Source organism: Pseudomonas sp. PDM15 (assembly GCF_014851565.1).
GTDB lineage: Bacteria > Pseudomonadota > Gammaproteobacteria > Pseudomonadales > Pseudomonadaceae > Aquipseudomonas.
The window spans coordinates 223,622-279,727 of sequence record NZ_JACVAA010000007.1; the positions used below are offsets into that span (position 1 = coordinate 223,622).

The 56,106-nt window shown below is 65.0% G+C and carries 54 protein-coding genes and 1 other RNA gene (2 of these 55 only partly in view); 42 read left to right on the forward strand and 13 right to left on the reverse strand.

From position 1 onward, the window contains the following. The 3 genes from hisG to hisC form a co-directional block, all read left to right on the forward strand. On the forward strand, positions 1-10 hold the final stretch of the coding sequence (hisG, locus tag IB232_RS19635) for an ATP phosphoribosyltransferase (RefSeq protein ID WP_192400257.1). 626 nt of this gene lie to the left of the window's left edge; only the last 10 of its 636 coding nucleotides appear in the window; its start codon lies off the left edge, out of view; it ends in the stop codon at positions 8-10. A gap of 266 nt (positions 11-276) precedes the next feature. Next, positions 277-1,587 (forward strand): histidinol dehydrogenase, encoded by a 1,311-nt coding sequence (hisD, locus tag IB232_RS19640; protein ID WP_192400258.1) that lies wholly within the window; start codon positions 277-279, stop codon positions 1,585-1,587. Between the two features lie 112 nt (positions 1,588-1,699). Continuing rightward, a complete protein-coding gene (gene hisC, locus IB232_RS19645; RefSeq protein WP_192400259.1) occupies positions 1,700-2,755 on the forward strand; it encodes a histidinol-phosphate transaminase in 1,056 nt (351 codons plus the stop codon). Positions 2,756-2,812: 57 nt separating this feature from the next. Here the strand turns inward: hisC and algW are convergent, their stop codons facing one another. After that, positions 2,813-3,973, reverse strand: a complete 1,161-nt coding sequence (gene algW / locus IB232_RS19650; protein WP_192400260.1) for a Do family serine endopeptidase AlgW — start codon at positions 3,971-3,973, stop codon at positions 2,813-2,815. A 114-nt stretch (positions 3,974-4,087) separates the two neighbouring features. Here algW and IB232_RS19655 point away from each other — a divergent pair, with 114 nt between their 5' ends. The 3 genes from IB232_RS19655 (at position 4,088) to cysN (ending at position 7,798) form a co-directional block, all read left to right on the forward strand. Further along, positions 4,088-4,846, forward strand: coding sequence for a Nif3-like dinuclear metal center hexameric protein (locus tag IB232_RS19655; RefSeq protein ID WP_192400261.1), 759 nt, complete (start codon positions 4,088-4,090; stop codon positions 4,844-4,846). 123 nt (positions 4,847-4,969) lie between these two features. Next, positions 4,970-5,887 carry a sulfate adenylyltransferase subunit CysD gene (gene cysD, locus IB232_RS19660; RefSeq protein ID WP_192400262.1) on the forward strand — a complete coding sequence of 306 codons (918 nt, stop codon included), beginning with the start codon at positions 4,970-4,972 and terminating at the stop codon, positions 5,885-5,887. A 12-nt stretch (positions 5,888-5,899) separates the two neighbouring features. Then, positions 5,900-7,798: a sulfate adenylyltransferase subunit CysN gene (gene cysN / locus IB232_RS19665; RefSeq protein WP_192400263.1), complete on the forward strand. Its 1,899-nt coding sequence runs from the start codon at positions 5,900-5,902 to the stop codon at positions 7,796-7,798. Positions 7,799-7,992: 194 nt separating this feature from the next. Here cysN and IB232_RS19670 read toward each other — a convergent pair whose 3' ends face one another. Beyond that, positions 7,993-8,427, reverse strand: a complete 435-nt coding sequence (locus IB232_RS19670; RefSeq protein WP_192400264.1) for a YhcB family protein — start codon at positions 8,425-8,427, stop codon at positions 7,993-7,995. 132 nt (positions 8,428-8,559) lie between these two features. Here IB232_RS19670 and IB232_RS19675 point away from each other — a divergent pair, with 132 nt between their 5' ends. The 3 genes from IB232_RS19675 (at position 8,560) to zapE (ending at position 11,724) form a co-directional block, all read left to right on the forward strand. Then, complete coding sequence (locus IB232_RS19675) at positions 8,560-9,189, forward strand: alpha/beta hydrolase (RefSeq protein WP_192400325.1); 630 nt, start codon at positions 8,560-8,562, stop codon at positions 9,187-9,189. A gap of 18 nt (positions 9,190-9,207) precedes the next feature. Next, positions 9,208-10,554 (forward strand): tryptophan--tRNA ligase, encoded by a 1,347-nt coding sequence (locus IB232_RS19680; protein WP_192400265.1) that lies wholly within the window; start codon positions 9,208-9,210, stop codon positions 10,552-10,554. A 75-nt stretch (positions 10,555-10,629) separates the two neighbouring features. After that, positions 10,630-11,724: a cell division protein ZapE gene (gene zapE, locus IB232_RS19685; protein ID WP_192400266.1), complete on the forward strand. Its 1,095-nt coding sequence runs from the start codon at positions 10,630-10,632 to the stop codon at positions 11,722-11,724. Positions 11,725-11,801: 77 nt separating this feature from the next. Here the strand turns inward: zapE and IB232_RS19690 are convergent, their stop codons facing one another. Next, complete coding sequence (locus IB232_RS19690; protein ID WP_192400326.1) at positions 11,802-12,704, reverse strand: GlxA family transcriptional regulator; 903 nt, start codon at positions 12,702-12,704, stop codon at positions 11,802-11,804. A 221-nt stretch (positions 12,705-12,925) separates the two neighbouring features. Between IB232_RS19690 and IB232_RS19695 the strand changes: the two genes are divergently transcribed. Both IB232_RS19695 and nfi read left to right on the forward strand, forming a co-directional pair. Next, on the forward strand, positions 12,926-14,062 hold the full coding sequence (locus IB232_RS19695; protein WP_192400267.1) for an acyl-CoA dehydrogenase family protein: 1,137 nt from the start codon (positions 12,926-12,928) through the stop codon (positions 14,060-14,062). Between the two features lie 88 nt (positions 14,063-14,150). Next, positions 14,151-14,858 (forward strand): deoxyribonuclease V, encoded by a 708-nt coding sequence (gene nfi / locus IB232_RS19700; protein WP_192400268.1) that lies wholly within the window; start codon positions 14,151-14,153, stop codon positions 14,856-14,858. A gap of 3 nt (positions 14,859-14,861) precedes the next feature. Here nfi and IB232_RS19705 read toward each other — a convergent pair whose 3' ends face one another. Further along, a complete protein-coding gene (locus IB232_RS19705; protein WP_192400269.1) occupies positions 14,862-15,899 on the reverse strand; it encodes an NADP(H)-dependent aldo-keto reductase in 1,038 nt (345 codons plus the stop codon). A 275-nt stretch (positions 15,900-16,174) separates the two neighbouring features. Between IB232_RS19705 and rplM the strand changes: the two genes are divergently transcribed. The 7 genes from rplM (at position 16,175) to IB232_RS19740 (ending at position 20,985) form a co-directional block, all read left to right on the forward strand. Next, on the forward strand, positions 16,175-16,603 hold the full coding sequence (rplM, locus tag IB232_RS19710; protein ID WP_137974922.1) for a 50S ribosomal protein L13: 429 nt from the start codon (positions 16,175-16,177) through the stop codon (positions 16,601-16,603). A gap of 14 nt (positions 16,604-16,617) precedes the next feature. Then, the gene (rpsI, locus tag IB232_RS19715; protein WP_192400270.1) at positions 16,618-17,010 is read left to right on the forward strand and encodes a 30S ribosomal protein S9; all 393 of its coding nucleotides are present in this window, start codon (positions 16,618-16,620) and stop codon (positions 17,008-17,010) included. Between the two features lie 251 nt (positions 17,011-17,261). Next, positions 17,262-17,855 carry a ubiquinol-cytochrome c reductase iron-sulfur subunit gene (gene petA, locus IB232_RS19720; RefSeq protein WP_192400271.1) on the forward strand — a complete coding sequence of 198 codons (594 nt, stop codon included), beginning with the start codon at positions 17,262-17,264 and terminating at the stop codon, positions 17,853-17,855. Next, a complete protein-coding gene (locus tag IB232_RS19725; protein ID WP_137975009.1) occupies positions 17,855-19,066 on the forward strand; it encodes a cytochrome b in 1,212 nt (403 codons plus the stop codon). The genes petA and IB232_RS19725 overlap by 1 nt, the downstream gene beginning before the upstream one ends. Next, a complete protein-coding gene (locus IB232_RS19730) occupies positions 19,066-19,848 on the forward strand; it encodes a cytochrome c1 (protein ID WP_192400272.1) in 783 nt (260 codons plus the stop codon). Before IB232_RS19725 ends, IB232_RS19730 begins: the two co-directional genes overlap by 1 nt. Before the next feature lie 87 nt (positions 19,849-19,935). Further along, on the forward strand, positions 19,936-20,553 hold the full coding sequence (locus IB232_RS19735; protein ID WP_192400273.1) for a glutathione S-transferase N-terminal domain-containing protein: 618 nt from the start codon (positions 19,936-19,938) through the stop codon (positions 20,551-20,553). 15 nt (positions 20,554-20,568) lie between these two features. Next, the gene (locus IB232_RS19740) at positions 20,569-20,985 is read left to right on the forward strand and encodes a ClpXP protease specificity-enhancing factor (protein WP_192400274.1); all 417 of its coding nucleotides are present in this window, start codon (positions 20,569-20,571) and stop codon (positions 20,983-20,985) included. A gap of 66 nt (positions 20,986-21,051) precedes the next feature. On the opposite strand, the gene IB232_RS19745 is transcribed toward IB232_RS19740, so the two are convergent. The 4 genes from IB232_RS19745 to IB232_RS19760 all read right to left on the reverse strand — a co-directional run bounded on the left by IB232_RS19745 (position 21,052) and on the right by IB232_RS19760 (position 24,466). Then, entirely contained in the window at positions 21,052-21,585 is a 534-nt protein-coding gene (locus tag IB232_RS19745; RefSeq protein WP_192400275.1) for a BON domain-containing protein, read from the reverse strand. Next, on the reverse strand, positions 21,582-22,175 hold the full coding sequence (locus tag IB232_RS19750; protein ID WP_137974915.1) for a phosphoheptose isomerase: 594 nt from the start codon (positions 22,173-22,175) through the stop codon (positions 21,582-21,584). Before IB232_RS19750 ends, IB232_RS19745 begins: the two co-directional genes overlap by 4 nt. 127 nt (positions 22,176-22,302) lie before the next feature. Further along, positions 22,303-22,659 (reverse strand): YraN family protein, encoded by a 357-nt coding sequence (locus IB232_RS19755; protein WP_192400327.1) that lies wholly within the window; start codon positions 22,657-22,659, stop codon positions 22,303-22,305. After that, positions 22,655-24,466, reverse strand: a complete 1,812-nt coding sequence (locus IB232_RS19760) for a penicillin-binding protein activator (RefSeq protein ID WP_192400276.1) — start codon at positions 24,464-24,466, stop codon at positions 22,655-22,657. Before IB232_RS19760 ends, IB232_RS19755 begins: the two co-directional genes overlap by 5 nt. A 91-nt stretch (positions 24,467-24,557) precedes the next feature. Here IB232_RS19760 and rsmI point away from each other — a divergent pair, with 91 nt between their 5' ends. The 18 genes from rsmI to lpxC all read left to right on the forward strand — a co-directional run bounded on the left by rsmI (position 24,558) and on the right by lpxC (position 43,923). Next, entirely contained in the window at positions 24,558-25,457 is a 900-nt protein-coding gene (rsmI, locus tag IB232_RS19765) for a 16S rRNA (cytidine(1402)-2'-O)-methyltransferase (RefSeq protein ID WP_192400277.1), read from the forward strand. A 40-nt stretch (positions 25,458-25,497) separates the two neighbouring features. Continuing rightward, positions 25,498-25,847: RNase P RNA component class A (rnpB, locus tag IB232_RS19770), an RNA gene on the forward strand. Between the two features lie 297 nt (positions 25,848-26,144). Continuing rightward, complete coding sequence (gene mraZ, locus IB232_RS19775) at positions 26,145-26,600, forward strand: division/cell wall cluster transcriptional repressor MraZ (protein WP_192400278.1); 456 nt, start codon at positions 26,145-26,147, stop codon at positions 26,598-26,600. Between the two features lie 2 nt (positions 26,601-26,602). Then, positions 26,603-27,544 carry a 16S rRNA (cytosine(1402)-N(4))-methyltransferase RsmH gene (gene rsmH / locus IB232_RS19780; RefSeq protein ID WP_192400279.1) on the forward strand — a complete coding sequence of 314 codons (942 nt, stop codon included), beginning with the start codon at positions 26,603-26,605 and terminating at the stop codon, positions 27,542-27,544. Next, positions 27,541-27,834 carry a cell division protein FtsL gene (gene ftsL, locus IB232_RS19785; RefSeq protein ID WP_192400280.1) on the forward strand — a complete coding sequence of 98 codons (294 nt, stop codon included), beginning with the start codon at positions 27,541-27,543 and terminating at the stop codon, positions 27,832-27,834. Before rsmH ends, ftsL begins: the two co-directional genes overlap by 4 nt. Then, entirely contained in the window at positions 27,831-29,585 is a 1,755-nt protein-coding gene (locus tag IB232_RS19790; protein ID WP_192400281.1) for a peptidoglycan D,D-transpeptidase FtsI family protein, read from the forward strand. The genes ftsL and IB232_RS19790 overlap by 4 nt, the downstream gene beginning before the upstream one ends. Continuing rightward, positions 29,585-31,048 carry a UDP-N-acetylmuramoyl-L-alanyl-D-glutamate--2,6-diaminopimelate ligase gene (locus IB232_RS19795; RefSeq protein ID WP_192400282.1) on the forward strand — a complete coding sequence of 488 codons (1,464 nt, stop codon included), beginning with the start codon at positions 29,585-29,587 and terminating at the stop codon, positions 31,046-31,048. The genes IB232_RS19790 and IB232_RS19795 overlap by 1 nt, the downstream gene beginning before the upstream one ends. Beyond that, entirely contained in the window at positions 31,041-32,414 is a 1,374-nt protein-coding gene (locus IB232_RS19800) for a UDP-N-acetylmuramoyl-tripeptide--D-alanyl-D-alanine ligase (RefSeq protein WP_192400283.1), read from the forward strand. Before IB232_RS19795 ends, IB232_RS19800 begins: the two co-directional genes overlap by 8 nt. Before the next feature lie 2 nt (positions 32,415-32,416). Next, positions 32,417-33,499, forward strand: coding sequence for a phospho-N-acetylmuramoyl-pentapeptide-transferase (mraY, locus tag IB232_RS19805; RefSeq protein ID WP_192400284.1), 1,083 nt, complete (start codon positions 32,417-32,419; stop codon positions 33,497-33,499). A 6-nt stretch (positions 33,500-33,505) separates the two neighbouring features. After that, entirely contained in the window at positions 33,506-34,852 is a 1,347-nt protein-coding gene (murD, locus tag IB232_RS19810; RefSeq protein WP_192400285.1) for a UDP-N-acetylmuramoyl-L-alanine--D-glutamate ligase, read from the forward strand. A 2-nt stretch (positions 34,853-34,854) separates the two neighbouring features. Then, complete coding sequence (ftsW, locus tag IB232_RS19815) at positions 34,855-36,072, forward strand: putative lipid II flippase FtsW (protein ID WP_192400328.1); 1,218 nt, start codon at positions 34,855-34,857, stop codon at positions 36,070-36,072. After that, positions 36,062-37,132: an undecaprenyldiphospho-muramoylpentapeptide beta-N-acetylglucosaminyltransferase gene (gene murG / locus IB232_RS19820; protein WP_192400286.1), complete on the forward strand. Its 1,071-nt coding sequence runs from the start codon at positions 36,062-36,064 to the stop codon at positions 37,130-37,132. Before ftsW ends, murG begins: the two co-directional genes overlap by 11 nt. A gap of 34 nt (positions 37,133-37,166) precedes the next feature. Next, complete coding sequence (murC, locus tag IB232_RS19825; protein ID WP_225592446.1) at positions 37,167-38,573, forward strand: UDP-N-acetylmuramate--L-alanine ligase; 1,407 nt, start codon at positions 37,167-37,169, stop codon at positions 38,571-38,573. Further along, positions 38,570-39,511, forward strand: a complete 942-nt coding sequence (locus tag IB232_RS19830) for a D-alanine--D-alanine ligase (protein ID WP_192400288.1) — start codon at positions 38,570-38,572, stop codon at positions 39,509-39,511. Before murC ends, IB232_RS19830 begins: the two co-directional genes overlap by 4 nt. Before the next feature lie 3 nt (positions 39,512-39,514). Next, a complete protein-coding gene (locus IB232_RS19835) occupies positions 39,515-40,387 on the forward strand; it encodes a cell division protein FtsQ/DivIB (protein ID WP_225592429.1) in 873 nt (290 codons plus the stop codon). Between the two features lie 22 nt (positions 40,388-40,409). Then, positions 40,410-41,654, forward strand: a complete 1,245-nt coding sequence (gene ftsA / locus IB232_RS19840; RefSeq protein WP_137974899.1) for a cell division protein FtsA — start codon at positions 40,410-40,412, stop codon at positions 41,652-41,654. 51 nt (positions 41,655-41,705) lie between these two features. Next, positions 41,706-42,905: a cell division protein FtsZ gene (gene ftsZ / locus IB232_RS19845; RefSeq protein WP_192400289.1), complete on the forward strand. Its 1,200-nt coding sequence runs from the start codon at positions 41,706-41,708 to the stop codon at positions 42,903-42,905. 106 nt (positions 42,906-43,011) lie between these two features. Then, entirely contained in the window at positions 43,012-43,923 is a 912-nt protein-coding gene (gene lpxC, locus IB232_RS19850; RefSeq protein WP_192400290.1) for a UDP-3-O-acyl-N-acetylglucosamine deacetylase, read from the forward strand. A 79-nt stretch (positions 43,924-44,002) separates the two neighbouring features. Here lpxC and IB232_RS19855 read toward each other — a convergent pair whose 3' ends face one another. Continuing rightward, positions 44,003-44,455, reverse strand: coding sequence for a DUF721 domain-containing protein (locus IB232_RS19855; protein ID WP_192400291.1), 453 nt, complete (start codon positions 44,453-44,455; stop codon positions 44,003-44,005). A 246-nt stretch (positions 44,456-44,701) separates the two neighbouring features. Here IB232_RS19855 and secA point away from each other — a divergent pair, with 246 nt between their 5' ends. From secA to IB232_RS19880, 5 genes are all read left to right on the forward strand, one after another. Next, the gene (gene secA / locus IB232_RS19860; RefSeq protein ID WP_192400292.1) at positions 44,702-47,434 is read left to right on the forward strand and encodes a preprotein translocase subunit SecA; all 2,733 of its coding nucleotides are present in this window, start codon (positions 44,702-44,704) and stop codon (positions 47,432-47,434) included. A 99-nt stretch (positions 47,435-47,533) separates the two neighbouring features. Next, positions 47,534-48,751, forward strand: a complete 1,218-nt coding sequence (gene argJ, locus IB232_RS19865) for a bifunctional glutamate N-acetyltransferase/amino-acid acetyltransferase ArgJ (protein WP_192400293.1) — start codon at positions 47,534-47,536, stop codon at positions 48,749-48,751. A gap of 141 nt (positions 48,752-48,892) precedes the next feature. Continuing rightward, positions 48,893-49,525 (forward strand): glutathione S-transferase family protein, encoded by a 633-nt coding sequence (locus IB232_RS19870; RefSeq protein WP_192400294.1) that lies wholly within the window; start codon positions 48,893-48,895, stop codon positions 49,523-49,525. Then, positions 49,522-50,466, forward strand: a complete 945-nt coding sequence (locus IB232_RS19875) for a Nudix family hydrolase (protein WP_192400295.1) — start codon at positions 49,522-49,524, stop codon at positions 50,464-50,466. The genes IB232_RS19870 and IB232_RS19875 overlap by 4 nt, the downstream gene beginning before the upstream one ends. An 88-nt stretch (positions 50,467-50,554) precedes the next feature. Next, complete coding sequence (locus IB232_RS19880) at positions 50,555-51,010, forward strand: REP-associated tyrosine transposase (protein WP_192400296.1); 456 nt, start codon at positions 50,555-50,557, stop codon at positions 51,008-51,010. A 57-nt stretch (positions 51,011-51,067) separates the two neighbouring features. Here IB232_RS19880 and IB232_RS19885 read toward each other — a convergent pair whose 3' ends face one another. From IB232_RS19885 to IB232_RS19900, 4 genes are read right to left on the reverse strand one after another with little or no spacing between them, the layout of a single operon-like run. Further along, on the reverse strand, positions 51,068-51,652 hold the full coding sequence (locus tag IB232_RS19885; protein ID WP_192400297.1) for a cob(I)yrinic acid a,c-diamide adenosyltransferase: 585 nt from the start codon (positions 51,650-51,652) through the stop codon (positions 51,068-51,070). Continuing rightward, positions 51,652-53,664: a sensor histidine kinase gene (locus tag IB232_RS19890; RefSeq protein WP_225592447.1), complete on the reverse strand. Its 2,013-nt coding sequence runs from the start codon at positions 53,662-53,664 to the stop codon at positions 51,652-51,654. The genes IB232_RS19885 and IB232_RS19890 overlap by 1 nt, the downstream gene beginning before the upstream one ends. A 53-nt stretch (positions 53,665-53,717) precedes the next feature. Beyond that, positions 53,718-54,629: a putative 2-dehydropantoate 2-reductase gene (locus IB232_RS19895; protein WP_192400299.1), complete on the reverse strand. Its 912-nt coding sequence runs from the start codon at positions 54,627-54,629 to the stop codon at positions 53,718-53,720. Next, the gene (locus IB232_RS19900; protein WP_137974888.1) at positions 54,626-55,591 is read right to left on the reverse strand and encodes a response regulator; all 966 of its coding nucleotides are present in this window, start codon (positions 55,589-55,591) and stop codon (positions 54,626-54,628) included. Before IB232_RS19900 ends, IB232_RS19895 begins: the two co-directional genes overlap by 4 nt. 149 nt (positions 55,592-55,740) lie before the next feature. On the opposite strand from IB232_RS19900, the gene IB232_RS19905 reads away from it, so the two are divergent. Further along, positions 55,741-56,106, forward strand: partial view of a YajQ family cyclic di-GMP-binding protein gene (locus IB232_RS19905; RefSeq protein ID WP_137974887.1) — the 5' portion only. The gene runs 114 nt beyond the window's last position; only the first 366 of its 480 coding nucleotides appear in the window; its start codon is at positions 55,741-55,743; its stop codon lies beyond the right edge, outside the window.

Sequence of the window (56,106 nt, forward strand, 5' to 3'; positions counted from 1 at the left end):
CCAACGCTGATACCTCCAGTGCGGCCTTGCGCCGCACGCGCCTATCCGTGTCATAGCCAGAATTCTCAGGTGCCCGCACGGTACGGCTGGTACTCTACGGGCGCCTGAAAGTCTGTTAGCGCTCTGCTGCGCGTCGGCCATGCGTCGTTAAAAACAGGCTCGGAATGCTCATTTACCACTCGTAAACTCCGCTTCCTCGCCTGTTTTTGCCTAGCCTGGCACTAGCTCGCGAGAGCGCTAACAGACTTTGCGCAATAGCCAATCAAGAGGCCCGCTATGACCGCTCCTACCGCCATCCGCCGACTCAATGCCGCTGACCAGGACTTCGCGCGACACCTGGATCATCTGCTGAGCTGGGAAAGCGTGTCGGACGACGCGGTCAACCAGCGCGTACTTGACATCATCGCCGCCGTGCGAAGCCGTGGCGATGCCGCCCTGGTCGAGTTCACCGAAAGGTTCGACGGCCTGCAGGTCGCCGGCATGGCCGACCTGATCCTGCCGCGCGAGCGCCTGGAGTTGGCCCTGACCCGCATCAGCGCCGAGCAGCGCGCCGCCCTGGAAAAGGCCGCCGAGCGCGTGCGCCTGTACCACGAGCGGCAGAAGCAGGACTCCTGGACCTACACCGAGGCCGACGGCACGGTGCTGGGGCAGAAGGTCACCCCGCTGGACCGCGCCGGCCTGTACGTGCCGGGCGGCAAGGCCTCGTACCCGTCCTCGGTGCTGATGAACGCCATCCCGGCCAAGGTCGCCGGCGTGCCGGAAGTGGTGATGGTGGTGCCGACCCCGCGTGGCGAGATCAACGAGATCGTCCTGGCCGCCGCCGCCATCGCCGGTGTCGACCGCGTGTTCACCATCGGTGGCGCCCAGGCCGTGGCGGCGCTGGCGTACGGCACCGAGAGCGTGCCGCCGGTGGACAAGATCGTCGGCCCCGGCAACATCTATGTGGCCACCGCCAAGCGCCATGTGTTCGGCAAGGTCGGTATCGACATGATCGCCGGCCCTTCAGAGATTCTTGTCGTGTGCGACGGCCAGACCGATCCGGACTGGATTGCCATGGACCTGTTCTCCCAGGCCGAGCACGACGAGGACGCCCAGGCCATCCTGGTCAGCCCGGATGCCGCCTTCCTCGACAAGGTTGCCGAGAGCATCGCCAGGCTGCTGCCGACCCTGGAGCGCGAGGCCATCGCCCGTACCTCCATGGAGGGTCGCGGCGCGTTGATCCAGGTCGCCGATATGGCCCAGGCCATCGAAGTGGCCAATCGCATCGCGCCGGAGCATCTGGAATTGTCTGTGGAGAATCCCGAGCAATACCTGCCGCAGATCCGCCATGCCGGCGCCATCTTCATGGGCCGCTATACGGCAGAAGCTTTGGGCGACTACTGCGCCGGGCCGAACCACGTGCTGCCGACCTCCGGTACCGCGCGCTTCTCCTCGCCGCTGGGCGTTTACGACTTCCAGAAGCGCTCGTCGATCATCCATTGCTCGGCCGAGGGCGCCTCCGAGCTGGGCAAGGTCGCGTCCGTGCTGGCCCGTGGCGAGTCGCTGACTGCGCACGCGCGCAGCGCCGAGTACCGCATCAAGCCCTGATGGCTGTTTTGTAGGGTGGACAGCGCTTTGCTTGTCCACCGTCTTGTTCGGTGGAAACACTTCGCGGTTTTCACCCTACGCAAACCGAACGAATTCGAGGAGAGAAGGGCAGATGAGCAAATTCTGGAGCCCCTTCGTCAAAGACCTGGTGCCTTACGTGCCGGGTGAGCAACCTAAACTGGCCAAGCTGGTCAAGCTGAATACCAACGAGAACCCCTATGGCCCGTCGCCCAAGGCGATCGCGGCCATGCAGGCCGAGCTGGGCGACAGCCTGCGCCTGTACCCTGATCCCAATAGCGACCGCCTGAAGCAGGCCGTGGCCGATTACTACGGCGTGAGCACCGCCCAGGTGTTCGTCGGCAATGGCTCCGACGAGGTGCTGGCGCATGCCTTCCACGGCCTGTTCCAGCACGGCAAGCCGCTGCTGTTCCCGGATGTGACCTACAGCTTCTACCCGGTCTACTGCGGCCTGTACGGTGTGCCCTACGAGGCGCTGGCGCTGGACGAGCAGTTCCAGATCCGCGTGGAAGACTACGCGCGCCCGAACGGCGGGATCATCTTCCCCAACCCCAATGCACCGACCGGCTGCCTGCTGCCGCTGGACGCCGTCGAGCGTCTGCTACAGGGCAGCCCGGACAGCGTGGTGGTGGTGGACGAGGCCTACATCGACTTCGGCGGCGAGACGGCGATCAAGCTGGTCGACCGCTATCCGAACCTGCTGGTGACCCAGACCCTGTCCAAGTCGCGCTCGCTGGCTGGCTTGCGGGTTGGCATCGCGGTTGGCCATCCGGACCTGATCGAGGCACTGGAGCGGATCAAGAACAGCTTCAACTCCTATCCGCTGGACCGCATGGCCATCGTCGGTGCGGCAGCGGCCTTCGAGGACGAGACCTACTTCCGCAAGACCTGCCAGTTGGTGATCGACAGCCGCGAGCAGGTGGTTGCAGCGCTCTCCGGTCTGGGCTTCGAAGTGCTGCCCTCTGCGGCCAACTTCATCTTTGCCCGTCACCCGCAGAAGGATGCTGGCGAGCTGGCCGCGGCACTGCGTGAGCACGGCGTCATCGTGCGGCACTTCAAGCAGCAGCGTATCGCCCAGTTCCTGCGTATCACCATCGGCAATCCTGAGCAGAACCAGGCGTTGCTGGATGCCCTGCGGCAAGTACTCTAACCAGAAGCCGTAACGTAAAAGGCGCCCCGTGGGGCGCCTTTTTTTCATGACCGCTGTTTAGGGTTGCTGCGGCTGCTGTACTTCGGCCGGGGGGCGCACGCCGATCTCGGCGGTCAGCTCCAGGGTCTCGCCGCCGCGCAGCACCTCGATCACCACCTTTTCGCCCGGCTGGGTGCGCGCCACCTGGTTCATCGAGCGGCGCCCGTCGACGGCGGCCTCGTCGGCGATCTTCAGGATCAGGTCGCCCGGCTGCAGGCCGGCCTTCTGCGCCGGACCGTCGCGGTAGATGCCGGCGACCAGGATGCCGGCACGGCCCTGCAAGCCGAACGATTCGGCCAGCTCCGGGGTCAGCGGCTGCACCTCGATGCCCAGCCAGCCACGGATCACCTGGCCGCGCTCGATGATCGCCTTCATCACGTCACGCGCCAGCTTGACCGGGATGGCGAAGCCGATGCCCTGCGAGCCGCCGGACTTGGAGAAGATCGCGGTGTTGATGCCGATCAGGTTGCCGTGGGCATCGACCAGGGCGCCGCCGGAGTTACCCGGGTTGATCGCCGCGTCGGTCTGGATGAAGTCCTCGTAGGTGTTGAGGCCCAGCTGGTTGCGCCCGGTGGCACTGATGATGCCCATGGTCACGGTCTGGCCGACGCCGAACGGGTTGCCGATGGCCAGGGTGACGTCGCCGATCTGGATCTGGTCGGAGCGTCCCAGGGTCATGGCTGGCAGATTCTTCAGGTCGATCTTGAGTACCGCGAGGTCGGTTTCCGGGTCGCTGCCGATCAGGCGGGCTACGGTCTCGCGGCCGTCCTTGAGCGCCACGACTATCTGGTCGGCGTCCGCCACCACATGGTTGTTGGTCAGCAGGTAGCCTTCCGCACTCATGATCACCGCCGAACCCAGGCTCGACTCCATGCGCCGCTGCTTGGGCAGGTTGTCGCCGAAGAAACGGCGAAACACCGGGTCTTCCAGGAGCGGATGGCTAGAGGTCTTGTTGACCATCTTGGTGGTGTACAGGTTGGCCACCGCCGGCGCCGCGCGGCTCACTGCGTCGGCATAGGACACCGGGCCTTCCCGGGCGATGCCATAGCGCGGCGCCTGTTGCAGGTGCACCTCGTTGCCGGGCAGGCCGACCCATTGCGGGTAGCGCTGGATCAGCAACAGTGCCAGCAACAGACCGACCAGCAGGGGCCAGCCAAGGAAGCGCAGGGCCTTGAGCATCTAAGTGAAATCCTGAGGGTTGCGAGGGCCTGGAGCGGCCCTTAAGGTGGCGGCATTATAGAGGCGCCGCCGGCCGGAAGGGCAGCGTCCGCAACAGTTTGATGAGGAAAAACCATGGCCATCGCCCTGACCACCCTGGTCGAGGAAGCCGACCGCTTTCTCGGCGCCGCGCGCATCAGCGATTACTGCCCCAATGGCCTGCAGGTCGAGGGCCGGCCGCAGGTACGGCGCATCGTCAGTGGCGTGACCGCCAGCCAGGCGCTGCTGGACGCGGCGGTGGAAGCCGAGGCCGACGTGGTACTGGTCCATCACGGCTACTTCTGGAAGGGCGAGGACGCCTGCATCACCGGGATGAAGCGCCGCCGCCTGCAGACCCTGCTGAGCAACGACATCAGCCTGCTGGCCTATCACCTGCCGCTGGATGTACATGCCGAGGTCGGTAACAACGTGCAGCTGGCGCGCCAGCTGGATATCACCGTGGAAGGCCCGCTCGATCCGAACAATCCGAAAGTGGTCGGCCTGCTCGGTTCGCTGGCCGAACCCATGAGCGCACGCGACTTCGCCCGCCGCGTGCAGGAAGTGCTGGGCCGTGAGCCGCTGCTGGTCGAGGGGCAAGGCATGGTGCGGCGCATCGGCTGGTGCACCGGCGGTGGCCAGGGCTACATCGACAATGCGATCGCCGCCGGGGTCGATCTGTACCTGGCCGGCGAGGCGTCGGAGCAAACCTTCCACAGCGCGCGCGAGAACGGGGTGGGCTTTATCGCCGCCGGGCATCACGCCACCGAACGCTACGGCGTGCAGGCCTTAGGCGACTATCTAGCGCGGCGTTTCGCCATTGAGCACCTGTTCATCGATTGCCCCAATCCGGTCTGAAAACCGGGCATATGTCTAGATCTTTTCGATCTAACAGGCTCCCTGAATAGAATAGGGCGCTGTGCTAGAGTGCGCGCTCGTCCACGGCCCGCCGGCCGTTCATTCCCAGATCTGTGATAAGCCATGCTCGACAAACTGACGCACCTGAAACAGCTCGAGGCGGAAAGTATCCACATCATTCGTGAAGTGGCCGCCGAATTCGACAACCCGGTGATGCTGTATTCCATCGGTAAAGATTCCGCCGTGATGTTGCACCTGGCGCGCAAGGCATTCTTCCCCGGCAAGCTGCCGTTCCCGGTCATGCACGTGGACACTCGCTGGAAATTCCAGGAGATGTACCGCTTCCGCGAGAAGATGGTCAAAGAGTACGGCCTCGACCTGATCACCCACATCAACCCGGATGGTGTGGCGCAGGACATGAACCCCTTCACCTACGGCAGTGCCAAGCACACTGACGTGATGAAGACCGAGGGGCTCAAGCAGGCACTGGACAAGCATGGCTTCGATGCCGCCTTCGGTGGCGCGCGCCGTGACGAGGAAAAGTCCCGCGCCAAGGAGCGCGTGTATTCCTTCCGCGACAGCAAGCATCGCTGGGACCCGAAGAACCAGCGTCCCGAGCTGTGGAACGTTTACAACGGCAAGGTCAAGAAGGGCGAGTCGATCCGCGTCTTCCCGCTGTCCAACTGGACCGAGCTGGATATCTGGCAATACATCTATCTGGAACAGATCCCGATCGTGCCGCTGTACTTCGCCGCCGAGCGCGAAGTGATCGAGAAGAACGGCACGCTGATCATGATCGACGACGAGCGCATCCTCGAGCACCTGTCTGACGAGGAGAAGTCGCGTATCCAGAAGAAGATGGTGCGTTTCCGAACCCTCGGCTGTTATCCGCTGACCGGTGCGGTGGAGTCCACGGCGACCACGCTGACCGACATCATCCAGGAGATGCTTCTGACCCGTACTTCCGAGCGTCAGGGCCGTGTGATCGACCACGATCAGGCCGGCTCGATGGAAGAAAAGAAACGTCAGGGCTACTTCTAAGGATTCCGCACCATGAGCCACCAATCTGATCTGATCAGCCAGGACATCGTTGCGTACCTGGCTCAGCACGAACGCAAAGAACTGCTGCGCTTCCTCACTTGCGGCAACGTCGACGACGGCAAGAGCACCCTGATCGGGCGCCTGCTGCACGACACCAAGATGATCTACGAAGACCATCTGGAGGCCATCACCAAGGACTCCAAGAAGGTCGGCACCACCGGCGATGACGTCGACCTGGCGCTGCTGGTCGACGGCCTGCAGGCCGAGCGCGAGCAGGGCATCACCATCGACGTGGCGTACCGCTATTTCAGCACCGCCAAGCGCAAGTTCATCATCGCCGACACCCCCGGCCATGAGCAGTACACCCGCAACATGGCCACCGGCGCCTCCACCTGCGACCTGGCGATCATCCTGATCGACGCGCGCTACGGTGTGCAGACCCAGACCAAGCGTCACAGCTTTATCGCCAGCCTGCTGGGCATCAAGCACATAGTCGTCGCCATCAACAAGATGGACCTCAAGGGCTTCGATCAGGGCGTGTTCGAGCAGATCAAGGCCGACTACCTGAAGTTCGCCGAAGGCATCTCGCTCAAGCCGACCTCGCTGCACTTCGTGCCGATGTCGGCGCTGAAAGGCGACAACGTGGTGAACAAGAGCGAGCAGTCGCCCTGGTACACCGGCCAGTCGCTGATGGAAATTCTCGAGACCGTGGAAGTGGCCGGCGACCGCAATTTCGACGACCTGCGCTTCCCGGTGCAGTACGTCAACCGCCCGAACCTGAACTTCCGTGGCTTCGCCGGCACCCTGGCCAGCGGCATCGTGCGCAAGGGCGACGAAGTCATCGCCCTGCCGTCGGGCAAGGGCAGCAAGGTCAAATCCATCGTCACCTACGAAGGTGAGCTGGAACAGGCCGGTCCGGGCCAGGCCATCACCATCACCCTGGAAGACGAGATCGACGTCTCCCGTGGCGACATGCTGGTGCATGCCGACAACCGCCCGCAGGTGGTCGACAGCTTCGACGCCATGCTGGTGTGGATGGCCGAAGAGCCGATGCTGCCGGGCAAGAAATACGACATCAAGCGCGCCACCAGCTATGTGCCGGGCTCGATTGCCAGCATCGCCCACCGGGTCGATGTGAACACCTTGGAAGAGGGCGCGGCGAGCAGCCTGCAGCTCAACGAGATCGGCAAGGTCAAGGTCGCCCTGGATGCGCCGATCGCCCTCGACGGCTACGCGCACAACCGCACCACCGGTGCCTTCATCGTCATCGACCGCCTGACCAACGGCACCGTCGGCGCTGGCATGATCATCGCTGATCCAGTCGGCGCTGGCGGCAGCACGCACCACGGTGAGCAAGCTCACGTATCGACCGAAGAGCGCGCCGCGCGTTTCGGCCAGCAGCCGGCCACCGTGCTGTTCAGCGGCCTGTCCGGTGCCGGCAAGAGCACCCTGGCCTACGCCGTCGAGCGCAAACTGTTCGACATGGGGCGCGCCGTGTACGTGCTGGATGGCCAGAACCTGCGCCACGACCTGAACAAGGGCCTGCCGCAGGACCGCGCCGGGCGTACCGAGAACTGGCGTCGTGCTGCCCACGTGGCGCGTCAGTTCAACGAGGCCGGCCTGCTGACCCTGGCCGCATTCGTCGCCCCGGATGCCGAGGGCCGCGAGCAGGCCAAGGCGCTGATCGGCAATGATCGCCTGATCACCGTCTACGTCCAGGCCTCGCCGCAGGTCTGCGCCGAGCGTGATCCGCAGGGTCTGTATGCTGCCGGTGGCGACAATATCCCCGGCGAGTCCTTCGCCTACGACGTGCCGCTGAATGCCGATCTGGTGATCGACACCCAGAGCATGTCGGTGGAGGAGGGCGTCAAGCTGGTGCTGGACATGCTGCGCAGCCGCGGCGCGATCTGATCGCGACGTCGGTAAGAAGAGCCTCGCCTAGTGCGGGGCTTTTTGTTTTCACGGCTTGCCGTAGGGTGCGCTGTGCGCGCCGCGACAGGCCACGGCAGGTGCGCATGGCCCACTCTACGGATAGCTGACGGGATAACCTGCCCTACGGACGCATAAAAAAGCCCCGCAATGCGGGGCTTTTTTATGTCTGCCGATCAGCGCTTGAGGCCGAAGGTCTCGTCCAGGGTGCCGGGGCTGTCCGGTTCCTTCGGTGCGTAGTCCTTGGGCGCCTCGTTGCTCTTCGGCGGGGTCAGGCGCTCGCGCGGGGCCTTGGCATCGTCGGTGTTGAGGGCGGCCAGCAGGCGCTGGCGGGTCAGTTCGTCGGCGGCCAGGCGGTTGGCGCCGTGGGACAGGTGTTCCTGCACGTCCTGGTAGCTCTGGGTGAGCTTCTTCACCAGGCTGGCGGTGGTGTTGAAGTGGGTCACCACTTCGCTCTGGTAGCTGTCGAAGCGCTGCTGCATTTCGTCCAGCTGGCGCTGGGTGCGGCTGGGTGCTGCGTTGGGCAGCAGGCGCGCGGCCAGGAAGCCGATGGCGACGCCAACCAGCAGGGCGATGGCGGGCAGCAGCCAGGGGGTGAGCGATTGTTCCACGAGTCCTTCCTCTGAAAGCGGCTTTGTTTTACGGTAGCGGCTCTCGCCGGCGCTGTATACCGCGGCAAAGCCCTGTTGTGCGATGTGCCTAACCAAGACGTGTCGACCCTGCCCGGGGTCACGGAGTTCCTGCTGTTGATCCGCGAAACCCCTCTGCTGCTCGACGGCCCCTGTGGCCAGCTCGAAGCCCTGTTCTGTGAAGTGCCGAATGCCCGCGGCGTCGCCCTGATTTGCCACCCCAACCCCGTGCAGGGCGGCACCATGCTCAACAAGGTGGTCTCCACCCTGCAGCGCGCGGTACGCGACATGGGCTACCACACCCTGCGCTTCAACTACCGCGGTGTCGGAGCCAGCGCTGGCAGCCACGACATGGGCACCGGCGAAGTGGATGACGCCGAGGCGGTCGCCCGCTGGCTGTGTGAGCAATACCCCGAACTGCCGCTGACGCTGTTTGGCTTTTCCTTCGGTGGCTTCGTTGCGGGCGCCTTGGCCGGGCGTCTGGAAGACCAGGGCGTGGCGACCGAGAAACTGTTTATGGTGGCGCCCGCCGTGCATCGCCTGCAGGCTCCCGAGCGCCTGCCTCAGAGCGGCGAACTGGTGGTGGTGCAGCCGGAGCAGGACGAGGTGGTCGATCCCGATGCGGTCTACGCCTGGTCGGCAGCGCTTCCCCGTGCCCATGAGCTGCTGAAGGTGGCAGAATGCGGCCACTTTTTTCATGGCAAGTTGCCGGAACTCAAAGACCTGGTTCAGCCACGTCTCTAATCGAAGCGATCACTGAACATGACCACCCGTATCCTTACCGGCATTACCACCACCGGCACCCCGCACTTGGGTAACTATGCCGGCGCGATCCGCCCGGCCATCATCGCCAGCCGCGCCGCCGACGCCGACTCCTTCTATTTCCTCGCCGATTACCACGCGCTGATCAAGTGCGACGAGCCAGCGCGTATCCAGCGCTCGCGCCTGGAGATCGCCGCCACCTGGCTGGCGCTCGGCCTGGACGTGAACAAGGCGACCTTCTATCGCCAGTCCGACATCCCCGAGATTCCCGAGCTGTGCTGGCTGCTCACCTGCGTTGCCGGCAAGGGCCTGCTCAACCGCGCCCACGCCTACAAGGCCTCGGTGGACAAGAATGTCGAGCAGGGCGAGGACCCGGATGCCGGCATCACCATGGGCCTGTTCAGCTACCCGGTGCTGATGGCGGCGGACATCCTGATGTTCAACGCGCACAAGGTGCCGGTCGGCCGCGACCAGATCCAGCACGTGGAGATGGCCCGCGATATCGGCCAGCGCTTCAACCACCTGTTTGGTCAGGGCAAGGAACTGTTCACCCTGCCCGAGGCGGTGATCGAGGAAGAAGTGGCGACCCTGCCCGGCCTCGACGGCCGCAAGATGAGCAAGAGCTACGACAACACCATTCCGTTGTTCGGCACCGCCAAGCAGCTGAAGGAGGCGATCGCGCGCATCGTCACCGACTCGCGCGCGCCGGGCGAACCCAAGGATGCCGACGGCTCGCACCTGTTCACCCTGTATCAGGCCTTCGCCAGCCAGGCGCAGCAGGTCGAGTTCCGTGCCGAGCTGGAAGGCGGCCTGGCCTGGGGAGAGGCGAAGAATCGCCTGTTCCAACTGCTCGACAATGAGCTGGGCGAGGCCCGCGAACGCTACAACGCGCTGATCTCCAAGCCGGCCGATCTGGAAGACATCCTCCTGGCTGGTGCCGCCAAGGCGCGCAAGATCGCCACCCCGTTCCTCGGCGAGCTGCGCGAGGCGGTCGGTCTGCGTTCCTTCCGCGAGCAGGTACAGGTGGCCGGTGGCGAGAAGAAGAAAGCGGCCAAGAGCGCGCGCTTCGTCAGCTTCCGCGACGAGGACGGCAGCTTCCGCTTCCGCCTGCTGGACGCCGCCGGCGAACAGCTGCTGCTGTCCAAGTCCTTTGCCGACGGCAAGGCCGCCGGTCAGGCCAGCAAGCGCCTGCAGTCTGGCGAGGCGCTGGATGTGCGCGCCGAGGGTCAGGCCTTCTCCGTGTGGCTGGATGGCGAGTCGGTCGGCGACAGTCCGGCCTTTGCCGACGCCGCCGCCCTGGATATCGCCATCGCTCGCCTGCGCGAGGCTCTTGCCCCGCAGGAGTAAGCGCACGGCGTGATTGCCAAGCAACGGGGCCGTCGCTAAAGTGGCCGCCCCGTTTTTGTTACCGAAGTTCCCAGCATGACTCCTCTTGAGCGTTATCAGGCCGATCTGAAGCGGCCGGACTTCTTCCACGACGCCGCGCAGGAAAACGCCGTGCGTCACCTGCAGCGACTGTACGACGAACTGGTGGCGGATTCCCAGGCGTCTTCCGGGCTGTTCGGCAAGCTGTTCGGCAAGAAGCGCCAGGAGCCGGTCAAGGGTCTCTACTTCTGGGGCGGCGTCGGCCGCGGCAAGACCTACCTGGTCGATACTTTCTTCGAGGCGCTGCCGTTCGAGCAGAAGATGCGCACCCACTTCCACCGCTTCATGAAGCGTGTGCACGAGGAAATGCGCACCCTCAAGGGTGAGAAGAACCCGCTGACCATCATCGGCAAGCGCTTCGCCGAAGAGGCGCGGGTGATCTGCTTCGACGAGTTCTTCGTCAGCGACATCACCGACGCCATGATCCTCGCCACTCTGCTGGAAGAGCTGTTCAAGAATGGCGTGAGCCTGGTGGCCACCTCCAACATCGTGCCGGACGGTCTTTACAAGGACGGCCTGCAGCGCGCGCGCTTCCTGCCGGCCATCGCTCTGGTCAAGCAGTACACCGAGGTGGTCAACGTCGACAGCGGCGTGGACTATCGCCTGCGTGCCCTGGAGCAGGCCGAGCTGTTTCACTGGCCGCTGGATGCCGAGGCCGAGATCAGCCTGGAGAAGAGCTTCAACAGCCTGCTGCCTGAGCACTGCAAGGTGGAAGAGAACAAGGTGCTGATGATCGAGAACCGTCCGATCGTGGCGCGCAAGGAGGGCGACGACGTGGCCTGGTTCGAGTTCCGCGAGCTGTGCGACGGCCCGCGCAGCCAGAACGACTATATCGAGCTGGGCAAGATCTTCCACGCGGTGATCCTGGCCAACGTCGAGCAGATGGGCGTGGCCAAGGACGACATGGCGCGGCGCTTCATCAACCTGGTGGACGAGTTCTACGACCGCAACGTCAAGCTGATCATCTCCGCTGAGGTGGAGCTGAAGGACCTGTATACCGGTGGACGCCTGAGCTTCGAGTTCCAGCGCACCCTCAGTCGCTTGCTGGAGATGCAGTCGCACGAGTTCCTCTCGCGGCCGCACAAGCCCTGATCAGAGGCGAGTGCGTAATACGAGAAGGGCTGCCCATGGGCAGCCCTTCTGCGTTTCAGGAGGCAGGCGGCCTGCGCTCAGGCGCTGTCCTTGTGCTGGAACTGGCGGCGGTACTGGTTGGGCGACAGCTCGGCATGCTGGCGGAACAGGCGGGCGAAGAAGCTGGCGTCGTCGTAACCGACTTCGTAGCTGATGGTCTTGATGCTTTTGCGCGTGGCACTGAGCAGGCCTTTGGCCGTCTCGATGCGCAGGCGCTGCAGGTAGTGCAGGGGCTTGTCGCCGGTCGCCGCCTGGAAGCGCCGCATGAAGTTGCGGATGCTCATGCCGTGCTGGCGCGCCACGTCCTCGATGCGGAATTTCTCGGCGAAGTGCTCTTCCAGCCACTGCTGTACCTGCAGAATGGCCACGTCCTGGTGCAGCTTCTGCCCGCCGAAGCCGATGCGCCCCGGGCTGTAGCTGCGCTGTGTCTCGTAGAGGATGTCACGTGAGACGCCCTGGGCGATGCCGGCGCCGCAGTAACGCTCGATCAGGTAGATGTACAGGTCGCAGGCCGAGGTGACGCCGCCGGCGCAGTACAGGTTGTCGGCGTCCGACAGGTGCTTGTCCTGGTTCAGCAGCACTTTGGGGAAGCGTTCGGCGAATTCGCGGAAGAAGCGCCAGTAGGTGGTCGCCTCCTTACCATCGAGCAGTCCGGCCTGGGCCATCCAGAACACGCCGGTGGCCTCGCCGCAGATGGCGCTGCCGGCGGCATGCCGTTCGCGTAGCCAGGGCAGGACCTCGGGGCAGTGCTGGCAGAGGACGTCGAAGTCGCCCCAGAACGCCGGCAGGATCACCACCTCGGCCTCGCCCAGGCTGCCGTCCACCGGGATCACCGCCTCGCTAAAGCTGGTCACTGCCTGGCCGTCCGGGCTGACCACGCGGATCTGGAACGCCGAGGTCGGTCCCAGGCCCTGCTGCTTGCCGTGGCGCAGCCCGGCCATGTGGAAGAAGTCCCGGGCCTGCATCAGGGTGGCCGCGAAGACGCCATCGGTGGCGAGTATGGCGATGCGAGTAGGCGACATGGTTGTTGTTCTTGTTAGTGATTAAACGGTCATCAGGTGGCTGGATCGTCTTATTTTTTGTCGCATGTGTCCAGTGCCCCTGGCAACGACGCTGGCCTAGAGTGTGGGCACCCAACGATCACTCAGAAGCAGGTGTAACAATGATTCCAAGAACCCTGTTCAGCTCCGAGCACGAGCTGTTCCGCGAGTCCGTGCGCAAGTTCTTCGAGCAGGAGGCGGCGCCTTTCCACGCCCAGTGGGAAAAGGACGGTCACATCGACCGCGCCCTGTGGAACAAAGCCGGTGACGCCGGCATGCTCTGTTCGCACATCCCCGAGGAATACGGCGGCATGAGCGCCGACTTCCTCTACAGCGCCGTGGTGATCGAGGAGCAGTCGCGCCTCGGCCTGTCCGGTGTCGGATTCTCGCTGCACTCGGACATCGTCGCGCCCTACATCCTTCACTACGGCAGCGAAGCGCAGAAGCAGCACTACCTGCCGAAGATGGTGACCGGCGAAGTGGTCACCGCCATTGCCATGACCGAGCCGGGCACCGGCTCCGACCTGCAGGGCGTGAAGACCACCGCCGTGCTGGATGGCGATCACTATGTGATCAACGGCTCCAAGACCTTCATCACCAACGGCTGGCTGGCCGACATGGTGATAGTCGTCGCCAAGACCGATCCCAAGGGCGGCGCCAAGGGCATCAGCCTGTTCCTGGTGGATGCCAACACTCCGGGCTTCTCCAAGGGCAAGCGCCTGGAGAAGGTCGGCATGAAGGCCCAGGACACCTCCGAGCTGTTCTTCCAGGATGTGCGCATTCCCAAGGAAAACCTGCTGGGCAAGGAAGGCATGGGCTTCGTCTACCTGATGCAGGAGCTGCCTCAGGAGCGTCTGACCGTGGGCGTCGGCGCCATCGCCTCGGCCGAGGCGGCGATCAAGTGGACCCTGGACTACACCCGTGAGCGCAAGGCCTTCGGCAAGTCCGTGTCGGACTTCCAGAACACCCGCTTCAAGCTGGCCGAGATGACCACCGAGGCGCAGATCGGCCGAGTGTTCGTCGACCGCTGCCTGGAGCTGCACCTGCAGGGCAAGCTGGATGTGCCGACCGCGGCGATGCTCAAGTACTGGGGTACCGACCTGCAGTGCAAGGTGATCGATGAGTGCGTGCAGTTGCATGGCGGCTACGGCTACATGTGGGAATACCCGATCGCCCGCGCCTGGGCCGACTCGCGGGTGCAGCGCATCTACGCCGGTACCAACGAGATCATGAAAGAGATCATCTCCCGCTCGCTGTAAGCCTCGCCTGGTTCGCCTGCGGTCGTCGCAGGCGAACCAGCCTCTCTCCGTGTCGGTCTACCGATCCATTGCGGGATTGGAGCTGCCGATGCATACATCGCCCTTCGCCGATTGGGACGGTACCGCGCAGCAGGCGCGCGTGTTGCAGCGCTCGCTGGCCGAACGAGTGGTGCTGGAGGATGACTTCGCGCCGCCGCGGATCATCGCCGGTGTCGATGTCGGCTTCGAAGAGCAGGGCAGTATCACCCTGGCGGCCGCCATGCTGCTCGATGCTGATACCTTGCAGCTAATGGCCCATAGCGTGGCGCGCATTCCCACCAGCATGCCGTATGTTCCGGGGCTGTTGTCCTTCCGCGAGCTGCCGGCCTTGCTGCAGGCATTGCGCGATCTGCCGCAGATACCGGATCTGATCTACTGCGACGGTCTGGGCATCGCCCATCCGCGTCGACTCGGCATCGCCTCGCACCTGGGCGTGGTGACGGGGCTGCCGACCATTGGCGTGGCCAAAAGCATTCTCGTCGGTACTCATGCGGAGCTGCCGCAGGAGAAGGGCGCCCGCGTGCCGCTCAGGCATGCGGGGGAGCAGGTAGGCTGGATGCTGCGCAGCAAGGACAAGGTCAAGCCGCTGATCGTCTCGCCCGGGCATCGCGTAAGCATGGACACTGCGGTGGAGCTGGTACTTGCCTGCTGCCGTGGCTATCGATTGCCTGAACCGACCCGCCTGGCGGATCGGCTGGCTTCGCGTCGCGGCGAGATGCCGGCGTTCAAGGCGGGTACGCCGGATCTTTTCGGCTGAGCCTCAGGGGGCCGGGTTGGGCTGCTCGCGATGGATGGCCTCGATGCCCTCCAGAACTTCTGCCGAGAGCTGAAGATCGATGCTGCCCAGGTTGCTCTCCAGCTGTTCCAGGCTGGTGGCGCCGATGATGTTGCTGGTGACGAAGGGCTGGCGGGTGACGAAGGCCAGCGCCATCTGCGCCGGATCCAGGTCGTGCTCGCGGGCCAATTGCACGTAACGGTCGCAGGCGGCCTGCGCCTGTGGGTTGGTGTAGCGCGAGAAGCGGCTGAACAGGGTGATCCGTGCATTGGCTGGGCGGGCGCCATTGGCGTACTTGCCGGAGAGCATGCCGAACGCCAGGGGCGAGTAGGCCAGCAGGCCGCATTGCTCGCGGATCGCTACTTCCGCCAGGCCCACCTCGAAGCTGCGGTTGAGCAGGTTGTAGGGGTTCTGGATCGACACCGCGCGAGCCAGGCCCAGGCTGTCGGCCAGTTGCAGGAACTTCATGGTGCCCCAGGGCGTTTCGTTGGACAGGCCTATATGGCGGATCTTGCCAGCTTTGATCTGCTCGCCGAGGGCTTCGAGGATTTCCTGCAGCGGGGTGAAGTCCTGCTCCTGATGGCGATAGCCGAGCTGGCCGAAGAAGTTGGTGCTGCGCTCCGGCCAGTGCAGCTGGTACAGGTCGATCCAGTCGGTCTGCAGGCGCCTCAGGCTTTCGTCGACGGCGGCGCTGATATGCGCGCGGTTGTGCTTGAGCTGGCCGCCGCGGATGTAATCGATGCCATTGCCGGGGCCGGCCACCTTGCTGGCCAGAATCCAGTCGGCGCGGTTGCCGCGGGTCTTGAAGTAGTTGCCGATAATGCGTTCCGTGGCTCCGTAGGTCTCGCCGCGCGGCGGCACCGGGTACATCTCGGCGGTATCGAGGAAGTTGATCCCGGCGGCGCGGGCGCAGTCGATCTGGGCGAAGCCTTCGGCCTCGCTGTTCTGCTCGCCCCAGGTCATGCTGCCCAGGCACAGGGCGCTGACGCTCAGGTCGCTGCGGCCCAGTTGACGGTATTCCATGTGCGATTCCTTGGTTCAAGCGGGAGCGCCAAGCATAAAGCAGGTTGCTATTTTCGCAGCAATCGGCATAATTCCGCGGCTCTCTCGATGGCACGCCTAGCCAAAGCGAGAGGGAAGGTGGGGATGCCTAGCCCACCGAAACCCCGCCGTAGCGGACGCGCTGACCCGAGCCCCCGACAGCGTCTGTTTCCGGCTGTCTTTGACCTTGTCAAAGCAAGCACTATTCAGTAAGATCCGCCGTCTTATTTTCAGGGCGGCCCCTGAGGCTATAGCGAATGAAGACTTTTACTGCAAAACCGGAAACTGTTAAGCGCGACTGGTACGTCGTCGACGCTGCAGGTCAGACCCTGGGTCGTCTGGCCACCGAAATCGCGAGCCGTCTGCGCGGCAAGCACAAGCCGGAATACACCCCGCACGTTGATACCGGCGACTACATCGTCGTGATCAATGCCGAGCAGGTGCGTGTAACTGGTGCCAAGACCTCCGACAAGATGTACTACTCGCACTCCGGTTTCCCGGGTGGCATCAAGGAAATCAGCTTCGAGAAGCTGATCGCCAAGGCCCCCGAGCGCGTGATCGAGACCGCGGTCAAAGGCATGCTGCCGAAGAACCCGCTGGGTCGCGACATGTATCGCAAGCTGAAGGTGTACAAGGGTGCCGTTCACCCGCACACCGCTCAGCAGCCCCAAGAACTGAAGATTTAACGGAATAGTTCATTATGTCGGCGACTCAAAATTACGGCACTGGCCGTCGCAAGACCGCTACCGCACGCGTATTCCTGCGTCCGGGCACTGGCAAGATCTCCATCAACAACCGCACCCTGGAAACCTTCTTCGGTCGCGAAACCGCTCGCATGGTCGTGCGTCAGCCGCTTGAGCTGACCGAGACCACCGAGAAGTTCGACATCTACGTCACCGTTCTCGGTGGTGGTGTCAGCGGTCAAGCCGGTGCGATCCGTCACGGCATCACTCGTGCTCTGATGGACTACGACGAAGGCCTGCGTCCTGCCCTGCGCAAAGCTGGCTTCGTGACTCGCGATGCTCGTGAAGTAGAACGTAAGAAAGTCGGTCTGCGTAAAGCGCGTAAGCGTCCGCAGTACTCGAAGCGTTAATTCGCTGCTACGTTCAAAGACGCCCAGACTCTTCGGAGCTGGGCGTTTTTTATTGCTGCCTGTTTTTACTCTGCGACAACCTGTCGCATTGGTGGAAAGCCCGGTCTGTAAGGCCTGCGACCAATTTGTATCCGGTAATTACCTTGTCAGAAAAGGGGCTTTTCTTTACCATTCGGCAAATTTTGTGCGGCCCGATTTATTACTTAGTAGAGGCCTGACCACAGGCCACAAAGCTGATGGGAGACGACTGAATGAGCAATGACGGCGTGAATGCAGGCCGGCGTCGCTTCCTGGTGGCGGCCACTTCGGTGGTAGGTGCTGCCGGAGCGGTGGGTGCTGCGACCCCGTTCGTGGGGTCATGGTTCCCCAGTGCCAAGGCCAAAGCGGCCGGTGCACCGGTGAAAGTGAATATCGCCAAGGTCGAACCTGGCCAGCAGATGATCGCCGAATGGCGCGGTCAGCCGGTATTCATCGTGCGTCGTACCGAGGAGATCCTGGCCAACCTGACCAAGATCGACGGCAGCGTTGCCGACCCGGAATCCGCCGCCTCCGTGCAGCCGGAATACGTCGACAAGAAGACTCGCGCGATCAAGCCGGAAATTCTGGTGCTGGTCGGTCTGTGCACCCACCTGGGCTGCTCGCCGTCCTTCCGCCCTGAAGTGGCCCCGGCCGACCTCGGTCCGGAGTGGGTCGGCGGTTACTTCTGCCCCTGCCACGGTTCGCGCTACGACCTCGCCGGTCGAGTCTACAAGGCCCAGCCCGCGCCGCTGAACCTGCCGGTTCCGCCGCATTCCTACGAGTCCGATGAAGTCATCGTCATCGGCGTGGACCAGGAGAAAGCATGATGGAAAAATTCATGGCCTGGGTCGATGCGCGCTTCCCCGCGACCAAGATGTGGGAAGACCATCTGAGCAAGTATTACGCTCCGAAGAACTTCAACTTCTTCTATTTCTTTGGCTCGCTGGCACTGCTGGTGCTGGTCAACCAGATCCTCACCGGCATCTGGCTGACCATGAGCTTCACCCCGTCCGCCGAGGAAGCCTTCGCTTCCGTCGAGTACATCATGCGCGACGTGGAGTTCGGCTGGATCATCCGCTACCTGCACTCCACCGGTGCCTCCGCGTTCTTCGTGGTGGTCTACCTGCACATGTTCCGCGGTCTGCTCTACGGCTCCTACCAGAAGCCGCGCGAGTTGGTGTGGATCTTCGGCATGCTGATCTACCTGTGCCTGATGGCCGAGGCCTTCATGGGCTATCTGCTGCCGTGGGGCCAGATGTCCTACTGGGGTGCCCAGGTGATCATCTCGCTGTTCGGTGCCATCCCGGTGATCGGCGATGACCTGACCCAGTGGATCCGTGGTGACTACCTGATTTCCGGCATCACCCTGAACCGCTTCTTCGCCCTGCACGTGATCGCTCTGCCGATCGTCCTGCTCGGCCTGGTCGTGCTGCACATCCTGGCGCTGCACGAAGTCGGTTCGAACAACCCGGACGGTGTCGACATCAAGAAGAACAAGGACGAGAACGGTGTGCCGATCGACGGCATCGCGTTCCACCCCTACTACACCGTGAAAGACATCGTCGGCGTGGTGGTCTTCCTGTTCGTCTTCTGCGCCATCGTGTTCTTCTTCCCGGAGATGGGTGGTTACTTCCTCGAGAAGCCGAACTTCGAACAGGCCAACCCGTTCAAGACCCCAGAGCACATCGCTCCGGTGTGGTACTTCACCCCCTTCTACGCCATCCTGCGCGCGGTGCCGGACAAGCTGCTGGGCGTGATCGCCATGGGCGCCGCCATTGCCGTGCTGTTCGTCCTGCCATGGCTCGACCGTAGCCCGGTCAAGTCGATGCGCTACAAGGGCTGGCTGAGCAAGGTCTGGCTGCTGGTGTTCTGCGTGTCCTTCGTGATCCTCGGTGTGCTGGGCGTACTGGCACCGACTCCGGGCCGTACCCTGCTGTCGCAGATCTGCACCGCGCTGTATTTCGCCTACTTCATCCTGATGCCGTTCTACACCCGGATGGAGAAGACTAAACCGGTTCCGGAAAGGGTGACTGGCTGATGAAAAAGCTATTTGCTGCATTTGTTATCGCTGCTCTGCCGGCCTTCTCCTTTGCCGCTGGCGGCCATGGCGTCGAGCTGGACAAGGTTGACCTCGACCTGACCGACAAGGCTGCTCTGCAGGATGGCGCGCGTACCTTCGCCAACTACTGCATGGGCTGCCACAGCGCCAAGTTCCAGCGCTACGAGCGCGTTGCCGATGACATCGGCATTCCGCACGAACTGATGCTGGAGAACCTGGTGTTCACCGGTGCCAAGATCGGCGACCACATGAAGATCGGCATGAAGCCGGAAGATGCCAAGGCCTGGTTCGGCGCTGCCCCGCCCGACCTGACCCTGGTTGCCCGCGTACGCGGCGCCGACTGGCTGTACACCTACCTGCGCACCTTCTACGAGGATCCGACTCGTCCGCTGGGTGCCAACAACAAGGTGTTCCCGAACGTCGGTATGCCCAACGTGCTGGTCGGCCTGCAAGGTCGCCAGGTCGTTGGCTGCAAGCAGGTTCAGGTGGTCGAGGAAGGCAAGAAGCAGTACGACCCGCTGACCGGCGCGCCGATCACTCACGAGGCTTGCGACCAGCTGACCATCGTGCCGAAGACCGGCGCGCTGACCGAGGCTGAATTCGACGAGAAGGTGCACAATCTGGTGACCTTCCTCGCCTACTCGGCCAACCCGGTCAAGCTGGAAAGTCAGCGCATCGGCACTTACGTTCTGCTGTATCTGGCCTTCTTCTTCGTGTTCGCCTACCTGCTGAAGCGCGAATACTGGAAGGACGTGCACTGATACACTGCGTCACCGTTGTAAACGCACGCGCCCCTCAAGGGCGCGTGCGTTTTTCTGTTTCTGCCATTTCGAAAAGTGAGGGGCGCCATGGCCGCGACCAATAAGCTGGCCTGTTATTCCGACCCTGCCGACCACTACTCCCACCGCGTGCGACTGGTGCTGGCCGAGAAAGGCGTCAGCGCCGAGATCATCGATGTCCAGGCCGGGCGCTGCCCGCCCAAGCTGGCCGAGGCCAACCCGTATGGCGGCGTGCCGACACTGGTCGATCGTGACCTGGCCCTGTACGAATCCACCGTGGTGATGGAGTATCTCGACGAGCGCTACCCGCATCCGCCGCTGCTGCCGGTGTATCCGGTGGACCGGGCCAAGAGTCGTCTGCTGATGCATCGCATCCAGCGCGACTGGTGCAAGCTGGTCGACCAGATTCTCGACTCGCGTACCAAGGAAGCGGATCGGGCCGTGGCGCGCAAGGAGCTGCGCGAAAGCCTGACCGGTGTCTCGCCGCTGTTCGCCGACAAGCCGTTCTTCCTCAGTGACGAACTGAGCCTGGTGGACTGCTGCCTGCTGCCGATCCTGTGGCGTCTGCCGAAGCTGGGTATCGAGCTGCCGCGCCCGGCCAAGCCGCTGCTGGACTACATGGAGCGGGTGTTCGCCAGCGAGGCCTTCCAGGCCAGTCTATCCACCGTCGAGCGCGACATGCGCTGAGCCGAGGAGGCCGATATGAACTCCAGTCGCCCCTACCTGGTACGTGCCCTGTACGAGTGGATCGTTGACAACGACTGCACGCCGCATCTGCTGGTGAATGCCGAGTTCCCTGGCGTACGCGTGCCGGCCGGCTACGCCAACGACGGGCAGATCGTTCTCAACGTGTCGCCCAGCGCCGTGCGCAACCTGCACATGGATAACGAGGCGGTCAGCTTCGAGGGGCGTTTCGGTGGCGTGGCGCATTCGCTGTTCGTGCCGTCCGGCGCCATGCTGGCGATCTACGCGCGGGAGAACGGTCAGGGCATGGTCTTCGAGCTGGAGCCGCCGGTCGACGATGACGAGGAAGAAGGGCCGGAGCCCGATGACGATGGACCATCCGGCGGCGAGCCGCCACGGCCCAGTGGGCGTCCCAGTCTGAAGGTGGTCAAGTAGCGACAAAAAAGGCGATCCGAGGATCGCCTTTTTCATGTCCGCCGCAGGGTTGCCCCTGCCATCGGCTCAGTTGGTGTATTGGTACAGGGTGACGATCTTCTGCACGCCGGACACGCTCGATACCACGTTGGTGGCGGCTGCGCCCTCGGCGCGAGTCACCAGGCCGAGCAGGTAGACGATGCCGTTCTCGGTCACCACCTTGACCTTGGCGCTCGGCACCTTGCTGTCGGCCAGCATGATCGTCTTGATCTTGCTGGTGATCAGCGCGTCGTTGCTGCGGGCCAGGGCGCTGGTGGGCTGCAGTACCTGAATCTCGTTGTGCAGCTTCTTCACGCCCTGTACGCCGTTGGCAACCTGACCTGCTTTCTCTTTCAGGTCTGCGCGCGGAGTCTGGCCGGCCAGCAGGATCACACCGTTGTAGCTGGTGACCACGATATGCGAAGTCGGGCCGGTCAGGTCCGGGTGCGAGCGTGACACGGCGTTGGCCACGTTGGGCTCGAGGAACTGGTCGTCGATCTTGTTGCCGATGCTGCGGTTGCTGCAGCCGCCGAGGGCCAGGCCCAGGGCGATGGTGGCGAGGATCAGGGCATTGCGGGTCATTCTTCACTCCCGAACAGTTGACGATCAATCAGGTCGCACAGGCAGTGGATGGCGAGCAGGTGCACTTCCTGGATGCGCGCGGTGACCTTGGAAGGCACGCGGATCTCCACGTCCTCCGGCAGCAGCAGCGAGGCCATGCCGCCACCGTCGCGGCCGGTCAGGGCGACGACCACCATCTCGCGATCATGAGCGGCCTGGATGGCCTGGATCACGTTGGCCGAGTTGCCGCTGGTGGATATCGCCAGCAGTACGTCGCCGGGCTGGCCGAGGGCGCGGATCTGCTTGGAGAACACCTCGTTGTAGCTGTAGTCGTTGGCGATCGAGGTGATGGTCGAGCTGTCGGTGGTCAGGGCGATGGCCGGCAGGCTGGGGCGCTCGCGCTCGAAGCGGTTGAGCAGCTCCGAGGAGAAGTGCTGGGCATCGCCGGCCGAGCCGCCGTTGCCGCAGGTGAGGATCTTGCCCTCGTTGAGCAGCGAATGAACCATGACCTGGCTGCCGTGCTCGATGAAGGGTACCAGCACTTCCATGGCCTGCTGTTTGGTGTCGATGCTGGCCTGGAACATCTGGCGAATGCGGTTTTGCATATCCATGGAATGGAACCTTAGGTGTGCTGGCTGAGACAGCCGGAAATGACGAAAGTCGCCGTGGCGCGCGATGAGCGGGGTTTTACCTGAAGACGGCGCCGCGGGTCGACTTGAAATTCTTGATCGGGCCTATTCACGTTTCGAAAGCGTTGCGTAGCCAGTTCAGTCCGGAATCGCCTGGGCTTATCGCTACCACGTCGAAGCGGCAGGGCTGCTTGCCCCAGCGATTCTCACGCTGCAGGAACAGCTCGGCGGCGAGAATCAGGCGCTGACGCTTGCGGGCGTCGACGCTTTCCAGTGCGCCACCCCAGGCGGCGTGCTTGCGGTAGCGAACCTCGACGAATACTACTGTATCGCCGTCGAGCATGACCAGATCGAGCTCGCCGCCGCGGCAGCTCCAGTTCTGCGCCAGCAGGCGCAGACCCTGTTGCTGCAGATGGTCGCGCGCCAGGTTCTCGGCGGCGCGACCGCTGTCCTGGCGCGAATTAATTGAGGCTGTCCGGCAGGCGCTGGACCTGACCGTTGCGGAACTCGGCCCAGGGCAACTGGCGCTCGACACGCTGGGCCTGGTTCAGGCTCAGGTTGCCGGAGAGGCCTTCGACCTGGCTATCCGGCAGGGCCTTGAGCTGGCTCAGGCGCGGGGCCAGGCGGAACGCGTCGACGCCCATGGCGTACAGGCGGCCCAGGCTGCCAGCAGCCTGCGGCCATTGCTGGTCGACTTGCTGGCGCAGGGCATCGTTGGCGTCCAGCAGCCAGGGCGTTTCGCAGAAGCGGATGCCTTCCAGGTCCTGGTACTGCCCTGGATTCTGCCCGCCGGTGTAGAGGTGCGAGGTGGCATATACCGGCAGGTCGCCGGCGTACTGGAAGGCCAGGGTCGGCTTGATCTGCTGGGCCTGCTGCGGAGTGGCGGCGAGGAAGATGAAGTCGATGTCCTGGCGGCGCGCCGGCAGGGCGGCCAACTGGGTGCCCAGGGTGCTCTGCAGGCGCTTGGCGCGCGCCTCGCTCTGGCGCAGTTGGAGCAGATCGGCGATCTGCTGGGCCAGCTCCACCGGCTGGTCGACATGCTCGGCGGCGATCAGGTTGCCGCCGGCGGCCTGCCAGCTCTGCTGGAAGGCGGCCAGCACGCGATTACCCCATTCGCCCTGCGGTACCAAGGCCACGGCGCTGCGCATGCCATCGGCCCAGGCGCGGCGGGCCACTTCGCGGGCTTCATCTTCGGCAGCCAGGCCGAACTGGAACAGCTGAGCAGGTGCCTCGCGCCCGGCGTCGCTGTAGTTCAGCGCCAGGGTGGTCAGCGGCAGTTGCGGACGTTCGCTGAGCTGCTTGACCAGCGGCTTCTCCAACGGGCCGACCACCAGTTGCGCGCCGTCGGCCTGGGCCTGACGGTAGAAGTCGTCCAGCGAGGCCAGGCGCGAGCTGTCATACAGCAGGATTTCCGGCGGATTCTGCCCGGCCTGCTGGGCCTGGTAGTGGGCGGCGAGGAAGCCATCGCGCAGGGCGCGGGCCACCGAGGCCAGTTGGCCGTCCTGCGGCAGCAGCAGGGCGATCTTCTGCAGGGGCTGGCCGGCCAGCTCTTTCAGCTTGCTCAGGGCCTGCGGCAGTTGCTCGGCGGCCGGGTGCTGCGGGTGCTGGTTCTTCCAGTCGTCAATGGCGGCCAGCTGCTGGTCCGGGGTGCCGGCGCTCTTGGTGGCCAGGGCCAGGCTCAGCCAGCCGTCCAGGTCGCTGTCGCCGGAGCTGATCAACTGGCTCTGCGGCAGGCTGGAAACCAGGCTCCAGATCGCCTCGTGGTTGGTTTTGGCGGCTTCGCCGGACAGCAGCGGGGCGATGAACACGCGCTCACGGGCGGCGGCCAGGGTCTGGCCGTCGGCCTCGAGGGCGCGGGCCTGGACCAGTTGGGTGCGGATTTGCTGCTCCACCGGCAGCTCGCTCAGGCGCTCCAGGCTCGGGTGCTGCAAGGCCTTGAGCGCGCTCTTCGGCTTGTTGCGGGCCATGGCCAGTTCGGCATCGAGGGTGGCGGCGAACACCTGCTGGGCCGGTTTCAAACCGTCCAGCGAGATTTCGTCGAGGATGCGCGTGGCGCGGCCGATGTCCTGCTGGCGGTAGGCCTGATCGGCTGCAGACAGACGCAGCAGGGCGGCTTGCTCCGGCTCGCTGGTGCTGGCTTGCTGCAGCAACTGGTCGATGCTGGCCTGAGGGGTGCGCGGCAGCTCGCCCAGGCTGGACGAGGGCGAACCGGCGCAGGCGGCCAGGAGGCCGGCAAGGCAGAGGGCGGAGAGTGGGCGCAGGCAGGCGATCATCTAATACGTTCCTGGTACTGATCAGAAAGAAGGCGGGATTGTACCCAAGCCCCGCGGCAGGCGCGATGTCGGTGCCTTGAAACGGGCTACAATGCGCGCTTTCCGCAATCGAGGTGCGCCTGTGAGTGCTTCCGCTGTTCCCGCCGCCGTCGGCACGCTGTATGTGGTCGCCACGCCCATCGGCAATCTGGATGACATCAGTGCACGGGCGCTGCGCATCCTCGGCCAGGTGGCGCTGATCGCCGCCGAGGACACCCGGCACTCGGTGCGCCTGCTGCAGCACTTCGGCATCGCCACGCCGCTGGCGGCTTGCCACGAGCACAACGAACGCGACCAGGGTGGGCGTTTCCTCGCCCGCCTGCAGGCGGGCGAGGATGTGGCGCTGATCTCCGATGCGGGCACGCCGCTGATCTCCGACCCGGGCTTTCATCTGGTGCGCGCCGCGCGCGCGGCCGGCATTCGCGTAGTGCCGGTGCCGGGGGCGTGCGCGCTGATCGCCGCGTTGTCGGCGGCCGGGCTGCCGTCCGATCGTTTCAGTTTCGAGGGCTTTCTGCCGGCCAAGACGGTCGGGCGCCGTGGCCGCCTGGAGCAGGTCAGGGAAGATGGCCGCACGCTTATCTATTACGAGGCGCCGCATCGCCTGCTCGAATCCCTCGCCGATATGCGCGACATCTTCGGTGCGGACCGACCGGCAGTGCTGGGTCGTGAGCTGACCAAGACCTTCGAGACCCTCAAGGGCCTGCCGCTGGGCGAACTGCACGACTGGGTGGCGGCCGACAGCAATCAGCAGCGTGGCGAGTGCGTGATTCTGGTGGCCGGTTGGCATGCGCCGGAAGGCGACGAGGCGGTGAGTCGCGAGGCCCTGCGGGTGCTCGATCTGTTGCTGGCCGAGCTGCCGCTCAAGCGTGCGGCGGCGCTGGCGGCGGAGATCACCGGGGTGCGCAAGAACCTGCTGTACCAGGCGGCCCTCGATCGGCAGAAAGACGCTTGAGCTTGTCCTGAGTCGCCTGGATCGCTACCCTTGGCGGCGGAGAGTCGATCGGACAGTCGCCGCCTTCTTTATTGAAGGGGGAGGAAAGTCCGGGCTCCATAGGGCGGAGTGCCAGGTAACGCCTGGGAGGCGCGAGCCTACGGAAAGTGCCACAGAAAATAACCGCCTAAGCGTTTCGGCGCCGGTAAGGGTGAAAAGGTGCGGTAAGAGCGCACCGCACGACTGGTAACAGTTCGTGGCTAGGCAAACCCCACTCGGAGCAAGACCAAATAGGGTTCCATCGGCGTGGCCCGCGCTGGAACCGGGTAGGTTGCTAGAGGCGTGCAGTGATGTACGTCGTAGAGGAATGACTGTCCTCGACAGAACCCGGCTTACAGATCGACTCTCCTCCTTTCTCTTCTATCTGCTCTGCCTTCCAATACCGAAAAATTCTTACTCTTAAGAAATTACTTTAAGTTCGAAGTTTAGCTTCATGAACTTGAAGAAATTCGCCTCCGAAATACCTCTGTTTTGCTCCTGAAAAAGCCTCGCTTAGTTTGCTAAATCACCGTCCCATAAGGATTTTTCCTGGTTTTCGCGCCTTGACGCTAGGGTGCGCGCGTTTCTATAGTGTGCCGAAGTGGCACAAAGTGGAAAAAAGTGGGTCATAAGGGCATGGAAAGCTAATAACAGTGGGGAAGCGCAGCCTTGTTTCGTGGAGCTAACGCCATCAGTCTCGACGCCAAAGGGCGACTCGCGATGCCGAGCCGGTATCGTGACGAGCTCGTTTCGCGTTGTGCTGGCCAGCTCATCGTCACCATCGATGCCGTAGACCCCTGCCTGTGCGTTTATCCCCTGCCGGAGTGGGAGCTGATCGAAGCCAAGCTCCGCGACCTGCCGTCCCTGCGTGAAGAAACCCGCCGCCTGCAGCGCCTGCTGATCGGCAACGCCGTGGACATCGAGCTGGACGGCAGTGGCCGCTTCCTCGTGCCGCCGCGTCTGCGCACGCATGCGGGCCTGGACAAGCACGCGATGCTGGTCGGCCAACTGAACAAATTTCAACTGTGGAACGAGGATGCCTGGAACGCGCTTGCAGATGCCGACCTGGCCGCCATCAAACAACCCGGCGCTTTGCCGGACGACCTGCGCGACCTGATCCTGTGACCATGACCAGCAGCTTCCGCCACATCACCGTGCTGCTCGACGAGGCCGTCGAGGCCCTCGCCATGCGCGCCGATGGCTGCTACCTGGATGGCACTTTCGGGAGGGGCGGGCACAGTCGGCTGATCCTCGAAAGGCTCGGCCCAAAAGGCCGGTTGCTTGGGTTCGACAAGGACCCATTGGCAATCGCAAGCGGAAATGCACTGGCGGCCGAAGACGGCCGCTTCGTCGTTGTACAGCGCAGCTTCGCCGACCTTGGCGAAGAAGCGGCCGCGCGCGGCCTGGTCGGCAAGGTCGACGGTCTGCTGCTCGACCTCGGCGTGTCCTCGCCGCAGCTGGACGACGCCGAGCGCGGCTTCAGCTTCCTTAACGACGGTCCGCTGGACATGCGCATGAATCCGGATGCCGGCGTCAGCGCCGCCCAGTTCATCGCCACCGCCAGCGCCGACGAGATCGCCCGGGTATTCAAGGAGTACGGCGAGGAGCGTTTCGCCAAGCGCATGGCCCGCGCCGTGGTCGAGCGTCGCGAGCAGAAGCCATTCGAGCGCACCGCCGACCTGGCAGCCGTGCTGACCGAGGCCAATCCGGCCTGGGAAAAGGGTAAGAACCCGGCGACCCGTGCCTTCCAGGGGCTGCGCATTCACGTCAACAACGAGCTGGGCGATCTCGAGCGTGGTCTCGATGCCGCGCTGGAGACCCTGGCCGTGGGCGGACGCCTGGTGGTGATCAGCTTCCATTCGCTGGAAGATCGCATCGTCAAACAGTTCATGAGGCGCCAGGCCAAGGGCGAAGCAGACAACCTGCCGCGCGACCTGCCGATCATTCCCAAGGCGTTCGAGCCGCGCCTGAAGCTGCTGGGCAAGCCGATCTACGCTGGCGAGGCGGAACTGAAAGCCAATCCGCGCTCGCGCAGCGCGGTGATGCGCGTGGCGGAGAAACTGCGTTGAGCCGCCTGTACGCCAAGCCCCTGCCGCCCGGCAGCCTGTTGCTGGCCCTGCTGTTCGGCGCCGTGCTGCTGTCGGCTATCGCCGTGTCCTACAGCGCGCACTGGAATCGCCAGTTGCTCAATGCCCTCTATACCGAGCTGAGCGTGCGCGACAAGGTGCAGGCCGAGTGGGGTCGCCTGGTGCTGGAACAAAGCACTTGGACCGCGCACAGCCGCATCGAGACCCTCGCCGCCGGCCAGCTGAAGATGCGCATTCCCGAGCCCACCGAAGTCCAGATGGTGGCGCCATGATCGGCCTCGAAGGCGCTCTTTATCCCTGGCGCTTCCGTCTGGTGCTGGCCCTGCTGGCGCTGATGGTCGGTGCCATCGTCTGGCGCATCGTCGATCTGCACGTGATCGACCACGATTTCCTTCAGGCCCACGGCGATGCGCGCAGCGTTCGGCATATCCCGATTCCGGCGCACCGCGGCCTGATCACCGATCGCAACGGCGAGCCACTGGCCGTCAGCACCCCGGTGACCACCCTGTGGGCCAACGGCAAGGAACTGGCCAAGGCGCCGCAGCGCTGGAGTGATCTGGCCGCCGCTCTGGGTCAGGAGCCGAAGGCCTTCGCCCAGCGCCTGGAACAAGCCAAAGAGCGCGAGTTCATGTACCTGGTGCGCGGCCTGACCCCTGAGCAGGGCCAGCGCATTCTCGATCTCAAGATTCCGGGCGTGTACGGTCTGGAAGAATTCCGCCGCTTCTATCCTGCTGGTGAAGTGACCGCCCATGTGGTCGGCTTCACCGACGTCGACGACCGTGGTCGCGAGGGCGTGGAGCTGGCCTTTGAAGACTGGCTGGCCGGCGTGCCGGGCAAGCGCCAGGTGCTCAAGGATCGTCGCGGTCGCCTGATCAAGGACGTACAGGTCGCGCAGAACGCCAAGGCCGGCAAGGCGCTGGCCCTGTCCATCGATCTGCGCCTGCAGTATCTGGCCCACCGCGAGCTGCGCAACGCTCTGATCGAACAGAACGCCAAGGCCGGCAGCCTGGTGATGATCGACGTGAAGACCGGCGAGATCCTCGCCATGGTCAATCAGCCGTCCTACAACCCGAACAACCGTCGCAACCTGCAGCCGGCCGCCATGCGCAACCGCGCCATGATCGACGTGTTCGAGCCGGGTTCGACCGTCAAGCCGATTTCCATGGCGGCCGCCCTGCAGACCGGGCGCTGGAAGCCGGAAGATAAAGTCGAGGTCTACCCTGGCTCGCTGCAGATCGGGCGCTACACCATCAAGGACGTTTCCAAGACCCAGGGCCCGATCCTCGACCTGACCGGCATCCTGATCAACTCGTCCAACGTCGGCATGAGCAAGATCGCCTTCGATATTGGCGGCGCGACCATCCACGACATGATGAGCAAGGTCGGCTTTGGCCAGGACACCGGCCTCGGTTTCCCCGGCGAGCGTGTCGGCGAGCTGCCCAGCCATCGCGAGTGGCGCAAGGCGGAGACCGCGACCCTGTCCTACGGCTACGGCGTGTCGGTGACCGCTATCCAGATGGCTCACGCCTACGCAACCCTGGCCAACAACGGTCAGGTGCTGCCGCTGTCGATGACTCGCGTGGACCACAAGCCGGTCGGTGCCCAGGTGGTGCCGCCGGAAGTGGCCAAGAACCTGCAGGCCATGCTGCAGCAAGTGGTCGAGGCGCCGCGTGGCGTGTTCCGCGCCCAGGTACCGGGCTACCACGTGTCCGGCAAGAGCGGCACTGCGCGCAAGGCCAGCGTCGGCACCAAGGGCTACACCGCCAACGCCTATCGTTCGATGTTCGCCGGCTTCGCGCCCAGCTCCAATCCGCGTATCGCCATGTTCGTGGTGGTCGATGAGCCGAGCAAGGACGGTTACTTCGGCGGCCTGGTTTCCGCACCCGTTTTCAGCAAGGTGATGGCCGGCTCTCTGCGCCTGATGAACATCACTCCAGACAACCTGCCGCCGCCAGTTGATCCAGCTGCGGCGCCGCAGCCGCAGACTGCCGACGCGGCCGCCAACCCGGGAGGGCGGATCTGATGCCCATGCCCCTCAATCAACTGCTGCCGCAGGCAAGCGGCGCCACCCTCATCCGTGAACTGACCCTGGATAGCCGCAAGGTGCGCCCGGGTGACCTGTTCCTCGCCGTGCCTGGCCTGGCCCAGGACGGTCGCGCCCACATCGCCGATGCCATCGCCCGTGGCGCCACCGCCGTGGCCTATGAGACCGAAGGCGCTTCCCCCCTGAACGCGAGCAGCGCCGAGCTGGTGCCGATCAAGGGCCTGGCCGGCCAGCTGTCGGCCATCGCCGGTCGCTTCTATGGCGAGCCGAGCCGTGGTGTGCGCCTGGTCGGTGTCACCGGTACCAATGGCAAGACCAGTGTCAGCCAGCTGCTGGCCCAGGCCCTCGATTTGCTGGGCGAACGCTGCGGCATCGTCGGTACCCTCGGCACCGGCTTCTTCGATGCGCTGCAGAGCGGCCGCCACACCACGCCGGACCCGATCGCCGTACAGGCCACCCTGGCCGACCTTAAGCAGGCCGGTGCCCGCGCCGTGGCCATGGAAGTGTCGTCCCATGGCCTGGATCAGGGTCGTGTGGCCGCGCTGGACTTCGACGTAGCGGTGTATACCAACCTGTCCCGCGACCACCTCGACTATCACGGCTCGATGGAAGCCTATGGCGCGGCCAAGGCCAAGCTGTTCGCCTGGCCGGAACTGAAGTGCCGGGTGATCAACCTGGACGACGAGTTCGGCCGCCAACTGGCGAGCGAAGAGCGTGAGTCGCGCCTGGTCGGCTACAGCCTGAGCGACGCCTCCGCCTACCTGTTCTGCCGCGAGGCCCGCTTCGACGATCACGGCGTGCAGGCCAGCCTGATCACTCCGCAGGGTGAAGGCCATCTGCGCAGCCCGCTGCTCGGTCGTTTCAACCTGAGCAACCTGCTGGCCGTGGTCGGTGCGTTGCTCGGCCTGAGCTACGGCCTGGACGAGATCCTCCGCGTGCTGCCGCAACTGCAGGGGCCGGTCGGCCGTATGCAGCGCTTCGGCGGTCAGCAGCAGCCGCTGGTGGTGGTCGACTACGCCCACACCCCGGATGCCCTGGAGAAAGTGCTGGAAGCCCTGCGTCCTCACGTCACCGGCCGTCTGCTGTGCCTGTTCGGCTGTGGCGGCGACCGCGATCGTGGCAAGCGCCCGCTGATGGCCGCCGTGGCCGAGCGTCTGGCCGATGCCGTGCTTGTCACCGACGACAACCCGCGCACGGAAGATCCGGCGCAGATCCTCGCCGACATCCGCGCCGGCTTCGCCAAGCCCGAGGCCGTCGAGTTCGTCCATGGTCGTGGCGATGCCATCGCCCGCCTGATCGCCTCCGCCAAGGTCGGTGATGTGGTGGTGCTGGCCGGCAAGGGCCACGAGGATTACCAGGAGATCGCAGGCACCCGCCATGCCTTCTCTGACCTGGATGAAACCACCAAGGCCCTGCAGGCCTGGGAGGCCGCCCATGCTTAAGCCGTTGCTGTTGAGCGAAGTGGCCCAAGCGCTTGAAGCCCGGCTGGTAGGTGCCGATGTCGCCTTCGCCGCCGTTTCCACCGATAGCCGCAAGATCGAGGCCGGCCAGCTGTTCATCGCCCTGGTCGGGCCGAACTTCGATGGCCATAACTACCTGGCCGAGGTCGCCGCCAAGGGCGCCGTCGCCGCCCTGGTGCAGCGCGAAGTGGCCGATGCGCCGCTGCCGCAACTGGTGGTCAATGACACCCGCATCGCCCTGGGTCAACTCGGCGGGCTCAATCGCGCAGCCTTTAACAAGCCGCTGGCTGCCGTCACCGGCTCCAGCGGCAAGACCACGGTCAAGGAGATGCTCGCCAGCATCCTGCGTGCCGGCCTGAGCGGCCCGGTGCTGGCCACCCGTGGCAACCTGAACAACGACCTCGGCGCGCCGCTGACCCTGCTGGAGTTGTCCCCCGAGCATGTCGGCGCGGTGATCGAGCTGGGTGCCAATCATGTCGGCGAGATCGCCTATACCGTCGGTCTGACCAAGCCGCAGGTGGCCATTATCACCAATGCCGGTCTGGCCCATGTCGGCGAGTTCGGCGGTCCGGAGAAGATCGTCGAGGCCAAGGGCGAGATTCTCGAAGGCCTGAGCGAGCAGGGCATCGCCGTGCTCAATCGTGACGACAAGGCCTTCGCCACCTGGCAGGCCCGTGCAAAGGGGCGCCAGGTGCTGAGCTTCGCCCTGCGCGACCAGGCAGCCGATGTGCATGCCACCGAGCTGTGGCGCGACGCCCGTGGCTGCGCCGGCTTCGCCCTGGCCGGCATTGCCGGTGCGGTGCGCATCCAGCTCAACCTGCTCGGTGAGCACAGCGTGGCCAATGCCCTGGCTGCCGCCGCCGCCGCGCATGCCCTCGGCGTGCCGCTGGTCGGGATCAAGGCTGGGCTGGAATCCCTGCAACCGGTCAAGGGCCGCGCCGTGGCTGACCTGGCGCCGAATGGCGTGCGGGTGATCGACGACAGCTACAACGCCAACCCGCTGTCCATGTGTGCGGCAGTGGATATACTCGCCGCCTTCTCCGGCCGCACCGTCCTGGTGCTGGGAGATATGGGCGAGTTGGGCGAATGGGCCGAGCGGGGCCATCGCGACGTCGGCGCCCATGCCGCCGGCAAGGTCGATGCGCTCTATGCCGTGGGTCCGCTGATGGCGCATGCCGTCGCAGCCTTCGGTGCCAATGGCCGCCATTTCGCCGATCAAGCCAGCCTGATCGAAGCGCTTCGCGCCGAATCGGGCGACACCACCATTCTAATTAAAGGCTCGCGCAGCGCGGCGATGGAACGAATCGTCGACGCGTTGCTGCAACGGGCATCGGGGGAGGCTCACTAATCATGCTGCTGCTGCTGGCCGAGTACCTGCAACAGTTCTACACCGGCTTCGGGGTGGTCCAGTACCTGACCCTGCGCGGGATCCTCGGCGTGCTCACCGCGCTAGCCATGTCGCTGTGGCTGGGCCCGTGGATGATCCGCACCCTGCAGATCCGCCAGATCGGCCAGGCCGTGCGCAATGACGGCCCGCAGTCGCACCTGTCGAAGAAGGGCACGCCGACCATGGGTGGCGCGCTGATCCTCACCGCGATCGCCGTCAGCACCCTGCTCTGGGCCGACCTGACCAACCGCTACGTGTGGACCGTGCTGGCCGTGACCCTGCTGTTCGGCGCCATCGGCTGGGTCGACGATTACCGCAAGGTGATCGAGAAGAACTCACGCGGCCTGCCGAGCCGCTGGAAGTATTTCTGGCAGTCGGTATTCGGCCTGGCCGCCGCCGTCTTCCTCTATATGACCGCGCAGAGCCCGGTGGAAACCACCCTGATCGTGCCGGTACTCAAGGACGTGGCGATTCCCTTGGGCGTGGGCTTCGTGGTGCTGACCTACTTCGTCATCGTTGGTACCAGCAACGCGGTGAACCTGACCGACGGCCTCGACGGCCTGGCCATCCTGCCGACCGTGATGGTGGCCGGCGCGCTGGCGATCTTCTGCTACCTGTCGGGCAACATCAAATTCGCCGAGTACCTGCTGATTCCCTACGTGCCGGGCGCCGGTGAGCTGATTGTGTTCTGCGCCGCGCTGGTCGGCGCCGGCCTCGGCTTCCTGTGGTTCAACACCTACCCGGCCCAGGTCTTCATGGGCGACGTCGGCGCGCTGGCGCTGGGCGCGGCGCTGGGCACCATCGCCGTCATCGTCCGTCAGGAGGTGGTGCTGTTCATCATGGGCGGCGTGTTCGTCATGGAAACCCTGTCGGTGATGATCCAGGTCGCCAGCTTCAAGCTGACCGGCAAGCGCGTGTTCCGCATGGCGCCGATCCACCACCACTTCGAACTCAAAGGCTGGCCGGAGCCGCGCGTGATCGTGCGCTTCTGGATCATCACCGTGATCCTGGTGCTGATCGGCCTGGCCACGTTGAAGCTGAGGTAATAGAGAGTGTCGCTGATCGCTTCCGACCAGTTCCGCATCGTTGTCGGCCTCGGCAAGAGCGGCATGTCTCTGGTGCGCTTCCTCGCGCAGCAGGGCGTGCGCTTCGCCGTGGCCGATACGCGCGCGAACCCGCCGGAGCTGGCGACCCTGCAGCGCGACTATCCGCAGGTGGAAGTACGCTGCGGCGAGCTGGACGTGGACTTCCTGTGCCGCGCCTCGGAGCTGTACGTGAGCCCCGGCCTGGCCCTGGCCACCCCGGCGCTGCGCGAGGCGGCCGCCCGTGGCGTGAAGATGTCCGGCGATATCGACCTGTTCACCCGCCACGCCAAGGCGCCGATCGTCGCCATCACCGGCTCCAATGCCAAGAGCACCGTCACCACGCTGGTCGGTGAAATGGCGGCAGCGGCTGGGCGCAAGGTCGCCGTCGGCGGCAATATCGGCACCCCGGCGCTGGATTTGCTGAGCGATGACGTCGAGCTGTACGTGCTGGAGCTGTCCAGCTTCCAGCTGGAGACCACCGAGCGCCTCAATGCCGAAGTGGCCACCTGCCTGAACGTCAGCGAAGACCACATGGACCGCTACGACGGCATGCAGCATTACCACCTGGCCAAGCACCGCATCTTCCGTGGCGCCAAACAGGTGGTGGTGAATCGCGACGATGCCCTGTCGCGTCCGCTGATCGCCGACCAGGTGCCTTGCTGGTCCTTCGGCCTGGGCAAACCCGACTTCAAGCGCTTCGGCCTGGTTGAAGAGAGCGGCGAGAAGCAGCTGGCCTTCCAGTTCGAGACGCTGATGCCGACCGCCGAACTGAAGATCCGTGGCGCGCACAACCAGTCCAACGCCCTGGCGGCCTTGGCTCTCGGCCACGCCGTCGGCCTGCCGTTCGAAGCCATGCTGCAGACCCTGCGCAATTTCGCCGGCCTGCCGCACCGTTGCCAGTGGGTGCGCGAGCTGCGCGGCGTGGGCTACTACGACGACTCCAAGGCCACCAACGTCGGCGCGGCCCTGGCCGCCATCGAAGGTCTGGGTGCGGATATCGCCGGCAAGCTGGTGCTGATCGCCGGTGGCGATGGCAAGGGTGCCGACTTCTCCGCCTTGAAAGCGCCGGCGGCCAAGTTCTGCCGCGCCGTGGTGCTGCTCGGCCGCGATGCCGAACTGCTCGCCACCGCCCTGGGCGATGCCACGCCGCTGGTGCGGGTGAAGACTCTGGAAGAAGCGGTGCAGCGCGCGGCCGAGCTGGCCCAATCGGGCGACGCCGTGCTGCTGTCGCCGGCCTGCGCCAGCCTGGACATGTTCAAGAACTTCGAAGAGCGTGGGCGTCTGTTCGCCCAGGCGGCGGAGGGCCTGCAATGACCCTGTTGGCCCGCCTGCTCGCCGCCCCGTCGCCGCTGCGCACCCATCGCGGCATCGACCTCGACTTCCCGCTGCTGGCCGGTTGCCTGGCACTGCTCGGCCTGGGCCTGGTGATGATCACCTCGGCCAGCTCGGAAGTGGCCGCGGCCATGTCCGGCAACCCGCTGTACCACATGATTCGCCACCTGATTTACCTCGGCCTGGGCATCTCCGCCGCGCTGCTAACCCTGTTGATCCCGATGTCGCTGTGGCAGCGTTTCGGTGGCAGCCTGCTGATCGTGGCCTTCGTCCTGCTGGTGCTGGTGCTGCTGCCGGGCATCGGCCGCGAAGTGAACGGCGCCAAGCGCTGGATCGGCTTCGGCCTGTTCAACCTGCAGCCGTCCGAACTGGCCAAGCTGTTCACCGTGGTGTTCATTGCCGGCTACCTGGTGCGTCGCCAGGAAGAAGTGCGCGAGAAACTCTCCGGCTTCCTCAAGCCGATGCTGGTGCTCGGGCCGATGGCGGTGCTGCTGCTGGCCGAGCCGGACTTCGGCGCCACCGTGGTGCTGTTCGGTTCCTGCATCGCCATGCTGTTCCTCGGCGGCATCAACCTGGTGCGTTTCATTCCGCTGGCCGGCGTGGTGCTTGGTCTCGGCGTGCTGGTGATGACCAGCCAGGCCTACCGCCTGGAGCGCCTGACCAACTTCGTCGACCCCTGGGCCGACCAGTACGGCGCCGGCTACCAGCTGAGCCAGGCGCTGATCGCCTTTGGTCGTGGCGAGTGGCTCGGCGTCGGCCTGGGCAACAGCATCCAGAAGCAGTTCTATCTGCCGGAAGCGCATACCGATTTCGTCTTCGCCGTGCTGGCTGAAGAGCTGGGCATGGTTGGCGCCCTGGCTACCGTTGGCCTGTTCGTCTTCGTCGCCGTGCGCGCCCTGTACATCGGCCTGTGGGCGGAGAAGGCCAAGCAGCTGTTCTCCGCCTATGTGGCCTACGGCATCGCCATGCAGTGGATCGGCCAGGTGCTGATCAACATCGGCGTGAATGTCGGCCTGCTGCCGACCAAGGGCCTGACCCTGCCGTTCCTCAGCTACGGCGGCAGCTCGCTGATCATCTGCTGCGTCAGCCTGGCCATGCTCCTGCGCATCGAGTGGGAACGCCGCACTCAGCTGGGCAGCGAGGAAGTGGAGTTCACCGAGTCGGACTTCTTCGACAGCGAGGAGGCCGGCCATGCGCGGTAATGTCCTGATCATGGCCGGCGGCACCGGCGGCCACGTGTTCCCGGCCCTGGCCTGCGCCCGCGAATTCAAGGCGCGCGGCTATGCCGTGCACTGGCTGGGCACCCCGCGTGGCATCGAGAACGAACTGGTGCCGGCGGCCGAACTGCCGCTGCACCTGATTCAGGTTTCCGGCCTGCGCGGCAAGGGCAAGCTGTCCCTGCTCAAGGCGCCGTTCCAGCTGATCCGCGCGCTGTTGCAGGCGCGCAAAGTGATGCGCGAGCTGCAGCCGGTGTGCGTGCTGGGCATGGGTGGCTATGTCACCGGCCCGGGCGGCCTGGCTGCGCGGATGAACGGCGCGCCGCTGGTGATCCACGAGCAGAATGCCGTGGCCGGCACCGCCAACCGCAGCCTGGCGCCGTTTGCCAGCCGCGTGTGCGAGGCCTTCCCGAATACCTTCGGCAAGAGCGACAAGCTGCGCACCACCGGCAACCCGGTGCGTGAGGAGCTGTTCCTCGAGACCCCGCGCGATGCCCTGGGCAAACGCCGGCCGCGCCTGCTGGTGCTGGGCGGCAGCCTGGGCGCCGAGCCGTTGAACAAGCTGCTGCCCGCGGCCCTGGCCAAAGTGGCCGGCGAGCTGCGCCCGCAGGTGTTCCACCAGGCCGGCAAGCAACATGATCAAGTCACCGCGGAGCGTTATCGCGAAGTCGCGGTCGAAGCCGAGGTCGCGCCCTTCATCAAGGACATGGCTGCCGCCTACGCCTGGGCCGACCTGGTGATCTGCCGCGCCGGCGCGCTGACCGTCAGCGAACTGGCCGCCGCTGGCCTGCCGTCTTTCCTGGTGCCGTTGCCGCACGCGATCGACGACCACCAGACCCGCAATGCGGAATATCTGGCCAAGGAGGGCGCCGCCTTCCTTCTGCCGCAACATGCCACTGACGCGGACAAGCTCGCCGCGCAGTTGACCGAGGTTCTGATGCATCCCGAAAAACTCAAGGCCATGGGCCGCACCGCGCGCAGCCTGGCCAAGCCGGACGCCACCCGCACGGTGGTCGAAATCTGCCTGGAGGTGGCCCGTGGCTAAGTCTCCCGCTGCTGCCCGTTCGGAAATCCGCCGCATGCGCCGTATCCGCCGCATCCACTTCGTCGGTATCGGCGGCGCCGGCATGTGCGGCATCGCCGAGGTGCTACTGAACCTGGGCTACGAAGTCTCCGGCTCCGACCTCAAGGCTTCGGCCGTGACCGAGCGCCTGGAGAGCTTCGGTGCCATCATCTTCATCGGCCACCGCGCCGAGAACGCCGAGCAGGCTGACGTGCTGGTGGTCTCCAGCGCGGTGAACACCAGTAACCCGGAAGTCGCCACCGCCCTGGAACGCCGCATCCCGGTGGTGCCGCGCGCCGAGATGCTCGCCGAGCTGATGCGCTACCGCCATGGCATCGCCGTCGCCGGTACCCACGGCAAGACCACCACCACCAGCCTGCTGGCCTCGGTATTCGCCGCCGGCGGCCTGGACCCGACCTTCGTCATCGGTGGCCGCCTGAACGCCGCCGGCACCAACGCCCAGCTCGGCAGCAGCCGCTACTTGATCGCCGAGGCGGACGAGAGCGACGCCAGCTTCCTGCACCTGCAGCCGATGGTCTCGGTGGTCACCAATATCGACGCCGACCACATGAGCACCTATGGCGGCGACTTCAACGTCCTGAAGAAGACCTTCATCGAATTCCTGCACAACCTGCCGTTCTACGGCCTGGCCGTGCTCTGCGTGGATGACCCGGTGGTGCGCGAACTGCTACCGCAGGTGGCCCGTCCGACCGTGACCTACGGCTTCGCCGAGGACGCCGACGTGCGCGCCATCAACGTGCGCCAGGAAGGCATGCGTACCTTCTTCACCGTGCTGCGCCGCGACCGCGAGCCGCTAGATGTGTCGGTGAACATGCCGGGCAACCACAACGTGCTGAACTCTCTGGCCACCATCGCGATTGCCACCGACGAGGGCATCGACGATGCCGCCATCGTCGCTGGTCTGTCCGGCTTCCAGGGCGTCGGCCGGCGCTTCCAGGTCTACGGCGAACTGCCGGTGGACGGTGGCAGCGTGATGCTGGTGGACGACTACGGTCACCATCCGCGCGAAGTGGCCGCGGTGATCAAGGCCGTGCGCGGTGGCTGGCCGGAGCGCCGCCTGGTGATGGTCTACCAGCCGCACCGCTACAGCCGCACCCGCGACCTGTACGACGACTTCGTCCAGGTGCTCGGCGACGCCAAGGTTCTGCTGTTGCTGGAGGTCTATCCGGCCGGTGAGGAACCGATTCCCGGTGCCGATAGCCGCCACCTGTGCCACAGCATTCGCCAACGCGGCCAGCTCGATCCGATCTACGTCGAGCGTGGCACCGAACTGGCCCCGATCATCAAGCCGTTGCTGCGTGCCGGCGACATCCTGCTGTGTCAGGGTGCCGGTGATATCGGCGGGGTAGCCCCACAACTGATCAAGCACCCGTTGTTCGCGTTTCAAGGTGAGTCGAAATGAGCCTGCATTCCACCCTCGATCCCAAGGCCTTCGGCCGCGTCGCCGTGTTGTTCGGCGGCAAGAGCGCCGAGCGTGCGGTGTCGCTGAAGTCCGGCGCTGCCGTGCTGGAAGCCCTGCAGGCAGCCGGTGTGGACGCCTTCGGCATCGACGTCGGTGACGACTTCCTGCAGCGCCTGACCCGTGAGCGCATTGATCGCGCCTTCATCGTGCTGCACGGCCGTGGCGGCGAAGATGGATCCATGCAGGGCCTGCTCGAGTGCGCCGGCATTCCCTACACCGGCAGCGGCATCCTCGCTTCCGCCCTGGCCATGGACAAGCTGCGCACCAAGCGTGTGTGGCTGAGTCTGGATCTGCCGACGCCGGCCCACGCCGCCCTGGCCAGCGAAGAGGACTGCCGTGCTGCGGCTGCCGTGCTGGGCTTCCCGCTGTTCGTCAAGCCGGCCCACGAAGGCTCCAGCATCGGCATGGCCAAGGTTGCCGATGTCGATGCGTTGATCGCGGCCTGGAAAGATGCCAGCCAGTACGACTCGCAGGTGCTGGTCGAGCAGATGATCGCCGGCCCCGAGTTCACCGTGGCCATGCTGCGTGGCCAGGTGCTGCCACCGATTGGCCTGGGCACGCCGCACAGCTTCTACGACTACGACGCCAAGTACCTGGCCAATGACACCCAGTACCGCGTTCCCTGCGGCCTGTCAGTCGAGAAAGAAACCGAGCTGAAGGAGCTGACCGCGCGTGCCTGCGAGGCCGTGGGCACCCAGGGCTGGGCGCGCGCCGACGTGATGCAGGACACCAGCGGCAAGTTCTGGCTGCTGGAAGTGAATACCGTGCCGGGCATGACCGATCACAGCCTGGTACCGATGGCCGCACGCGCCGCCGGTCTGGATTTCCAGCAGCTGGTGCTGGCGATCCTGGCCGACAGCGTAGAGGCGAGGGGCTAAATCATGGTCGCCACCCTCCGTCACCCGCAGCCCATAGGAGGCGCCACCCGGCGTCAGCCTATCGCTGCGCGCGGCGCGAGCCGGATGGTGGCGCAGGAGCCGCTGGCGGCGCGCCTGCCGAAGCCGGATCTCAGTGGTGTCGGGCGTGGGTTGAAGCGCCTGGGCTGGCCGCTACTACTGGTGGCTCTGGGCCTGGGAACTTACGAGGGCGCCCAGCGCCTGTTGCCGTACGCCGACCGGCCGATTGCCCGGGTCAGCGTGCAGGGCGAGCTGAGCTACATCAGCCAGCAGGCCGTGCAGGAGCGCATCGCGCCTTACGTCTCGGCCAGCTTCTTCACCATCAACCTGGCCGGCATGCGTGCCGAGCTGGAGCAGATGCCGTGGATCGCCCACGCCGAAGTGCGCCGGGTGTGGCCGGACCAGGTCTCGATCACCCTGGAAGAGCAGCTGCCGGTGGCCCGCTGGGGCAACGAGGCGCTGCTCAACAACCAGGGCCGCGCCTTCGCCCCGCGCGAGGCGGCCAATTACGAACACCTGCCGATGCTGTCTGGGCCGCAACGCGCCCAGCAGCAGGTGATGCAGCAGTACCAGGTGCTCAGCCAGCTGCTGCGGCCGATGGGGTTCACCATCAGCAGCCTGGAACTGCGCGAGCACGGCAGCTGGTTCATCAGTACCGCCCAGGGTGTGGAAATTCTCCTGGGCCGGGATCACTTGGTCGACAAGATGCGCCGGTTCGCCGGCATCCACGACAAGGTGCTCAAGCAGCAGATCGCGAATATCGCGCGCATCGACCTGCGCTATGCCAACGGCCTGGCCGTGGCCTGGCGCGAGCCGGTGCCGTCGACGGCAACCGAAACGACGGTCGCCGTCCAGTGAATCGAGGAGAACAATAGAGATCATGGCAAGCGTGCAGAGCGGCAAGATGATCGTCGGCCTGGACATCGGCACCTCCAAAGTGGTGGCGCTGGTGGGCGAGGTGACGGCCGATGGCGAGCTGGATATCGTCGGTATCGGCACCAGCCCGTCGCGCGGCCTGAAGAAGGGCGTGGTGGTGAACATCGAGTCCACCGTGCAGTCGATCCAGCGCGCCATCGAAGAGGCGCAGCTTATGGCCGGCTGCCGCATCCACTCGGCCTTCGTCGGCATCGCCGGCAACCACATCCGCAGCCTGAACAGCCACGGCATCGTCGCCATCCGCGACCGCGAAGTGAGCCCTGCCGACCTGGAACGCGTACTCGACGCCGCCCAGGCTGTGGCCATCCCGGCCGACCAACGCGTGCTGCACACCTTGCCGCAGGACTACGTGATCGATAACCAGGAGGGCGTGCGCGAGCCGCTTGGCATGTCCGGCGTGCGCCTGGAAGCCAAGGTGCACGTGGTTACCTGCGCCACCAACGCTGCGCAGAACGTCGAGAAGTGCGTGCGCCGCTGCGGCCTGGAAGTGGACGACATCATTCTGGAACAGCTGGCCTCCGCCTACTCGGTGCTGACCGAGGACGAGAAGGAGCTGGGTGTGTGCCTGGTCGACATCGGTGGCGGTACCACCGATATCGCCATCTTCGCCGATGGTGCGATCCGCCACACTGCGGTGATCCCGATCGCCGGCGACCAGGTCACCAATGATATTGCAATGGCATTACGCACCCCGACCCAGTATGCCGAGGAAATCAAGATTCGGTATGCTTGCGCCCTAGCCAAACTGGCGGGTCCAGGGGAAACCATCAAGGTTCCCAGTGTGGGAGACCGGCCACCGCGGGAGCTGTCCCGTCAAGCTCTGGCCGAGGTTGTCGAGCCCCGTTACGACGAGCTCTTCACTCTCATTCAGGCCGAGCTGCGGCGCAGCGGCTACGAGGACATGATCCCTGCCGGGATCGTCCTCACCGGCGGCACCGCCAAGATGGAAGGCGCCGTCGAACTGGCCGAAGAGATCTTTCACATGCCGGTGCGTTTGGGCGTACCCCACAGCGTCAAGGGACTGACCGACGTCGTGCGTAATCCAATTTATTCCACAGGCGTGGGCCTGCTGATGTACGGGCTGCGGAAACAGTCCGACGGCTTCCACGCGCCTGGGATTCAGTATGGCGATGAGCCCAAAACACCGGTACTGGAACGGCTGAAACGCTGGGTCCAGGGCAATTTCTGATGTGAAACCCGCGGTAGCTGTAGGCGATAACTAAAAAGAAGGAGAGGGGAAATGTTCGAACTAGTAGATAACGCTCCACAAAGCGCAGTTATCAAAGTCATCGGCGTGGGCGGCGGCGGCGGTAACGCTGTCAACCACATGATCAAGAACAACATCGAAGGCGTGGAATTCATCTGCGCCAACACCGATGCCCAGGCGCTGAAGAACATCGGCGCGCGCACCGTGCTGCAACTCGGCCCGGGCGTGACCAAGGGCCTGGGTGCCGGCACCAACCCCGAGATCGGCCGTCAGGCCGCCATGGAAGACCGTGAGCGCATCGCCGAAGTGCTGAGCGGCGCCGACATGGTCTTTATCACCACCGGCATGGGCGGCGGTACCGGTACCGGTGCGGCGCCGATCATCGCCGAAGTGGCGAAAGAGATGGGCATCCTCACCGTCGCTGTGGTGACCCGTCCGTTCCCGTTCGAAGGCCGCAAGCGCATGCAGGTCGCCGACGAGGGCATTCGTGCACTGTCCGATGTGGTCGACTCGCTGATCACCATTCCCAACGAGAAGCTGCTGACCATCCTCGGCAAGGACGCCAGCCTGCTGTCCGCCTTCGCCAAGGCTGACGACGTGCTGTCCGGCGCCGTGCGCGGCATCTCCGACATCATGCAGCGTCCGGGCCTGATGAACGTCGACTTCGCCGACGTGAAGACCGTGATGGGCGAAATGGGCATGGCCATGATGGGCACCGGCTGCGCCAGCGGTCCGAACCGTGCTCGCGAGGCCACCGAGGCCGCCATCCGCAACCCGCTGCTGGAAGACGTCAATCTGCAGGGCGCGCGCGGCATCCTGGTGAACATCACCGCCGGTCTGGATCTGTCCCTGGGCGAGTACGCCGCGGTCGGCGAGATCATCGAGGCCTTCGCCTCCGAGCACGCCACCGTCAAGGTCGGCGCGGTAATCGATCCTGACATGCGCGACGAGCTGCACGTGACCGTGGTCGCCACCGGCCTGGGCGCGCGCATCGAGAAGCCGGTCAAGGTGGTCGACAACACCATCGCGGCTGCCGCCGTTGCTGTTCCGGCTGCCACCATCAGCGCCGCTCCTCGCGCTGCCGAGCAACCGGCCGTCAACTACAAGGACTACGAGCGCCCGACCGTTCAGCGCCAAAGCCTCGCCGGCAGTGCCGCCGCGGCCAAGCTGAACACTCAGGACGACCTGGACTATCTGGACATCCCTGCCTTCCTGCGTCGTCAGGCTGATTGATGCTGTCTATCAGGAGTATATCGGTGATTGGTGTTCAGCAAAGGGCGGTTCTGCTATCATCGCCGCCCATTGTTGAAAACAGTTCGCAACAAGCGCAGCCAAAACCATGATCAGACAACGCACCCTGAAGAACATCATCCGAGCCACCGGCGTTGGCCTGCACTCGGGGGAGAAGGTTTACCTGACCCTCAAGCCGGCCCCGGTGGATACCGGTATCGTGTTCCGTCGCACCGATCTGGATCCGGTCGTGGAAATCCCCGCCCGCGCCGAGAATGTCGGTGAGACCACCATGTCGACCACTCTGGTCAATGGTGAGGTCAAGGTGGACACCGTCGAGCACTTGCTTTCGGCCATGGCAGGCCTGGGCATCGACAACGCCTACGTCGAGCTGTCGGCGTCAGAAGTCCCGATCATGGACGGCAGTGCCGGTCCCTTTGTATTCCTGATTCAGTCTGCTGGCCTGGAAGAGCAGGAAGCACCGAAGAAATTCATCCGTGTGCTGCGCGAAGTGACAGTGGAGGAGGGCGACAAGCGCGCCACCTTCCTGCCCTTCGACGGCTTCAAGGTGAGCTTCGAGATCGATTTCGATCACCCGGTGTTCCGTGGTCGCACCCAGACCGCCAGCGTCGACTTCTCCAGCACTTCCTTCGTCAAGGAAGTGAGCCGCGCCCGTACCTTCGGGTTCATGCGCGACATCGAGTTCCTGCGTTCGCAGAACCTGGCACTCGGCGGCAGCGTGGAAAACGCCATCGTGGTCGATGAGTTCCGCGTGCTCAACGAAGATGGCCTCCGTTACGAGGACGAGTTCGTCAAGCACAAGATCCTCGACGCCATCGGCGACCTCTACCTGCTGGGCAACAGCCTGATCGGCGAGTTCAAGGGCTTCAAGTCCGGACACGCGCTGAACAATCGTCTGCTGCGCACCCTGATCGAGCAGCAAGATGCTTGGGAAGTGGTGATCTTCGACGACGCCAGCACCGCGCCGATCTCCTACATGCGCCCGGTTGCGGCCGTGTAAGCAATACCCCTCCCTTCTGTTGTATTCAGGCCACCCTCGGGTGGCCTGTTTTTTTCTGGCTCCTGCCTACATCGAGAACTCAGTCGCGCTTGGCGTTGCGTGCAAGGCGCTCCAGGGCGGCGCGCAGCTTAGGATCGCCGATGCCTTCGGCGGCGCTGCACAGGCTATCGGCGGCTGCCTCGGACAGCTCGGTCTTGTTCGCCTGATAGGTGGCGTGGGTGTTCGGTGGACGCACCTTGACCTGGATCTTCTGCAATCCGGCGAACTCCGGCAGTACCTGCAACAGGCGTTGCAGGCGGCGCTGCTGATAGTGCAGGCGAGTGGCCCAGTGACCGTTGCTGGTCAGCAGCAACAGACAGCCGTCGTGCCAGCTGGCCACCTGGCAATGTTCGCGCGCGGCCGGCTCCAGTTGCGCCTCGACCAGCGCTTGCAGCTTGCCCAGGCGCTGGGCGGCACTGAGCAGCGCGCGCAGCGGTTTGTGCTCGCGCAGCAGAGCGTTGGCGGTCTTGGCGGGTGGCGGACGGAGGCTCATGGCGGTGGATTCGTGGGCAGTTGCGCCCATGTTAGCAAAGGCCCTTGCAGCTGTCGGTCACCGTCCCCATATAAGGTGCAGCGCATGCCGGCGGGCATGCTTGGCGTATCCGGCAGGCTCGCGGGAGTTCGCCCTTTTCTCGCCAACGTTTCCGAGTAGAATGCCCCCTTTGCATGCAGCCGAGCTGGCTGCCGGGCTGGCCTTCTGCGTCGCCCCCCATCCCCCAGAGTGGAAGAATCTGCCGATATGTTTGCGCCACTGTTGAAGAAACTCTTTGGAAGCAAGAACGAGCGTGAAGTCAAACGCATGCTCAAGACAGTGACCGCGATCAACGCGTTGGAAGAGCAGATGCTGGCGCTCTCCGATGAACAGCTGAAGGCCAAGACCGAAGAGTTCAAGGCGCGTGTGGCCAAGGGCGAGAGCCTCGACCAGATTCTCCCCGAAGCCTTCGCCGTGGCCCGTGAGGCCGGCAAGCGGGTGATGGGCATGCGTCACTTCGACGTGCAGCTGATCGGTGGCATGACCCTGCACGAAGGCAAGATCGCCGAGATGCGCACCGGCGAGGGCAAGACCCTGGTGGGCACCCTGGCGGTGTATCTCAACGCCCTATCCGGCAAGGGCGTGCACGTGGTCACGGTGAACGACTACCTGGCCCGCCGCGACGCCAACTGGATGCGCCCGCTGTATGAGTTCCTCGGCCTATCCGTCGGCGTGGTGATTCCCTTCATGCCGCCAGAAGAGAAGCGTGCCGCCTACGCCGCCGACATCACCTACGGCACCAACAACGAGTTCGGTTTCGACTACCTGCGCGATAACATGGCCTTCGCCCTGGAAGAGAAATTCCAGCGCGAACTCAACTTCGCCGTGATCGACGAAGTGGACTCCATCCTCATCGACGAAGCCCGTACCCCGCTGATCATCTCCGGCCAGGCCGAAGACAGCTCCAAGCTGTACATGCAGATCAACCAGCTGATCCCGCGCCTCAAGCAGCACATCGAGGAAGAGGAAGGCGTGGTCACCCAGGAAGGCCACTACAAGGTCGACGAGAAGACCCGCCAGGTCGAGCTCAACGAGGCCGGCCACCAGTACGTCGAGGAAATGCTCGGCGCCGCCGGCCTGCTGGCCGAGGGCGAGAGCCTCTATGCCGCACACAACCTCAGCCTGCTGACCCACGTCTACGCCGGCCTGCGCGCGCACAAGCTGTTCCACCGCAACGTCGAATACATCGTGCAGAACGGCCAGGTCATCCTGATCGACGAGCACACCGGACGTACCATGCAGGGCCGTCGCCTGTCCGAGGGCCTGCACCAGGCCATCGAGGCTAAAGAGGGTGTGAACATCCAGGCCGAAAGCCAGACCCTGGCCTCGACCACCTTCCAGAACTACTTCCGCCTGTACAAGAAGCTCTCCGGCATGACCGGCACCGCCGACACCGAGGCCTTCGAGTTCCGTCAGATCTACGGCCTCGATGTGGTGGTCATCCCCACCCACCGTCCGGTGGCGCGCAAGGACTACAACGACCTGGTCTACCTGACCCAGGAAGAGAAGTACCAGGCGATCATCACCGATATCCGCGAGTGCCAGGCCCAGGGCCGCCCGATCCTGGTCGGTACCGCCTCGATCGAGACCTCCGAGTACGTCTCCAAGCTGCTCGAGCAGGCCGGCATCGAGCACAAGGTGCTCAACGCCAAGTACCACGAGAAGGAAGCCGAGATCATCGCCCAGGCCGGTCGTCCGGGCGCCGTGACCCTGGCCACCAACATGGCCGGTCGTGGTACCGACATCCTCCTCGGCGGCAACTGGGAAGCCGAAGTGGCTGCCCTGGAAGCGCCGAGCGACGAGCAGGTCGCGCAGATCAAGGCCGACTGGCAGAAGCGTCACCAGCAGGTGATCGAGGCCGGCGGCCTGCACGTGATCGCCTCCGAGCGTCACGAGTCCCGCCGTATCGACAACCAGCTGCGTGGCCGTGCTGGCCGCCAGGGTGACCCGGGCTCCAGCCGCTTCTACCTGTCGCTGGAAGACAGCCTGATGCGCATCTTCGCCTCCGATCGGGTGAAGAACTTCATGAAGGCCCTGGGCATGCAGTCCGGCGAGGCCATCGAACATAGCATGGTCACCAATGCCATCGAGAAGGCCCAGCGCAAGGTCGAAGGCCGCAACTTCGACATGCGCAAGCAACTGCTCGAGTATGACGACGTGGCCAACGAGCAGCGCAAGGTGATTTACCACATGCGCAACAGCCTGCTGGCCGCCGACAACATCGGCGAGACCATCATCGAATTCCGCGAGGAAGTGCTGGCGGCCACCATCAACAGCCACATTCCGCCGCAGTCGCTGCCCGAACAGTGGGATATCAGCGGCTTGGAAATGGCGCTGTACAGCGATTTCGGAGTGCGTCTGCCGATCCAGCAGTGGCTGGATGACGACGAGAAGCTGTACGAGGAAACCCTGCGCGAGAAGATCCTCGCCGAGCTGCTCGCCGCCTACGCCGAGAAGGAAGAGCTGGCTGGCGCCGAGGCCCTGCGCACCTTCGAGAAGCAGATGCTGCTGCGCGTGCTGGACGATCTGTGGAAGGACCACCTGGCCACCATGGACCACCTGCGTCACGGCATCCACCTGCGCGGCTATGCGCAGAAGAACCCCAAGCAGGAATACAAGCGCGAGTCCTTCACCCTGTTCCAGGACCTGCTCGACTCGATCAAGCGCGACACCATCCGCGTGCTCTCCCACGTCCAGGTCCGCCGCGAAGACCCGGTCGAGGAAGAGGCCCGTCTGCGCCGCGAGGCCGAGGCCATGGCCGAACGCATGCAGTTCCAGCATGCCGAGGCATCGGCCATGCCGGCTGCCGAGGGCGAGGAAGCCGAAGGCGAGCTGGCGGTTGCCACGCCGGTGCGTAGCGATCCGAAGATCGGTCGTAATGAGCCTTGCCCCTGCGGTTCCGGCAAGAAGTACAAGCACTGCCACGGTCAGGTCGGCTAAACCGCACCAGGCCTGCTATACCAGAAACGCCGCGACCGGCTCAGCCGCTCGCGGCGTTTTTCCAATTTCTGTGTCACTGTCCAAGTAAGGAGCGCTCCTATGGCCGTTGGTCTCGGTCCCCTGCCCACACTGCACCCGGTTCCCGGATTCGAACTCGGCATTTCCTCGGCCGGCATCAAGCGCCCTGGCCGCAAGGACGTGGTGGTGATGCGCTGCGCCGAAGGCTCGCGGGTGGCCGGTGTGACCACCACCAACGCCTTCTGCGCCGCCCCGGTGATCGTCACCCGTGAGCGCATGGCCGGCGATGTGCGCTACCTGCTGACCAACACCGGCAACGCCAACGCCGGCACCGGCCCGGACGGCCTGACCAACGCCCGCCGCACCTGCGCTGCGCTCGCCGCACTGACCGGTGTCGCCGAGGAAGCGGTGCTGCCGTTCTCCACCGGTGTGATCGGCGAGCCGCTGCCGGTTGCCAAGATCGAGGGCGCACTGCAGGCCGCCCTGGATGATCTGCACGAGGATCACTGGGCCGAGGCCGCCATCGGCATCATGACCACCGATACCCTGCCCAAGGGAGCCAGCCGCCAGTTCCAGCACGATGGCGTGACCGTCACCGTGACCGGTATCAGCAAGGGCGCCGGCATGATCCGGCCGAACATGGCCACCATGCTCGGCTACATCGCCACCGACGCCAAGGTCGCTGGCGATGTGCTGCAGGCCCTGGTGCGCGATGCTGCCAATAAGTCGTTCAACCGCATCACCATCGACGGCGACACCTCGACCAACGACTGCTGCATGCTGATCGCCACCGGCCAAGCCAAACTGCCGGAAATCACCGCGGCTTCCGGCGAGCTGTTCGCCAAGCTCAAGCAGGCGGTACTGGAAGTGTTCATGGAAGTGGCTCAGGCCATCGTCCGTGACGGTGAAGGTGCGACCAAGTTCGTCACCGTGCAGGTCAACGGCGGCGGTAATCACCAGGAGTGCCTGGATGTGGCCTACGCCGTGGCCCACTCGCCGCTGATCAAGACCGCGCTGTTCGCTTCCGATCCCAACTGGGGGCGCATCCTCGCCGCCGTCGGCTACGCCGGCGTGCCGAACCTGGACGTGAGCCTGATCGATGTCTTCCTCGGTGAGGTATGCATCGCCAGCAAGGGCGGTCGTGCTTCCACCTATACCGAGGACCAAGGCGCGGCGGTCATGGCCCGCGAGGAGATCGGCATCCGCATCGAGCTGGGGCGCGGCGATTGCAGCGAAACCATCTGGACCACCGATCTGTCCCACGAGTACGTGAAGATCAACGCCGAATACCGCACCTGATACGCCTCAGGACCGGGGCGTTCTGCCCCGGCCCGCTCTGTTCTGCCATTCCCCGTGCTCATAGGGGCATGCGCAAGCGGAATTGTCCGCGGCCGCCCGAGCCGCGTACGCTCCGCCTACAACCTTTCTAGGAGAGCGAACATGTCCCTCAAGCTGGTGATCGGCGACAAGAACTATTCCTCCTGGTCGCTGCGCGCGGCCCTGGCCATGGACCTGACCGGCGTGCCCTACGAGGAGATCCTCGTGCATCTGTACCTGCCGGACAGCCGCAGTCAGCTACTGGCCCACGCACCGACCGGCAAGGTGCCGGTGCTGCACACCGAGGAAGGTCCGGTGTGGGATTCGCTGGCCATCGCCGAATACCTCGCCGAACGCTTCCCCGAGGCGCACCTGTGGCCGCGCGGCCAGTACGCCCGTGCCCTGGCGCGCAGCGTATGCGCCGAGATGCACAGCGGCTTCATGGCTCTGCGCAGCCACATGTCCATGGACCTGGCGCGCGACCAGGCCCTGGCCGAGATTCCCGCCGAGGTCCAGGCCGACATCGACCGCGTGTGCCGCCTGTGGGCGGACTGCCGCCAGCGCTTCGGCCAGGACGGTCCGTTCCTGTTCGGCCACGCCAGCATCGCCGATGCCTTCTTCGCCCCGGTGGCGGCGCGTCTGCGCAGTTATCGCGTGGCGCTGCCGGCCGAGGCTGCCGCCTACGTCGACGCCGTCTACCAGTGGCCGGCATTCCAGCGCTGGTACCAGGCGGCGCTGCAGGAGACCCGGGCTTGAAACGGATTCATGTGGCCGCCGCGGTGATCCGTGGCGCCGATGGCCGGGTGCTGCTCGCCAAGCGCCCGCAGGACAAGCACCAGGGCGGCCTGTGGGAGTTTCCAGGCGGCAAGGTGGAGGAGGGCGAGGCGGTGGAGCTGGCTCTGGCCCGCGAGCTGGAGGAGGAGCTGGGCATCCGCGTCGGCGCCGCCCGCCCGCTGATCCAGGTGCATCACGACTACCCGGACAAGCAGGTGCTGCTGGATGTCTGGGAAGTCTCTGCCTTCAGCGGCGAGCCCCATGGCGCCGAGGGTCAGGCGCTGGCCTGGGCCACCGAGCGCGAGCTGCTCGACTACGAGTTTCCCGCCGCCAACCAGCCCATAGTGGCGGCGGCGCGCCTGCCCGATACCTACCTGATCACCCCGGAAGGCCTGGAGCCGCCGGAGCTGCTGCGCGGCGTACGCGCCGCCCTGGCCAGCGGCGCCAGGCTGATCCAGCTGCGCGCGCCGAACATGTTCGACCCGCAGTACCGCGACCTGGCGGTGGACATCCAGGGCCTGTGCGCCGGCAAGGCGCAGCTGATGCTCAAGGGCCCGCTGGAGTGGCTGGGTGACTTCCCCGCCGCCGGCTGGCACCTGACCGCCGAGCAGCTGCGCAAGTACGCGCCCAATGGGCGGCCGTTCCCCGGTCAGCGCTGGCTGGCCGCTTCCTGCCACAGCGCCGAGGAGCTGGCGTTGGCTGCGCGCATGGGGGTGGACTTCGTCACCCTGTCGCCGGTGCAGGCCACCCAGACGCATCCCGAGGCCACGCCGCTGGGCTGGGCTGCCGCCGCCGAGCTGCTGCGCGGCAGTAACCTGCCGGCCTTCCTGCTCGGTGGTGTTGGTCCGCAGGAGCGCGAAAGCGCCTGGCAGGCTGGAGCCCAGGGCGTAGCCGGTATCCGGGCGTTCTGGCCACAGACCTAGATTGTAGGAGTGAGCTCTGCTCGCGAAGCTTTTAGACGGGGCAGTTCGCGAGCAGAGCTCGCTCCTACGATCGTTGAGGGAGGCATGGATGCCGCTCTATCACGCTAGTCGTCTGCGTCGAGCCATACACTCCGAAGTTGGGCATCTCTATCTGCTGACGGCCGTTACGGTTGGTCGAATCCCGTTGTTTGCCGACTTTGCTCTAGGGCGCGTGTTGATTCAGGAGATGCGTCTAGCTGAAGAGCAGGGACTGCTGCGCTCCCTTTGCTGGGTGGTGATGCCCGATCATTTGCATTGGCTGATTGAGTTGGGTGGAGCACCGCTTGAGCAAGCCATGCAGCAGGTCAAATCGCGCAGCGCGAAACGTATCAACCAACTGGCGGGAACCGAAGGCGCTATCTGGCAGAAGGGCTTTCACGACCATGCTCTGCGCCAGGATGAGGATGTGTTGACGGCCGCCCGCTACGTTGTCGCCAATCCTCTTCGCGCTGGTCTAGTCGATCGCTTGGGCGATTATCCGCTATGGGATGCTGTCTGGCTGTAGGAGCGAGCTCTGCTCGCGAACCGGTCACCACAAAAGCTTCGCGAGCAGAGCTCGCTCCTACGGCGCGAGAGGTTTCTCCGCCGCCTGCCACAGCACCTCGTCGATGCCCTGGCGGCGGGCGATCAGCCGGGCGGCGACGAACAGCAGGTCGGACAGGCGGTTGACGTAGGCCATGCCCACCGGGCGTAGCGGCTCTTCGGCGTTGAGCTGCTGGCAGCGCCGCTCGGCACCGCGGGCCAGGCTGCGGCAGACATGGGCCTGGGCCACCAGGCGCGAGCCGCCCGGCAGGATGAAGTTCTGCAGCGGACCGAGTTCCTCGTTCCAGTGGTCGATGGCTGCCTCCAGGCGTGCCACCTCGTTTTCCTGCAGGGCCTGGTAGTCCGGCATCGCCAACTCGCCGCCGAAGTCGAACAAACGGTGCTGGCAAGGCGCCAGGACCGCGCTGATCTCTCCCAGTCCGGGGTATCTGGCGGCCTCTTCGTTCAGCTCCGCCAGCAGCAGGCCGAGCTGGCTGTTCAGCGTATCCAGCTCGCCCATGGCCTCCACCCGCGGATGGTCCTTGGCCACGCGGCGGCCATCGGCCAGGCCGGTCTCTCCCTTGTCGCCGGTCTTCGTGTAGATCTTGCTCAGTCGATGGCCCATCAGATGCTCGTGTTCTCGGCCGGGGCGACCAGCGGCAGGCGCAGGGTGAAGCAGGTGCCCTGGCCCTGGGTGGACTGCACTTCCAGCTGCCCCTTGTGGTTGTTGGTGACGATGAAATAGGACACGGACAGGCCGAGGCCGGTACCCTGGCCGACTTCCTTGGTGGTGAAGAACGGCTCGAAGATGCGCTTGCGCACCAGCTCGGGCATGCCGATGCCGTTGTCTTCCACCTGGATTTCCGCCCACGGCGGGTTGCAGCGGGTGCGCAAGACGATACGCCCCGGCTCGTCCTCGTCGTCGCGCAGGTGGATAGCCTGGGCGGCGTTCTTCAGCAGATTGAGCAGCACCTGCTCCATCTCGTTGGCGGTGGCCGGGACCGGGCCCAGGTTGGGGTCGAAGTCGCGCTCGATGGCGATGCCGCGGAAGTCGAAGCTCTCGGTCAGGTCGAAGTCGTTGCCAGCGATCTCCAGTGCCTGGTCGATCAGCACCGGCAGCTGACAGGGCGCCAGCTGGCGGTTGCTGCGGCGGCTGAAGGCGAGCATATGGCTGACGATCTTGGCCGCCCGCGAGCCTGCCTGGGCGATGCCGTCGAGCAGCTGGGGAATCTCACGGGCGTCCAGGTAGGCGGTGACGTCGTCCAGGGCGATGCCCACCTCCACGGCCAGGTCCTGGTTTTTCGCCAGTTCCGGCGACAGGCGTCGGCGGATGTTCTGCACGTTGTGCAGGATGGCGCCCAGCGGGTTGTTGATCTCGTGGGCCATGCCGGCGGCAAGGCCACCCACGGAGAGCATCTTCTCCGACTGCACCATCATCTCCTCCAGCGACAGGCGCTGGGTGATGTCGTCGATCCGGATCACCACGCCACGCCCGCCGGCCCCCATCAACGGGTAGAAGGTCAGGGCGTAGTGGTGGGCGTCCTCGTCCTTGCGCCAGGTGACGCGCTCGATCTTCTCCACCTTGTGCTGCTCGGCGGTGCGCTTGAGCTGGGCGAGGAACGGCTTGAGCGGCGGGAAGGCGAGGAACACCGGCTGGTTCAGCGCCTCGTCCAGCGGCGTGCCGGAGAGGGCGCTGGCTTCCTGGTTCCACTGGGTGACGTAGAGCTGGTCGTCGAGGGCGATCAGCGCCGAGGGCATGGAGTCGATGATGTTGTTCAGGTAGTTCTGGAAGCCAGTGAGCTTCTTCTCGATCTTGCTGCGTACCTGCACTTCCAGCTCCAGCTTGCGGTTGGAGTGGCGGGTCTCCTCGGCCAGGCTCTGGGCCTGGCTGAAGGCGCTCTCGGCGTCGTCGCGGGCGCGCTTGAGCTGCTGCTCGCGGGCCTCGATGCGGCCGAGCATGGTGTTGAAGGCATCGGCCAGGCTGCCGATCTCGTCGCGGTTGCCGCGGGCGGCGCGCAGCGAGTAGTTCTCCTCGCGGGTGACCTGGCGCGACAGCTCCTCCAGGCGCCGGATCGGCCGGGTGATCAGCCGCCGCACCTGGCGGGCGATCAGGGCCCAGAGCACCACGCTGATGGCGAGGATCGCCAGGCTGGCGGTCAGGGTGCCGGTGTAGAAGGCGCCGGGCAGTTCGCTGGACGCCACCAGCAGCAGGTAGCCGGGCGGCTGGCCCGCCTGCGGCAGGGGAATCACCTGAGTGGAGCGGAATTCGCGCAGGCGCCAGTGTTCCAGTTCGTCGCTGCGCGATGGCAGCTGCAGCGCGGCGCCCAACTGCAGCTCGGCCAGGCGCACGCCGGTGCCGTTGTACAGGGCGGCTGCGCGTAGCGGGGTGTAGTTCTCCAGGCGCTCCAGCAGCTTCTGCGCGGCTTGCGGCGTGGCCAGGGCGTGCCGGCTCAGCTCGGGGGTGGCGATCAGTTTGCCGATGGTTTGCAGGGCCTGGGGCGCGACGCTTTCCTGGGAGATCCAGTAGGCCGCGCTGATGAAGGCCAGGTTGGCCACCAGCATGACCGCGGCCAGCAGAATCAACAGCGCGAAGAGCAGCTTGCGGCCGACCGGCAGGTTGTCGAGGCGCTGGCGCAGACGGGTCAAGGGCGCGGCTTCCATTGAGGCTGGAGGGGCAGGGTAACGCTCGTTCAGGTCACGGGCAATCCGCGGGCGGTGAGGTGTTCGCGCAGGCGTTGCTGCAGATCGTCCAGGCGCGGCAGCCTCAGCTGCAAGCGCTCGGCCTGGGCGCAGGCGTGGCCGAGCAGATAGGCGATCTCGGTGCGCCGGCCCTGGGCCACGTCCTGGTACATCGAGGAGTAGTTGGCTGCGGTGCCGTCGATCACCCGCAGTACCTCGGCGTGTAGGTCCTCGGCGGCCTCTGGCTGGCCGGCCTGGCGCAGCAGCTCGGCCAGCTCCGCGCATAGTCCGGCCACTTCCTGCGGCCAGTCACGCAGGTCGCCGTTGCGGCAATCGTGCAGCACGGTCAGTGGGTTGATCGCGCAGTTCAGCGCCAGCTTGCGCCACAGCTTGGCGAGGATGTCGTGGGTCCACTGATGGGGAATATCGGCGGCCTGCAGGTCGTCCAGCCATTCCGGGGTACGTCGCTCGCCCTGCACGCCGAGCCAGGTATGGCCACGGCCGGCGTAGACCACGCGAAAATCGCCCTCGCGGAACGCGCCTTCGGTGCTGGAAGCGAACACGCAGCGCGCTCGCGGCAGGCGTGCGGTAACCGCCTCCTGACTGCCCAGGCCGTTCTGCAGCAGGATGATCTCGGCGCCCGGTGCCAGGCGTGGCGCCAGGGCGGCGGTGGCCTCGTCGGCGTCGTAGGCCTTGCAGGCCACCAGCAGGCGGCGGATCGGCGCGCCATGGCTCGGCGTTTCGGCAGCGATGGGGTGCAGGTTGGCCTGGCCATCTTCCACCAGGGTCAGGCCGCCGGCGGCGCGGTAGCGTGTCAGGCTGGTCTGGTCACGCAGGATCAGTTTCACCGGCACCCCGGCACGGGCCAGGCGAGCGGCCCACAGGCCGCCCAGGCTACCGGCTCCGAGTACGTGCCAGCTCACTGTGGCAGCGGCAGACGCAGTGCGCTGACCCGGCCGCTGGCGTAGGACTCCGGCAGCACGCGGCTGGCTTCGGCGAACAGGTAGTGCGGCTCGACGGGCAGAGACTTGGCGTCCAGGCCGACCAGGGAGATGCCGGCCTTGAGGCTGATGAAGCCTTCGCTGGTCTTGAACGCCTTGAGGTTGAGGCCTTCGTGCAGGCGTTTAAAGCTGCTCGGCGAACATTCGTGCAGGTCGTCGAGCATGGCGATCATGCCGAAGTGGGTGTCATCCACCCGGGTCAGCACGTCCAGCGGACGCACCAGCTGCTGCAGGCGCCGCGCCACGCCGTGCAGCACTTCGTTCCAGAAGCCGTTGCCGTACTGGCGGCGCAGGGCTTCACCTTCCTGCAGGCCGATCAGCAGGTAGCACAGCGCACCACCACGGGATTCGACCTGGCGCAGGCAGTCGTTGAGCTTCTGCTGCAAGTAGCGCGGGTTGCCCAAGCCGGTCAGCGAGTCGACCAGGTTGCGCTGCTCCAGGCTGGAGATGTTCTGGGTCAGCATGCGGTTTTCGTTGAGCAGGCGCTGCAGGGTGTTGCACAGGCGGTCGGCAGCATACACGCGCGGCACCAGCTGTTCGTTCATCGCCGCCTTGCTGATGAAGTCGTCGACGCCTCGGTCGAAGGCTTCCACCAGCACGTTCTCGCCTTCCTTGCCGGTGAGCAGGATGACGTAGGTGTAGTGCTCGGCGGTCTCGTCCAGCTGGCGCACCCGCCCGGTCAGCTCGAGGCCGTCCATCTCCGGCATCAGCCAGTCGGCCAGCAGCACGCTGGCGGGACGTTTTTCCAGCAGGCGCAGGGCTTCCGCGGCACTGTTGGCGAAGCGCACATCCTGGTAACCGGCCTGGCTCAGGGCACGGCCGATCATGGCGCTGGAGAACTTGGCGTCGTCCACCACCAGGATGCTGAGATGGGGGTTGGGCATTGAGGGGCTCACTGGCAGAAAAGGGTGGCCGCCGCAGGTTGGCTGAGCGGCGTGGATCAGACTGGTTATAATGGGCGCGCCAATTTTATCGTCAAGTCAGGCGCGCTCAGTCCGTGAGGGGGATCGCGCCGTCCATCAGGAGCAAGCCCATGCCTTCGTTCGACGTGGTGTCGGAACTGGACAAGCACGAACTCACCAACGCGGTGGACAACGCCGTCAAGGAACTCGACCGCCGCTTCGATCTGCGCGGCAAGTGCAGCATCGAGAGCAAGGACAAGACCATCACCCTGACCGCCGAGGCCGAGTTCATGCTCGAGCAGGTCCTCGACATCGTGCGCGCCAGCCTGATCAAGCGCAAGATCGATTGCCAGTGCATGGAAGCCAAGGACGCCTATGCATCCGGCAAGGTGATGAAGCAGGAGGTGACCTTCCGCGAAGGCATCGACAAGGAGCTGGCGAAGAAGATCGTCGCCCACATCAAGGACAGTAAGCTCAAGGTGCAGGCCGCCATCCAG

Bases quoted from the DNA above. Each gene is read 5' to 3' on its own strand.
- IB232_RS19735 (WP_192400273.1), top strand. From the start codon at position 19,936: ATGGCCGCGACCAATAAGCTGGCCTGTTATTCCGACCCTGCCGACCAC.
- zapE (WP_192400266.1), top strand. From the start codon at position 10,630: ATGACTCCTCTTGAGCGTTATCAGGCCGATCTGAAGCGGCCGGACTTC.
- IB232_RS19740 (WP_192400274.1), top strand. From the start codon at position 20,569: ATGAACTCCAGTCGCCCCTACCTGGTACGTGCCCTGTACGAGTGGATC.
- algW (WP_192400260.1), bottom strand. From the start codon at position 3,973: ATGCTCAAGGCCCTGCGCTTCCTTGGCTGGCCCCTGCTGGTCGGTCTG.
- rsmH (WP_192400279.1), top strand. From the start codon at position 26,603: ATGACCAGCAGCTTCCGCCACATCACCGTGCTGCTCGACGAGGCCGTC.
- IB232_RS19680 (WP_192400265.1), top strand. From the start codon at position 9,208: ATGACCACCCGTATCCTTACCGGCATTACCACCACCGGCACCCCGCAC.
- IB232_RS19730 (WP_192400272.1), top strand. From the start codon at position 19,066: ATGAAAAAGCTATTTGCTGCATTTGTTATCGCTGCTCTGCCGGCCTTC.
- IB232_RS19855 (WP_192400291.1), bottom strand. From the start codon at position 44,455: ATGAGCCTCCGTCCGCCACCCGCCAAGACCGCCAACGCTCTGCTGCGC.
- IB232_RS19655 (WP_192400261.1), top strand. From the start codon at position 4,088: ATGGCCATCGCCCTGACCACCCTGGTCGAGGAAGCCGACCGCTTTCTC.
- IB232_RS19800 (WP_192400283.1), top strand. From the start codon at position 31,041: ATGCTTAAGCCGTTGCTGTTGAGCGAAGTGGCCCAAGCGCTTGAAGCC.
- rplM (WP_137974922.1), top strand. From the start codon at position 16,175: ATGAAGACTTTTACTGCAAAACCGGAAACTGTTAAGCGCGACTGGTAC.
- argJ (WP_192400293.1), top strand. From the start codon at position 47,534: ATGGCCGTTGGTCTCGGTCCCCTGCCCACACTGCACCCGGTTCCCGGA.
- lpxC (WP_192400290.1), top strand. From the start codon at position 43,012: ATGATCAGACAACGCACCCTGAAGAACATCATCCGAGCCACCGGCGTT.
- cysD (WP_192400262.1), top strand. From the start codon at position 4,970: ATGCTCGACAAACTGACGCACCTGAAACAGCTCGAGGCGGAAAGTATC.
- IB232_RS19795 (WP_192400282.1), top strand. From the start codon at position 29,585: ATGCCCATGCCCCTCAATCAACTGCTGCCGCAGGCAAGCGGCGCCACC.
- cysN (WP_192400263.1), top strand. From the start codon at position 5,900: ATGAGCCACCAATCTGATCTGATCAGCCAGGACATCGTTGCGTACCTG.
- secA (WP_192400292.1), top strand. From the start codon at position 44,702: ATGTTTGCGCCACTGTTGAAGAAACTCTTTGGAAGCAAGAACGAGCGT.
- IB232_RS19725 (WP_137975009.1), top strand. From the start codon at position 17,855: ATGGAAAAATTCATGGCCTGGGTCGATGCGCGCTTCCCCGCGACCAAG.
- ftsA (WP_137974899.1), top strand. From the start codon at position 40,410: ATGGCAAGCGTGCAGAGCGGCAAGATGATCGTCGGCCTGGACATCGGC.
- murC (WP_225592446.1), top strand. From the start codon at position 37,167: ATGCGCCGTATCCGCCGCATCCACTTCGTCGGTATCGGCGGCGCCGGC.
- IB232_RS19885 (WP_192400297.1), bottom strand. From the start codon at position 51,652: ATGGGCCATCGACTGAGCAAGATCTACACGAAGACCGGCGACAAGGGA.
- murG (WP_192400286.1), top strand. From the start codon at position 36,062: ATGCGCGGTAATGTCCTGATCATGGCCGGCGGCACCGGCGGCCACGTG.
- nfi (WP_192400268.1), top strand. From the start codon at position 14,151: ATGCATACATCGCCCTTCGCCGATTGGGACGGTACCGCGCAGCAGGCG.
- IB232_RS19880 (WP_192400296.1), top strand. From the start codon at position 50,555: ATGCCGCTCTATCACGCTAGTCGTCTGCGTCGAGCCATACACTCCGAA.
- rsmI (WP_192400277.1), top strand. From the start codon at position 24,558: ATGCGCGCTTTCCGCAATCGAGGTGCGCCTGTGAGTGCTTCCGCTGTT.
- rpsI (WP_192400270.1), top strand. From the start codon at position 16,618: ATGTCGGCGACTCAAAATTACGGCACTGGCCGTCGCAAGACCGCTACC.
- IB232_RS19695 (WP_192400267.1), top strand. From the start codon at position 12,926: ATGATTCCAAGAACCCTGTTCAGCTCCGAGCACGAGCTGTTCCGCGAG.
- IB232_RS19790 (WP_192400281.1), top strand. From the start codon at position 27,831: ATGATCGGCCTCGAAGGCGCTCTTTATCCCTGGCGCTTCCGTCTGGTG.
- IB232_RS19750 (WP_137974915.1), bottom strand. From the start codon at position 22,175: ATGGATATGCAAAACCGCATTCGCCAGATGTTCCAGGCCAGCATCGAC.
- IB232_RS19690 (WP_192400326.1), bottom strand. From the start codon at position 12,704: ATGGCCGGGCTGCGCCACGGCAAGCAGCAGGGCCTGGGACCGACCTCG.
- hisC (WP_192400259.1), top strand. From the start codon at position 1,700: ATGAGCAAATTCTGGAGCCCCTTCGTCAAAGACCTGGTGCCTTACGTG.
- IB232_RS19870 (WP_192400294.1), top strand. From the start codon at position 48,893: ATGTCCCTCAAGCTGGTGATCGGCGACAAGAACTATTCCTCCTGGTCG.
- IB232_RS19835 (WP_225592429.1), top strand. From the start codon at position 39,515: ATGGTCGCCACCCTCCGTCACCCGCAGCCCATAGGAGGCGCCACCCGG.
- IB232_RS19745 (WP_192400275.1), bottom strand. From the start codon at position 21,585: ATGACCCGCAATGCCCTGATCCTCGCCACCATCGCCCTGGGCCTGGCC.
- ftsZ (WP_192400289.1), top strand. From the start codon at position 41,706: ATGTTCGAACTAGTAGATAACGCTCCACAAAGCGCAGTTATCAAAGTC.
- hisD (WP_192400258.1), top strand. From the start codon at position 277: ATGACCGCTCCTACCGCCATCCGCCGACTCAATGCCGCTGACCAGGAC.
- petA (WP_192400271.1), top strand. From the start codon at position 17,262: ATGAGCAATGACGGCGTGAATGCAGGCCGGCGTCGCTTCCTGGTGGCG.
- IB232_RS19760 (WP_192400276.1), bottom strand. From the start codon at position 24,466: ATGATCGCCTGCCTGCGCCCACTCTCCGCCCTCTGCCTTGCCGGCCTC.
- mraY (WP_192400284.1), top strand. From the start codon at position 32,417: ATGCTGCTGCTGCTGGCCGAGTACCTGCAACAGTTCTACACCGGCTTC.
- IB232_RS19900 (WP_137974888.1), bottom strand. From the start codon at position 55,591: ATGCCCAACCCCCATCTCAGCATCCTGGTGGTGGACGACGCCAAGTTC.
- IB232_RS19705 (WP_192400269.1), bottom strand. From the start codon at position 15,899: ATGGAATACCGTCAACTGGGCCGCAGCGACCTGAGCGTCAGCGCCCTG.
- IB232_RS19830 (WP_192400288.1), top strand. From the start codon at position 38,570: ATGAGCCTGCATTCCACCCTCGATCCCAAGGCCTTCGGCCGCGTCGCC.